Origin of the sequence: Marivita cryptomonadis, assembly GCF_002115725.1 — a bacterium.
Lineage (GTDB): Bacteria > Pseudomonadota > Alphaproteobacteria > Rhodobacterales > Rhodobacteraceae > Marivita > Marivita cryptomonadis.
Genome location: NZ_JFKD01000004.1, coordinates 115343 through 173013, shown reverse-complemented (window position 1 = coordinate 173013; position 57671 = coordinate 115343). Strand labels below are relative to the sequence as shown.

The following is a 57671-nucleotide window of genomic DNA, read 5'->3' as shown; positions in this document are numbered from 1 at the left end:
TTCGGCAAGCACAGCCTCCGCCTCCCGTGTCATCGCGCCCAGAATACGCGGCATCACATCCTCGGTGGCAAATGCTTTGCCCACCGCTTCCATCGTCTGACGCTCTTCGGCGATGATGGACATCACCACCTCAGACGGCAGTGCAGTGCCGTCGACGTGGTCATACCACCCAGCGCCCGTCTTGCGCCCGAAGCGACCAATCTCACACAAGCGATCCGCGATCCTGATATATCCACCGCTGATCTTGCCCTCGGCCAACCGCCGCTTGCGCATGGCCCACGCAATATCCAACCCTGCCAAATCCTGCATCTCAAAGACGCCGATCGGAAAGCCATAAGCCCGCATGGCGCTGTCCACCTGATCGGGGCTGGCCCCGTCGATCAGCAGCCGATCCGCCTCGGCCCGATAGGCCGACATGATGCGGTTGCCGATGAACCCATCGCAGACCCCGGACAAAACCCCGATCTTGCCCAGCGATTTGGACAGTTTCGCCGCCGTGGCGACCACATCCTCGGCCACCGCGCCGGGCAGGACGATCTCCAGAAGCTTCATGACATGGGCCGGAGAAAAGAAATGCAGGCCAACGGCGCGCGACGGATCGGACAGCACCGCTGCAATAGCGTTCACGTCAAGATACGACGTGTTGGTCGCCAAGATCGCATCCGGCTTTGTCACCTGATCCAGTCGGGCAAAAACCTGTTTCTTGACCTCCATGTCCTCGAACACCGCTTCGATCACCAAATCCGCATCCGAAAGCGCGGCATAGTCGATAGCGGTGTCGAACCGCGCCGACACCGCGTCCAGATCAGGAAGGAGGCCACGCTTGGCGCTGCTGTCGAGCGTCGCGTGCACTCGGTCGGCACCGGCGTGCAAGCTGGCTTCATCGCGTTCGATCAAGGTGACCTCAAAGCCCCGCATCAGAAAGGCCGACACGATGCCCACACCCATCGTGCCACCACCGATCACACCGATGCGCTGTAAAGGGCGCGGCGTCAGCTTGGCTCTTGGATCAGCCAAGGTGGCGCGCTCGGCAAAGAAGATGTGCCGCAAGGCGCGGGCCTGATCGCTGGATTTCAGGGCAAGGAACGCCGCGCGTTCCGCCGCCAAAGCCTCGTCAGCGGGCAAGCGCACACCGCGCCCTACCGCGTCGATGGCCGCTGCAATCGACTCCTGCCCGCGTACTTTGCGACGCAGGCCTGTTGCTGTCTTGTCGAAAGCCTCCGCATCAGATGCACCCACAACCGCGTTTTCAAGCGTGCGCCGTGGCGCCGCGTGTTCGACCGCCAAAGCCACGGCTTCGTCCAGCAGATCGCTCGTTGCAATCGCGTCGATCAGACCTGCGGTCAGCGCCACGTTGGCCAAGATCGGCTTGCCCCCCGCAATCATCGTCAGCGCCAGTTCAGCCTCGACCAGACGCGGCAATCGGACCGTCCCCCCGGCCCCCGGCACCAGACCAAGGTTCACTTCGGGCAAACCCATGCGCGCCATGGGATCCGCGATCCGGAAATGGCACCCCATTGCCAGTTCCAGCCCCCCACCCAGAGCGGTGCCGTGGATTGCCGCGACCCACGGTTTCGATGCGGCCTCTATGGCAGCAATGACATCCGGCAAATGGGGCTCCATCAGCGGCAGGTCGAACTCGCGCACATCAGCTCCGGCGACAAAGGTGCGTCCTGCACAGGCGAGGACGACCGCGTCGACATCAGGGTCATCCTCGGTCTTAGTCACAGCTTCCAACAGCCCTGCACGCACCGCTTGCGACGACGCGTTGACCGGTGGGTTGTCGATCGTGACGATCGCCACGCGGCCTTGTGTGTCTATCGAGACGGTCATCGCACTGGGTCGCCTTTGCATTGGACTGTTGGCGCATTTGTCGGGGCGCGGGTCAAGAATGGCAAGTGCCTCTTGCCATAGGATCGCGGCACCAAATTTATTTCAAGTTTAAAACTTCAAGCTTGAAATAATTGCACGACTCAGGCAGCCTTCCCTTCAAGCTGCTATAGAAAGAGGTCGAAATGCGTGTTGCATGTCTGGGGGGCGGTCCTGCGGGTCTGTACTTTGCGATCTCGATGAAACTGCGCGATCCCTCGCATGAGATCACCATCATCGAACGCAACAAGCCCGACGATACGTTCGGCTGGGGCGTTGTTCTGTCGGATGAAACGCTCGACAATCTGGCCGCGAATGACGCGACAAGCGCCGAGGCGATCCGCGCCCATTTCGCATATTGGGATGACATTGCCCTGCACTATCGCGGCGAACGGCTTGTGTCTTCCGGTCACGGGTTCTGCGGCATCGGACGCAAACAACTGTTGATCCTGCTGCAAGCACGGGCACGGGAATTGGGCGTCGACCTGCGGTTCGAGACCGAAATCGGCAGCGCCGAGGATTACCGGCAAGACTATGATCTTGTGGTGGCCAGCGACGGCCTTAATTCCAAGACCCGCACGCTTTATGCCGACAGCTTCAAACCGGACATCGACCTGCGGCGTTGCCAGTTTGTCTGGCTGGGCACGCATCAGCGGTTCGACGACGCGTTCACCTTCATTTTCGAAGAGACCGACAAGGGCTGGGTCTGGGCGCACGCCTACCAGTTCGACGACGACACCGCGACCTTCATTGTCGAATGCACGCAAGAGACCTTTGACGCCTTCGGTTTCCCCGACATGACGCAGGACGAAAGCATCGCCACCTGCGAAGCGATCTTCAAGGATCACCTCGGTGGCCATGCCCTGATGACGAATGCGCGGCATGTCCGGGGGTCGGCCTGGATCCGCTTCCCCCGCGTGCTGTGCGAGACATGGAGCCACGAGAACGTTGTCCTGCTGGGCGATGCCGCCGCGACCGCGCATTTCTCCATCGGATCAGGCACCAAGCTTGCGCTGGAATCCGCGATTGCTCTGGCTGAATACCTGCATACCGAACCCAACACGGCGCGAGCGTTCCAGCGCTACAAAGACGAACGCCGCCTCGAAGTGCTGCGCCTGCAATCGGCGGCCCGCAATTCGATGGAGTGGTTCGAAACGGTCGAGCGGTATCTGGGCCTCGATCCCGTGCAGCTTAATTATTCGATGCTCACCCGCAGCCAGCGGATCAGCCACGAGAACCTCCGCGCGCGCGATAAAGCGTGGCTCGAAGGCGCAGAACGCTGGTTCATGACGCAGGCTGGTGTGCCTGAGGACGCGCCGCTGCGAGCACCGATGTTCACCCCGTTCCGCCTGCGGGACATGGACCTGAAGAACCGCATCGTGGTCTCGCCCATGGCGCAGTACATGGCAGAGGACGGATGCCCCACGGACTGGCACCTTGTCCACTATGGCGAACGCGCGAAAGGCGGCGCGGGGCTGGTCTTTACCGAAATGACCTGTGTGTCGCCCGAGGGGCGGATCACCCCCGGCTGTCCGGGGCTTTACACACCCGAGCACGAAGCGGCTTGGGCGCGGCTTACCAAATTCGTACACGGCGTTACGGATACGAAAATCTGCTGCCAGATCGGCCATTCCGGCCGCAAGGGATCGACGCAACTCGGATGGGAGCGGATGGACGCCCCCCTGCCCGAGGACAACTGGGACGTGGTCAGCGCCTCTGCTCTGCCTTGGTCGGACGAGAACGCGACGCCGCGCGAAATCACGCGGGCCGAGATGGAAGAGATCACCGCGCAATTCGTGGCCTCTGCTGAAATGGCAGACCGCGCCGGGTTCGACATGATCGAACTGCACGCAGCGCATGGATACTTGTTGTCGTCCTTCATCTCGCCAGCTTCGAATATCCGTACAGATGATTACGGCGGCAGTCTGGAGAACCGTCTGCGCTATCCACTTGAGGTGTTCTCTGCGATGCGGGCGGTCTGGCCAGAGGGGAAACCAATGTCGGTGCGTATCTCGGCCACCGATTGGCTGGACGAGGACGGCGTTACGCCGGACGAGGCGGTTCTGATCGCCCAAGCCTTCGCTAAGGCCGGAGCGGACCTGATCGACGTGTCCGCAGGCCAAACCTCAACCAAGGCGCGCCCAGTCTATGGCCGGATGTTCCAGACCCCGTTTTCGGACCGCATCCGCAACGAGGCGCAGCTTTGCACGATGGCGGTCGGCAATATCTTTGAGGCCGATCACGCCAATTCGATCCTGATGGCCGGGCGCGCCGATCTAGTGGCCGTGGGCCGCCCGCATCTGGCCGATCCCTATTGGACGTTACACGAGGCCACGAAGCTTGGTGACCGCGCAGCAACGGACTGGCCGCTGCCCTATCTTGCCGGACGCGATCAGGCGTGGCGACTGGCCGAGCGCGAGGCCGAGGCGGTGCGCGCATGAGGCGGGTTTTGGTCACAGGCGGCGGCACGGGTATCGGTCGGGCGATTGCCCATGCCTTTGCCGACCAAGGCGATGCCGTGACCATTGCAGGCCGTCGCATTGAGCTGTTAAAAGACGCCGCCGAGGGCCGTGACATCACTTGCATTCAAGCTGATGTGACGTCGGAGGCAGACACAACGGCGTTGTTCGAAATGCCCTTTGATGTGGTGATCGCAAATGCAGGATGGGGCGCATCCGGAAAGGTGGCGAAGCTGTCGCTCGACGACTGGAACGCCACGCTCGCCGTCAACCTCACCGGCACGTTCCTGACCTTCCGCGAGGCGTTGCGCATTGGGCCAAAGGATGCCCGTCTGATCGCCATCGCCTCCACGGCGTCCTTGCAAGGCAACGCCTCTGTCCCCGCCTATACCGCGGCCAAGCACGGCGTGCTGGGGCTCGTGCGCTCCATCGCGCTGGACGTGGCCAAAACTGGCGGCACCTGCAACGCGATTTGTCCGGGGTTCACTGACACCGATCTGGCGGAAGGTGCCATCACCGGGTTGATGCAGCGCTTTGATCTGGACCGGGAGGCTGCGACCGCGAAGGTCGCTGCAGGCAACCCGCAAGGGCGGCTGATCACCCCGTCCGAGATTGCAGGAACCGCGCTGTTTCTCGCCTCACCGGCTGCTGCCGGGATCAACGGTCATGCCCTGTCCGTGTCCGGGGGCGAGATATGAAGCCCGAACAGACGAACATGACCGAGCCGATGTCCAAAGCACGCCTGCGTCTGTGGTTGCAGCTTTTGAAACTGTCCTCGGGCATCGAAGGAGAATTGCGTCGCCGGTTGCGCGACAGGCATGACACCACCCTGCCCCGGTTCGATGTGATGGCAGCCCTTGCCCGCCACAGGGACGGGCTGAAGATGAGCGATCTGTCCCGCTATCTCAAAGTGTCGAACGGCAATGTCACCGGGATCGTGGACCGGCTGGTCGAAGAAGGTCTGGCGCTGCGCGTGGCTGTTCCCGGAGACCGCCGCGCCAATCTGGCGCGTCTGACCCCCAAGGGTGAAGCCGCCTTTGCCGACCTCGCCGCTCAGCACGAGGCGTGGATTGACGAACTGCTCACGCCGCTCACGGACACCGACACCCAGTCAATGATCGGCCTGCTGAAAAAGGCCATGACGCAGGAGGCCAGACATGGATCTGAGTAAGCCGCAGCTTTTTCGCTGCGAGATAGAAAAGGGCATTGCGCGCATTTCCCATGACCGACCAGAGCGGAAAAATCCCTTTACCTTCGACAGTTACGCTGAATTGCGCGACTGGTTCCGGGCGCTGGTCTATTCCGACGACATTCATGCTGTCGTGATCCTGCCCAATGGCGGCAACTTTTCTTCGGGGGGGGATGTCCACGAGATCATCGGTCCGCTGACACGGATGAGCATGAAGGAACTGCTGACCTTCACGCGCATGACCGGGGACCTGGTCAAGGCAATGATCGGCTGCGGCAAGCCAGTGATTGCCGCTGTTGATGGCGTCTGTGCTGGCGCGGGCGCGATCATGGCGATGGCATCGGACCTGCGTTTGGCAACGCCCGAGGCCAAGACTGCGTTCCTGTTCAACCGCGTCGGGCTTGCGGGCTGCGACATGGGCGCCTGCGCGATCCTGCCCCGGATCATCGGACAGGGGCGTGCCGCAGATCTGCTTTATACCGGACGCGCCATGAGCGCCGCCGAGGGCGAGGCGTGGGGCTTTTTCAACCGGGTGGTAGAGGCCGGCGCGCTTGAGGCCGAGGCGATCAAGCTGGCCGAACGCATCGCAGCCGGTCCCACCTTTGCCAACTCCATGACCAAGACGATGCTGGCGCAGGAATGGTCGATGAGCCTTGAACAGGCGATTGAGGCCGAGGCACAGGCGCAGGCGATCTGCATGCAGGGCAATGATTTCCGCCGCGCCTACGAGGCTTTTGTGGCCAAGGAAAAACCCGTGTTCGAGGGCGATTGATGGCGGATCAAAGCTACCTCCACTGGCCGTTTTTCGATCCTGCCCACCGCGACTGGGCGGCGCGTGTCGAAGAGGTAGCACAGAGTTTGGAGGTCGACCACAGCGATACGGATACGGCGTGCCGAGCGCTTGTCGCTCAAATGGGTGCGGCGGGCCTTTTGCAGCCCACATCGAGCGACGACGGACGGTTCGACCTGCGTACGCTCTGCCTCGCACGCGAGACACTGGCGCGGCACGACGGTTTGGCCGATTTCGCCTTTGCGATGCAGGGCTTGGGCACCGGGGCGATCACGCTGTTCGGGACCGAGGCGCAGAAGGCTGAGTGGCTGCCAAAAACCCGCGCGGGCGAGGCGATTGCCGCCTTTGCGCTGACCGAACCGGGGTCTGGATCAGACGTGGCCAATTCCACCATGACCGCGACGCGCGATGGCGACGACTACATCCTGAACGGCGAAAAGACGTGGATTTCAAACGGCGGCATCGCCGATGTCTACACGCTTTTTGCCCGCACCGGCGAAGCTCCGGGCGCGAAGGGGTTGTCAGCCTTCATCGTGACGCCCGATCTGCTGGGGTTCGAGATTGCCGAACGGCTCGATACCATCGCGCCGCACCCTCTGGCCACGTTGCGCTTTACCGACTGCCGCGTCCCGGCAGATGCGCTGCTGGGCGCACCCGGTCAAGGCTTCAAGGTCGCCATGTCGGTGCTTGATGTGTTCCGCGCCACCGTGGCCGCCGCTGCGCTTGGGTTTGCCCGCCGCGCCTTGGACGAAGCGTTGGCGCGGGTCACGACACGGCAAATCGCCGGATCGCCCTTAGCCGATTTGCAGATGGTCCAAGGCCATATCGCGGATATGGCCGTCGATGTGGATGCAAGCGCCTTGCTTGTCTACCGGGCCGCATGGACCCGTGACAGCGGTGCGCCGCGCATCACCCGTGAGGCGGCAATGGCCAAGCTGTTCGCCACCGATCAGGCGCAGCAGGTCATCGACAAAGCGGTTCAGCTTTTTGGCGGTGACGGTGTGCGGTCAGGCATGGCTGTCGAAACGCTCTACCGCGAGATCCGTGCGCTGCGCATCTATGAAGGCGCGTCGGATGTTCAGAAAATCATCATCGCCCGTCAGACCCTTGCTGCCTTCGAAGGAGGAACGTGATGCTCGGACCCTCTGCCCATGTCGACACATTCGCCCGCGACAACCTTCCGCCGCCTGATCTTTGGCCAGAGTTCAATCTGGCCGGGTTTGACTATCCCGAACGGCTGAATGCCGGATGGGAATTGACCGATGGCATGGTGGAAAAAGGCTTTGGAGACCACACCGCGCTGATCGGCAATGGACGGCTGCGCACCTACAAGGAGCTCAGCGATTGGACCAACCGTCTGGCCCATGTGCTGGTCGAGAATCTGGGCGTGAAACCGGGCAACCGCGTGTTGATCCGGTCGGCCAACAACCCCGCGATGGTCGCCTGTTGGCTGGCGGCGACCAAAGTGGGTGCGGTAGTGGTCAACACTATGCCGATGCTACGCGCGGCCGAGTTGCGGACCTATGTGGAACTGGCCGAGATCACGCACGCTTTGTGCGACACGCGGCTGATGGACGAGATGGTGGCCTGTGCCAAGGACAGCGCGACTTTGACATCCGTCGTCGGGTTTGACGGGACCTCGAACCACGATGCCGAACTTGACCGGCTGGCACTGGAAAAGCCGGTGCGCTTTACCTCCGTCCCCACGGGGCGCGATGATGTGGCACTGTTGGGCTTCACTTCGGGGTCAACCGGGCTGCCTAAGGCAACAATGCATTTCCACCGCGATCTGATGATCATCGCAGATGGCTATGCGCGCGAGGTGTTGGCTGTGACGCCGGACGACGTTTTCGTCGGCTCGCCGCCACTGGCCTTCACCTTTGGGCTTGGCGGGCTTGCGATCTTTCCCCTGCGGTTCGGGGCGGCGGCCACGCTACTCGAACAGGCAACGCCGCCGAGCATGATCGAGATCATCGAGAAATACAAAGCCACCGTCTGCTTTACCGCGCCGACCGCGTACCGCGTGATGCTGCGAGCGATGGAAGATGGGGCTGACCTGTCGTCCTTGCGCGCGGCGGTCTCGGCCGGGGAAACCCTGCCCGGCCCGGTCTATGACGAGTGGATCGCCAAGACGGGCAAGCCGATGCTCGACGGGATCGGGGCGACGGAGCTGCTGCACATCTTCATCACCAATCGGTTCGACGATCACAAACCCGCCTGCACCGGCAAACCCGTGACCGGCTATGAGGCCAAGGTCATCAATGACGCGGGAGAGGTGGTGCCCGATGGCGAGGTCGGACGGCTGGCGGTACGCGGCCCGACGGGGTGCCGCTATCTCAAGGGGGACCGCCAGAGCGCCTATGTGCAGGACGGCTGGAACATCACCGGCGACAGTTTCATGCGCGACTCTGATGGCTATTTCCACTTTGCTGCGCGCAATGACGACATGATCGTCAGTTCCGGCTACAACATCGCCGGACCCGAGGTCGAAGCCGCGTTGCTGTCCCATTCTGCGGTGGCCGAATGCGCGGTGATCGGTGCGCCGGACGATGCGCGCGGCTACATTGTCGAGGCACATGTGGTGCTGTCCGAAGGGCAATTGGGCGATGCCGAGATGGTCAAAGCCCTGCAGGACCACGTGAAGGCGGCCATCGCGCCCTACAAGTACCCTCGGTCAGTGGTGTTCACGGACAGTCTGCCCAAGACCGCGACCGGAAAGATCCAGCGCTTCAGGTTGAAAGACCAATGACAGAACCCGCCTTTGCCAAGGACCAAAAGGTCCTCTTCCGCCATTGCGACCCGGCAGGGATCGTCTTTTTCCCGCGTTACTTCGAGATGATGAACGACCTCGTCGAAGCGTTCTTTGACGAAGCCTTGGACTACCCTTTCGAGCAAATTCTCAAGACCGAAGGCATCCCCACAGCCCAGATTGAAACGCGATTTGTGCGGCCCAGCTATCATGGTGACCGCCTGCGGCTGTCGCTTTGGGTGCTGCGGCTGCGCAATGCGTCCCTGACCTACCGGATGACCGCCACCTGTGGCGACGAACTGCGCTTTGAAACCCGCGCGACCTTGGTGCATGTCGATGGATCAGGACGGTCCAGCCCGTGGCCAGAGGCACTCAGCACCCTTCTCAAGACAAAAGAGGCCCCAGATGACGCATAAAACGATCCAGCCCGAGGGATGGTTGCCCGCCAAGGGCTATGCCAACGGGATGCTGACCAAGGACGGTGTTCTGCATATCGGCGGGCAGATCGGATGGGATGCCAACAAGATCTTTGTGTCGTCGGACTTCATCGGCCAGATGCGGCAAGCCCTGTCCAACATCCGCGCCATTGTCGAAGCGGCGGGCGGCACGGTGAAGGATGTCACGCGGCTGACGTGGTTCGTCACCGACAAGGCCGAATACCTCGCGCACCAATCCGAAGTGGGCGCCGCCTATCGCGACGTGTTCGGCAAACATTTCCCGGCGATGTCGATGGTTGTGGTCAGCGCGCTGATCGAAGACGAAGCCAAGGTCGAGATCGAAGCGACCGCGCATCTGGGCTGATGGGAGTCACTGTCGCGCAGGTCGCACCATACCGACACACGCACCGAAGCCGACGCGATATCCGTCCCCTTGCGCATGGCCACGCAGGGCGAGCGTGTCGCCATCCTCGACAAAGGTTCGGGTTTCGCCAGTATCAAGCGTGATCGGTTCTTTCCCACCCCAACTCAGTTCGAGCAGCGCACCACGATTGTGCCGTTCCGGCCCGGAAATGGTGCCTGACCCCAGCAAGTCACCCACCCGCATCGGGCAGCCTGAACTGGTGTGATGCGCCAGTTGCTGGGCGGCTGAGTAATACATTTCGTTGTAGTTGGTTCGGGCGATCACGATCTCTGTCCCCGCCTCTGGGGTCAGCCCGATTTCAAGCGCAATGTCATAAAGCATCGGCCCGGGCTCGGTCAGATAGTCCAGCAGCGGCGTCTCCCGTGCGGGCGTGCTGGTGCGGAACGGCTCCAACGCGGCGGCGGTCACGATCCATGGGCTGATGGTCGTGGCGGTGGCTTTGGACTGGAAAGGTCCAAGCGGCTGGTATTCCCATGCTTGGATATCGCGCGCGGACCAGTCGTTCAGGATCACATAGCCGAAGATGTTGTCGAACGCCTGCGTCACGCTTAGCGGCCCATCCGAGGCCTGCCCCACGATGGCCCCCATTTCAAGCTCGATATCGAACCGAGCCGAGGGCGCAAAACGCGGTGTGGCGTCGTCCGGCCCCTTGATCTGACCATGCGGGCGCGTGACCGGCGTGCCAGAGACTACGACCGAGGACGCACGGCCATTGTAGCCGATTGGAATGTGCAGCCAGTTCGGCGGCAGCGCGTTTTCCGCACCCCTGAACATCGTGCCCACATTGGTCGCATGATGGCGGCTTGAGTAGAAATCGGTGAATTCGCTGACGCGGAAGGGCATATGCAGCGCCGCCTCGGTCAACGAGACAGAATGTGTGATGATCTGGTCCTGCACAGCCTCGTCAGCACTTTCGGCCAACATCGCGGTCAGCGACGTGCGGTAGTGGGACCACGCCTCGCGCCCAAGTTCCATAAAGTCGTTCCAGTAAGGCGCGTCCAAGACATCGGCATCTGGGTCGGCGCGCAGAATTCCTGCCGCTTCCAACCCGGTGGCATCGACGATCCGGTCACCGATGGCCACACCACAGCGCAGTTCGCTGTCACCAACCGAGAACACGCCGTAAGGCAGGTTGTTCAGCGGGAAATCACACTCCGGCGCGTTCGCGCTTTGAAGCCAGGAACGACGCAAAGCCATCAGTTATTTCTTTCCCGGTGTGCCGTCGAACTTCTTCTCCAAGCTGTCCCAGCAGTCGATGTAATCATCCTGCAAGGGCGCTTCTTTTCCCGCAAATTCAGTTAGATGCTGGGGAAATCTCGTCTCAAACATGAAGGACATGGTGCGGTCCAGCTTATCAGCGCCAAGGTTGGCGTTCGACGCCTTTTCGAACGCCTCGCGATCCGGCCCATGCGGCAGCATCATGTTATGCAGGCTCATCCCACCGGGAACAAAGCCCTGCGGTTTGGCGTCGTACTGGCCGTAGATGTTGCCCATGAGTTCGGACATGATGTTCTTGTGATACCACGGCGGACGGAACGTGTTTTCCGCCACCAGCCAGCGTTCGCGGAACAGCACAAAGTCGATATTCGCCGTTCCCGGCACACCCGAAGGCGCGGTGAGAACGGTAAAGATCGACGGATCGGGATGGTCGAACAGGATCGCACCAACCGGACAATAAGTCCGTAAATCATACTTGTAGGGCGCGTAGTTGCCGTGCCACGCCACCACATCGAGCGGGCTTTGCCCGATCTGCGTCTCATGAAACTGCCCGCACCATTTGACGGTGAGGGTCGAGGGCACCTCGCGGTCCTCGAAAGCGGCGACGGGCACTTTGAAGTCGCGCGGGTTGGCCATGCAATTGGCCCCAATCGGCCCCCGGGCGGGCAGTTCGAATTTCTGGCCATAATTCTCACAGACAAAGCCCCGACACGGACCGTCCAGAACTTCCACACGGTAAACCAGTCCGCGCGGGATGATGGCGATTTCCTTGGGTTCGACGTCGATGATGCCCAACTCGGTGGCAAAGCGCAGGCGGCCTTCCTGAGGAACGACCAGCAACTCGCTGTCGGCGCTGAAGAAATAGGCGTCCTTCATGCTTTCGGTGACAAGGTAGATATGGCTGGCCATACCGACCTGCGTGTTCACATCCCCCGCCGTCGTCATGGTGCGCATGCCTGTCAGCCATGTGAGCGGCGCATCGCTATGCGGCACCGGATCCCAGCGATACTGGCCCAGCGAGGTCACGTCCTCCACCACATTGGGCGCGCTTTTCCAGTATGGCAGATCAATCCGCGTATATCGCGCCGAGTGTTTCACGGACGGTCGAATGCGGTAGGACCATGTGCGTTCGGGCGGATTGGCGGTAAACGCGGTGCCCGAGAGTTGTTCGCCGTAAAGGCCGTAATTGCATTTCTGCGGGCTGTTCATGCCGCGCGGAAGGGCGTCGGGCAGCGCTTCGGTCTCAAAGTCATTGGCCCAGCCGGGCATGTATCCCGGTTCCGTCAGGGTGCCTTTGGCTTGAATCAGGCCAGAGCTGTGCGGAGCATTCATCACGTGTCTCCTTTCGAGGCGGCGGCCAGCGCTTCGGTCAGCACCGCGCGGTCGCCGATATGGTTGGCAAGGATCAGGAGCAGACGAGCGTTAAGCGCAATGCTGTCATCGTCGCTCAGCCCGTCATGGGCGTTCAGCAACTCGGCATAGAACCCATCTGGATCGGGGATGTTGGGAGCGGTGTTGAGCGCCATCGCGTCAGTCCTTTCCGATGGCGCGGGCCACAGCCTTGGGCACCGAAGTGGCGTCAAAGGCGGGCCAACGCGCGGCGACATGCTGGTCGGGCCGGATCAGGTAGACGGCACCTGGGGCTTCGCCCAGATAGCGGTCCCTGATGTCACCTGACGCAGGTACAGTGAGGCCGCGCAGGACAAGCCCGTGGGCCGAAATCGTATCCGGCACATCGACGCCGACCCCAAGCAGCACGAAATCCCCGCCAAGATGATCCAGCAGAAACCCCTGTTCCAAAGGTGCATCCGGACACGGTGCGCCGGGTCGCGTGCGGGCGGGTCCATTTGGCAAAGCATCGGGCGTGTTCAGCGGCAAGCCGTCGTAGACACACGGCACGGACAGGCGACCGGAATTGACCAGTGGACGTGCAAAAGGGTGATGTTCGGCGAGGTCCAGCACCGCGTTGCGGAACACATGGCTGATCTTGGATTTCGGGGTGATGAAGTCGGTCGACCGCGAGGAGTTGAGGATATTCTCGTCCGCGCCGTACCGTCGCTCGACATCATAGCTGTCCAAGAGGCTTTCGGATGCGGTGCCGTTCAGGACCAGACCGAGCTTCCAACCCAGATTGTCCACGTCCTGAATGCCGGAATTGGCCCCACGCGCCCCGAAGGGCGAGACCTGATGCGCCGCATCGCCGGCAAAGATCACCCGGCCTTGGCGAAAGGTTTTCATCCGGCGGCACTGGAACCGGTAGATCGAGGTCCAGACCAGTTCGTATTCCACATCAGGGCCAAGCATCGCATCAAGACGGCGGCGGACATTTTCCTCTTTCAGCTCTTCGGTGCGATCGATGTCCCAGCCGAGCTGGAAGTCGATCCGCCACACGCCGTCCGGCTGTTTGTGCAAAAGCGCGCTGTCGCCGGATTTGAAATGTGGCTCGAACCAGAACCAGCGTTCGGTTGGGAAGTCCGCCTTCATCGTGATGTCGGCGATCAGGAAATTGTCCTCGAACACCCGGCCTTCGAAATCGAGACCCATCATCTTGCGCAAAGGGCTGGATGCCCCATCGCATCCGATCAGCCAATCGGCTTCGATCCGATATGGTCCATCGGGAGTAGAAATATCGAGAATGACGTGATCATCCAGCACATCGACAGCGTCCACCCGGTTCTTGCCGCGCAGTTCAATCGGCGCGCCTTGGGCTTGCGCGGTGCGAACCCGATCCACAAGGAACCGTTCGAAATAGGGCTGTTGCAGGTTGATGAAGGCCGGATAGCGGTGACCCTGCTCTGGCAACAGGTTGAATTCAAACACCTGCCGGTCGTCATGGAACACCTTGCCGAGGTTCCAGATCACACCCTTGTCGAGCATCGGCTGACCGCACCCGTACCGATGGGTGATCTCAAGCGTACGTTTCGCAAAACAGATGGCCCGAGACCCCTGCCCGACGCCTTCGTGGTCGTCCAGGAGCACAACTGGGATACCCTGAAGGCCAAGGTCCAATGCGGTGGCCACCCCAATGGGCCCTCCACCAACAACAACCACCGGATGCCGAACCGGAGCAGACGCATCCTGATCGGTGCTGCGTTCGTACGGGTACAGCTTGAACGCCAGTTGGTAGCGGTCATCGAGCGGCATGATGGGTCTCCTCCCCCTTCAGTCAGCCTTTAGCCCTGCAGTTGCGCCCACATCTCAAGGTCGCGTTCCGCCGTCCAGATGCGCGGATGCACGATCCCGCGCGCTTCGTCATAGGCGCGGGCCACGTTGAACGGCAGGCAATGTTCGTAGATCGCGTAGTCCTTGAATTTCGGATCGCAGGCGGCGCGCACCGCGTCCCACGCGTCTTTGAGGCTGCCACCCTTCGCGGCAATCGGTTTGACCGCGTTGTAGGTGCTGTCGACGAAATCACGCGTGTTGGCGAGTGCGGCATCCACCATATCGCGACCGACCAGAGCGTCACCGCGCCCCGGTGCGATGCTCTGCGGATCATAGGCTTTGACGGCGTCCAAAGTGCCGCCCCACTCCTCGAAATGACCATCGCCGCAATAACAGGCGGAGTGGTATTCGACGATGTCGCCGGTGAACATGGTCTGACTGTCGGGGACCCAGATCACGCTGTCGCCTGCAGTATGCGCACGGCCGATCTGTTTGATCTCGACCTTCCGCTGGCCCAGATAAACCGTCATGCTGTCGCTGAAGGTGGTGGTGGGAAATGTCAGGCCGGGGATGCTTTCATGGCCTTCGAAGAGGCGCGGAAAGCGTTGGAACTCGCTGTCCCAGTCTTCTTGCCCGCGTTCCATAACCATCCCGCGTGCGGCGTCGGACATGATGACCTGTTCAGCGCCAAAGGCACTGGCCCCAAGCACGCGCACCGCGTGGTAATGGGTCAGCACGACATGGGAAATCGGCTTGTCGGTGACGCCGCGCACGCAGTCGATCACCTTTTGCGCCAGACGCGGCGTGGCCTGTGCTTCGACGATCATGACGCTGTCATCGCCAATGATGACGCCGGAATTCGGATCTCCTTCGGCGGTGAAGGCATAAAGACCATCGCCAATCTCGGTAAAGGAAATCTGCTTTTCAGCGGTGTCACCCTGCGATGCAAAAGCCATGTGTGCGCGTCTCCCTATCGTGCCTCAGCCCATGTCATCTCAGGGCATGTCATTCGTCGTTGCAAAAGCAACCAAAGTCAATATCATTTCAAATGCAACGAGTTTGGATCACTCCATGACGCCTGACGATTTTCACCTGTCTTCGTTCCTGCCCTACCGGCTGGCGGTCTTGTCGGAACGGGTCAGCCGACGGCTTTCAGTGGAATATGGGCGCACCCATGGATTGGCTGTCGCAGAATGGCGGGTGATGGTGCATCTTTTGCGCTGTGGCGCGGTGTCGGTGCGCGACATCCACAATTGCGTCAATCTGGAAAAGCCACGGGTCAGTCGCGCGGTGTCACGGCTCGAGGCAGAGGGGCTGGTTCAAAAGACCCAAGGCGAAGGAGACGGTCGTCTTGTGGCAATCTCGTTAACCGATGCCGGGCGCAGGGCTTTGGCCGACATCATCCCAGCCGCCACGCAGATCGAAGGGCACCTGACCGGTGCGGTCAGCGCCGAAGACCTCGCCACGTTTTTCCGCGTGATGGAGCGTATGCATGCCGTTCTGGACGACGACCCAGAGGCGAAGCCCAGAACGGTGATGGACCTTGATCGTGATGCCAAGATGATGCCGTCGCCGGTTTAACGCGCGTTTCGACGGCCCTTTGATGCCCGATCCGCGCGCTTGCCCAGCTTTCTGCGCAAACCCAGCAGCATCGCGGACACGATTGCCGCCACGCCGCCCAACAAAGGCAGCGTAGAGGCAACCATAACCACATCGTGATGCGCGGCGGCCGGGGTGGCGACAAGCGCCAGCAAAACCGCCCAAGCCTTCATGTCACGTCCCGCGCGGCAGGATGGTGTTTGAGGAAGTCGCGTAGATCGTTAACCTGTTTTGCCCGCAGAGACACATAGACAAACCCCATATTCGTCCGCTCTGTTACCATGTCACCGGGATAGGGCAGATAGGACAGTTCCTGCGATCCGAACGAGGGCGACGCCGTGCCGACCTGCCATTCAGTAGTCAGTTGCACATCCACCAGCTTCATCGATGGCCCGCCATCCGGTGCCGCGATTTCCAGCGGCACACCGGCCAGCCGCAGATAGGACATCTTGTCCTTGGCGCTGACAAAGCCGTCGATGAATTGCGCGGTCAGCACCTGCAATTCCTCGGCCCGGTCGGCATCGGGCATGTGGCTGTGCAGGTGGTCGCCGTGGCTGTGGTTGTGGCCGATATGGCCGTTCACGATATCATGTGGCATTGGACCACCGCTTTCCTTCGAATTCGCCATGCGGGATCGTCACGGGCTTGTCGATATGGCGCTTGTGCTTGCCCATATTGCCGGACGCGACAAGGCTGCCCAGCACGTCGACGATGACGCGGGTGCCCATCAGGGCGGTGATCTCGGACTGGTCGTAGGGCGGTGCTACCTCGACCAGTTCCATGCCGCATATGCCCTCAGCCGCGACTTTGGAGGCCAGTGCCAGCGCCTCGCGCGGCAGAAAACCACCGGGTTCGGGCCAGCCGGTGCCGGGCACGAACCCGCAATCGATGCTGTCGATGTCGAAGGACATGTAGACCATGTCGACCCCGTCCCATGCCATTTCCAGCGCCATCTCGGCTGTGCGGTCGACGCCCATTTTCTCCATGTCGCCCATGGTGATGATGTTGGTCTCGCGTTCGCGCGCCACCTTCACCGCCTCGCGGGGCACCTGCCAGCCACCGATGCCGACCTGAACAAGGTTCTTGGCCGGCACGTTGGGCAGGTTCGTCGAATGGAACCACGGGGTGGTGTGCATCCGCTCATCAAGGTCCTTTTCCTGAATGTCGGCGTGGCGGTCGAAATGCACGATGCCGATCTTCTTGGAGGTGCACTCCGCAATGCCGCGCACGCAGGGAAAGCCGATGGAGTGATCGCCCCCGATCATGATGGGCAGGCTGCCTGATGAGGCCACATGGCTGACCGCGCGGCTGATCTGGTCAAAGGTCTTTTCGATATTGGCCGGGATCGTGAACACGTCCCCCGCATCGCAGAGGGTCATTTGCTCGCGCAGATCTACCGCCATTTCATAGTTGTAGGGCGTATAGAGCGCGCTGATCTTGCGCACACCCTGCGGGCCGAACCGTGTGCCCGCGCGGTAGGTCGTGCCGCCGTCAAAAGGGATGCCAAGCACGGTGGCGTCGTAATCGCCCACCTCGGTCACGTCCTCGGCGTAAGGCGCTTTGAGAAAGGTGTTGATCCCCGCGTAATGCGGCAGCTCCCCGCGTGCAAAGGTGGGGATGGATTTGTCCTCGATGCTGTCGGCACCCGTCAGCCCCATGCGCAGCGCCCATTTGCGCTCCTGTTCCCAACCGCTGCCGGGGATGCCCGCCTCGTCATGCATCGCCTTCCAGCCGCGCAGCTTGGTCAGGTCGGGGTGGTGGTGGCGCGCCTCGGTGCGGCGGTGATCCGCTGGGTGGTGCGACCGGGACCGGTCAGTGCGGCTCTGGAACATGGATGTTCTCCTTCAGGGTCTGGAACGGGATGCCGCCATCGCGGGCATCGAAATCGTAGGTGATGGTCGCGCCGTAGCGGGACGGATCGTGCGGATCCCAGCGCGGCTTGTCGAAGACCAGAACGCGGTCGCCCAGCTTGAACGCCTCTTCGAGGTCGTGGGTCACCATGAACACGGTCATGCCTGTCTCGGCGCGCAAGTCTTGGAGGAAGTCGTGCATCGACAGTCGCGTGCCGGGGTCGAGCGCGCCGAACGGTTCATCGAGCAGCAGGACACGGGGTTTCGCCGCAAGCGCCTGCGCAATGGCAAGACGCTGCTGCATACCGCCCGACAGGGTGGCCGGGTAATTGTCCGCGACATGATCCAGACCGATCCGCGCCAATGTCTGATCCGCACGGTCACGGGCCGCCTTGGCGGCATCGCCAAAGAACCGACCCCAGCCGGCGCGAAAGCTTTCGCCTGCCACGATGTTGTCGCGCACGGTCATGTGCGGGAACACCGAATAGCGCTGGAACACGATGCCCCGGTCCAGCCCCGGTTCGCGGGCAGGCTCTGCGCCGTCGATGCGGATCTCGCCACGGGTGGGTCGTTCCTGCGCCAACAGCAACCGCAGGAAGGTGGATTTGCCGCAACCCGACGCGCCAACGATCGAGATGAATTCGCCCTCGGCCACGTCGACGTTCACCCGTTCGATGATTGGACGGTTGCCATAGGTCTGGAACAGGTCGCGGACGGTGACAAAGCTCACAAGCCCTCCTCCGCCCAGGGGTAAAAGCGGCGTGAGGCCCAGCGCAGCAGCCAGTCCATCGCAAAGGCGAGTATGGTGATCCAGATCACATAGGTCAGGATCACATCCATCGCGAGGTAGCGGCGCACCAGAAAGATGCGGTAACCCAGCCCGAGATCCGCCGCTATGGCCTCGGCGGCGATCAGGAACAGCCATGCCGGACCCAGAGACAGGCGCACCGCCTGAATGAGCCGCGGCATCACCTGCGGCAGCGCCACGCGGATCGCGATGACCCAGCTTGAGGCGCCCAATGTCTGTGCTTTGACCAGCAATTCCTGCGGAATCTCGTAGGTGCGCTGGCTCAGGTCGCGGATGATGAATGGCAGGGTGCCGACGACAATCAGCACAACCTTGGACAACTCACCCAGCCCGAACACGATGAACAGGATCGGCAAAAGAGCCAGCGGCGGGATCATCGACAGCACCGCCACGAATTGCGCCAGAAGGCTGCGCATCAGCGGAAAAAGGCCAATCAGCAGTCCGAACACCAACCCGACACTGGCCGAGATCGCGATGCCCAGCCACAGCCGTTGCAGGCTGGCCCATGTGTCGTACCAGAAGAGGATACGGCCCGTGCGCCTGTCACCTTCGGTGAGCAGCCGCATCATCGTGTCGCCCACCGTGCCGGGCGCAGGCAAGAGCTTGTCCGACGGGTTTGCCGTCAGGCGGATGTCGGAGCCCACGGCATAAGCGACCAGCACCGCTGCAAAGGGCAGCAGGACAAGAAACAGCGCGAGCGCAGGGCCGGGTTTTATGTTGATCAGACGCATCGGAGAGATGCCGCCACGCGCAGCGTGACGGCTTATCCTTAGAGGCTGCCGTCGGCGGCCATTTGCATGTAGGTCGTATCAAAGCGGAAGCGCACGTTGTTGGCGTCCCCCGTGACCGTTCCGTCCGGATAAGCGACGCCGACGAAATCCGCCGACGGTGCACCTTCGCCAAGGATTCCCTTGTCAAAGAGGAACTCTGCGACATTGACCATGGTCTGTGGCAGCTCTGCGCTTTCGGTGAAGGCGACGGCGGCGGCGGGATCGTAGAACATCTCGGTGGAGTCCAGCTGCGCTTTGTAGCCTGCCAGATCGGTTCCCGATGCGTCCGCCATAGCGGTCAGCACAGCCTCGTCACCTGCAGCCATCAGGCCCATGACTTCGTACCATGCGCCCACAAGCGCCTTGCCGAAATCCGGGTTGGCCTCCAGCGTTTCAGTGTGCACCACCATCAGGTCGATGATCTCGCCGGGAATATCCGAGCTGTCGAAGACCGCGTTGGCCCCCGGAGTTTCCAGAATGGACGACACCAGCGGGTTCCATGTGACCACTGCTTCGACATCGCTGGTGGCGAAGGCCGCGATCATGTCGGCGTCCGAGGTGTTGATGACCCCGGCCAGATCGGCTTCGGACAGGCCCACGCTGTCCAGCCCCCGCGCCAGCAGATAATGCGACACGGACAACTCCACGAGGTTCACCGGCTTGCCCGCAAGCGTGGCCAGATCGCCCTCGCCCTTGAGGATTACCGAATCATTGCCGTTGGAATAGTCGCCGACGATCAACGCGGTCGTATCGACACCCCCGCCCGACGGAATGGAAAGCGTGTCCATGTTGGTGGCGGACACGCCATCGAATTGACCAGCGGTGTATTGGTTGATCGACTCGATATAGTCGTTGATCTGCACGATCTCGACATCGATGCCGTATTTGTCGGCCCATTTGTCCATGATGCCGCTGTCTTCAAGATAGCCCCACGGCATCCAGCCGACATAGATCGACCACGCGACGCGGAAATCAGTTTTCTCTTGCGCGACAGCACCGGTCGCAAGGCAAAGAGCAAGGGCAGTTGTGGTTACAAGCTTGTTCATTTTCGGTCCCCATCAGGTTTTCACAATGGATTGACCGCGTGGAGGGCATCGTCGGAGCGCGGGTCAAACCAGCGCAGTAGCCTCCCGGGATTTTGCCCCGCCGTGTACTGTTCGGGATTGACCGAACAGCGATATCTCTCGGACCAGACCGTGCGTGCGACGCGGAACCCTAGACATCCTGCACCTTCACCGAACCCCATGACGGTTTAATCGGACAAGAGCTGAAACAGATGCGCCACCGGAATGCAGCCCTCTGCCCATTGATTGAGCGCGCTGTTCAGTCCGTGATCAAAAACACCGCAAACAAGGAAGATTATGACGCAAACGGGAAGATGGCCGAAGGTGTTGCCCTGCAGGTATGACGGGGGTCGGCTTTATGCTGACTTACAGCAAGCCAGCTTTTCTTGCATGGGCGACGGCGTCATCCACGGTCGCGACATCGAATTTGCGGCACAGCGTTTTGACGACAAAATTCACGGTCACGCTTTTAAGATCCAATTCCGCCGCGATTTCTGCCGCCGGCTTCCCGTTGGCAAGATGTTTGAGCACCAGTGCTTCGCGAGACGTCAAAACCTGACCCCCGGAGGCTGGTGGCTCGGAGGCAGTGTCGCCGGGTCGGTCGTCCAGCAAGTTGACGGTTTGACCGGCTGCCATGGCGCGAATGGCCTCAAGATAGCTTTTCGGCGGCAGCTTTTTGGGAAGGAAACCAACCGCACCGGCTTGCAGCGCGTCACGCACGACATGTTGCGGCAGGTTGCCCGACATCAGGGCGACAGGCGCACCTTTGCCTTGCTCGAGGGTCCGGCGGATGCCGTCCACCCCGTTCATGCCGGGCATATTGTAATCAAGAAGGATGAGATCGAACGCCACGTTGTCCTCAACGACGGCCAGCGCAGCGTCGAGACAGTCGGCAAGTGACACCGCGACCCCATCGCGGGACAGCATCGCATCGAAAAGCTCGCGCAACATCTCCTGATCGTCTGCAATTAGAACCCGCATGCCTTACTCTTGCTGGCCGATGGCGGACATTAGAGCCAATTCACATTGCAGCACAAGCGAATGGCGGTCGATCGGTTTGGGCAAGACACCGTCGAACAATGCACCAGACCGTCCGGCTTCTCCCGCCAAGGCGGTAACAAGGACAATCGGCAATCCCGGCGCGACCTCTTTCGCGGTTTCTGCCAGTTGCGCCCCGTTCATGGACGGCATGTCGAAATCCGTCACAAGCAAATCCCAGGTGTCCGGCTCTTCGCGCAACGCATCAAGAATATCGAACGGATCGGTTGTGGCGGCAACTTCGGCGCCCGCAGCTTCGAGATAGGCGGTGATGACATCCAGCACTTCTGGCTGATCGTCGACGACAAGGATCATCTGCCCGTCAAGTCGCCCAGTCGCGTCTTTTACCGAGGCGGACGAGGTCTTGGCCGTGACCACTGCGTCCACTGGCCAATACACTTCGAACCTCGTGCCCTCGCCCGGCTTGGTGGTGAGCCGCATCGCACCGCCATTGTCCTCGATCACCGATGACACCACGGCAAGACCAAGCCCGGTGCCCATGTCGCCCTTGGTGCTGAAATAGGGGGTGAGTATCCGCTCGGCGACGTCGGGCGGCATGCCGGGACCGTCATCTTCGACCGTGAGGCACGCATAGCGTCGCGCCGGGTCGATCCGGCCAACGGTCATCGAGACCGGGTTCGAACCGCGTTCTACAGGGGCAAGCCGGATGGCAATCGTGCCCGGCGCCCCGCCCAAAGCATCGCGCGCATTGATCGCAAGATTGAGCAACAGTTGCAGAACGTCCGTAGGATCGGCCAAGGCGTCGACAGGATCGGGCGGCACGGTCAAAGACAGGCGCGCGGGCGCACGCAGGCTTGATCGCACCAGCTCCGCCGCTTCCTGAACCGGACGCCGAAGATCAAGATTGACGCGTTCGGATTGACGTGCGCCCAGCGTCAACAGTCGCTTGACCAATCCCGCCGCCTGATCGGACGCCGCAAGGATCCGCGATGCACCGATTGCCGTCGGGCTTTCATCTTCGGTCGCTTCGATGATGAGCGACGCCCCACCCGATATAATGGCAAGCAGATTATTGAAATCATGTGCCAGTCCGGCCGCCATCTGGCCGATCATCTCGCGGCGTTGCGCCAGTTGCAATTCATTCAGCAGACGTTCCCGTTCGGCCCGTTCAAACCGCCGCGCAGAGATATCCCGCGTGATGCAAAGCAATCCGCCATCTTCGTTCACCGTCAATGACACGTCCTGATCGACGGGGCTTCCGTCTTTAGCCAAACCAAGGATTTCACCGGACCAGCCGCCATCCCGCTCAATGGCCGGCATGGCGTTGGCTTGTAACCATTCAACCTCGTCGGGACGATAGAGTTTGGACCAATGCTGCCCCACAAAATCGGCTTCGGTCGCGTAACCGAACATCTCGAAATGCGCGCGGTTGGTGTAGGTGAAGATGCCATCGGCATCGGTGATGGCGATCCCGTCCAGACTGGCTTCCATGGCGGCGGCCCGATCCGCAAGGGCGCGCTGCTCGGACAGTTTGAGTTCGGTGATATCGACGCGCAGTTCCACACGGCCGCCGTCCGGCATGGCCTTTTCGAACACCCGCAGCCATGTTCCATCTGGCAGCAATTGTTCGAACTCGCGGTTCGGTTCGCTGTGCTGGGCCAAACGGTCGGCAAGCCATTCAGCCTCGTGCCCGATGGCATCGGGGAATTGGCCAACCTCAAGACCGTATCGCATGATGCTTTCGAAACTTGCCCCGGCCACAATCGCAGGAGCGGAAAGCGCATAGATCTGTCGAAACCGGCTGTTGCAGATCACAAGCCGATCATCGGCGTCGTAAAGCACAAACGCATCCCGCAAGGCTTCGACCGCCTTTTCAAGATTGGCGCGCGCCGCAGCAGCTTCTGCCGCCGCCCGACGCAACGACTCGGCCTGTTCGCGCTGGTGGGTTATATCGACCTCGACCGCCAGGTAACGTTCAACCGCACCGCTTTCGTCATGCAAAGGCTGAATGTCGATCGACAGCCAGTATTCCCGACCGCTGCGTGATTTGTTCAGCAGTTCCACCTGAACCGGCTCGCCCTTGTTCAGGGCGGCGCGTATCTTTGCAACTGTCGCCTGGTCGGTATTCTCGGATTGCAAGAACGTACCGGGGTTGCGACCCACGACATCTTGCAGCTTGTAACCTGTTGTTCGCTCAAACGCGGTGTTGACCCATTCGATGCGTCTTTGGGCATCGGTCAGGACAACAAGGTTCGTCGTGCGCCGGGCAATTTCCGACAGGCGCTCGATTTCCGCAGCCTTCTGGCGGTCTTCGGAGATATCCCGCAATGCCAGAAGATACCCCTGATCTCCGATGGCAGAGGCAGTCATCTGCCACCAACCCACAAGAGGTACGTCGCCTTGGATCTCGAAGGTGTGACTGACCATGCGCGCGCCTGCATCAAGCTCTTCGAGTTTGCTTCGCAAGCTGCGCGCCAGTTCCGGCTCCAGTCGTTGCTCTAACTTGCGGTTCACGAATGCTGCAAAAGTGTCTGCAGGGATCACAATGGCACCCGAATGCCATGAAACAAACCGTCCCTCGCGATCAAGCTCGACGATCAGGTCCGGCATCGCCGAAAGGACCGCTTCAAGTCGCGTGCGCTGCGACACCGTTTCAGCATGGGCCCTGACCAGCTTTTCCTCGGCATCCCGCCGGGCCAGAACCGACACGATCACTTTCGCGATGGATCGGATCAGGTACACCTCGCCCGGCAGGAAGGTGCGCAAAGCACGGACCGCATCAAACCCGACAAAACCGCGAAATATGCCGTGCTCGACCATCGGCACCGCAAGCAACGACCGAATACCCTGCTCGGTCAACAATTCCTTTTCCGGCGCATCGTCGGGCATGGCCACAACATCCGGTATCAGAATATCGTCGCCAGCATCGAAGGCAGCACGCCAGTGGTCGATCATGTCCGCCGGGATGTTCTGAAGAATATCCCGTGCCGGTTCGATCCCCGATGCGCACCATTCATGTGTGTTGTCGATGAAATCGCCCTCGGGCCTGAGGCGAAACACATACACTCTGTCTGTATCGGTCAGTGCGCCCATGCGGGCCAGCGCCTTGTCGATCGCGTTGTCGATCGCGTGCAAAGGTGACCCAAGCAAATCGTCAAGGATGCCGACCACCTGCCCCTGCATCTCTGTCAGGCGGGAAAAGGCATTATGTACCGCTTCGAGTGGCGCATCGAGCACCGCCTCGGAATGTTCGAGCGGTTTGCCTTCGATCAGCGCCAGCAGCAATTCGTTGCGCCGTGCCGCGCGCAGTGCCAGCAGCGCTTGCGCGGCCAGTTTCGCCACCTGTTCCAGCGTTCTGAAATCGCCGGAAGAGTACCGGTCCGCAAGCTTGCACCCAAGAACAATTGCACCGGGCTTTTCGTCCCGAAGCTCAAGCGGCACGATCATCGTGGAGGCTGGCTCTTCCACATCGCCGGGCCAGCTAAAGCCCTCGATCAACGACGGCAACTTGGCGATCCGCCGCGGTCTGTCGATCAATGCAGCGGGCAAAGGCAAGGCATGCCCGTGATGGGTCCGGTCGGCACAGACCGAAACGATCGTATGGTCGCCTTCAGCCTGCACAAAAAAGCAGTCCCGTCCGCCGATGTCGCGTTTCAACACATCAAGCAGCGCCTGCATCGCCTCGTCCGCACCGGACTTGCCCGTCAGTGCCTTGAGCGCTTCGGACAGGATCAGGCGTTCCTTGAGCGCCACAGTCTCGCGCAGGCGCACCGCCTCTGTGTCGGCAAGGGCAGACCGCACCGCCTCGGCTTCGGCCATGAGGCGGTTGTTCATGTCCTGGATTTCTTGGTTCTTGGCCTCCAAGAGCTTTTCGGCGTCAAGCCGCGCCTGCTTTTCGCTCTCGTAGAGGTTTTTCGAAATCATGTGGTCTTGGGTTTCGCCACTCATGCCTCGGGTCCGTGTGTCACCGCATTAATCGTTTTTCTCAACCACCCCACAAAACTCGAACCCAAAGAGCAAGAATCTTCGATTCCGACTTGCTCTAAGAACATTCCCCGGCCATCGACATCGCGACCGCTCGGGGTTGTCATTGATTATCACACGTCATCGGCACTGAACACTGTGCAGGAAATCATCAGGTTGCCGTGTTTCGCGACGTCCCCAGCCGGTGCCCCCTGCTCTCCGAACGTGAAAACGCCCAACCAAGGAATGTCACCCAGCTCGGCCTTGATCCCGGCCGAGACTTCTTCCATGCGGTCGCGGACCGCCAGCATGCAGCCGCCGCAATAGACCACAAGCGCCCCAGAAATCTGGTTTCCAGCATTCTGTCTGGATTGTGCTGCGACACGGCCTGCTCGCGCGACAAGACTGTCGGCAGACCCTTGCATCTGCCACAGGCGGTCGCCTTCGAACACCGAGGCAAACAGATCAATCGCACCATCTGTATGGGCCACAGCGGGATGCGCCAGCAGGTGAAACGGAACCCCGGCAACCTGCCGGGTCACCCGACCAAGCGGCCAAAGCGTTGCCTCGGCCAAGATCGAATGCGGTTCTTCATCGGCCAGAGACACAGCGCCACCGCTCCAGTCGTGCAGAACCTCGGACGCAGGCCGATTGTCGATCTCGAACACGCGGCGCCCCTCAACGCGGGTGACAACACCGCTGGCCCCTGTCGGCGCATAGCCACTTTGATAGACCGACGCGACGGGAACAGACGGGAAAAGAACCGTTATGACCAAGCCATTCGAGTGCAGCGCATCAGGGCCGAACTGCGCCCACTTTCCGCTCACGTCATTGTCTGCGGAACTGCCGCCGACGATCAGCGTGTCGGCACCGACAACAGACCGCAAGCCAGCGATCACCTGTTCTTCGCAGCCGGGCGCCACAGTGATCCAGACCATTTCCGGGATTTCTCCGGGACGACCGGCGTGCTCCAACGCGGCAAGCCCAGCCCTTTGTGCTGCCGCTTCGGCATTGTCGCCCAGATCGACCGAGCTGGTTCCAAAGCTTCCCTTGGCGTCCCAAATGGCAAAGGCCCCCAAACCGGCCCCACCGATATCGACCCCGGCAGCCCCCATGATGCCCAGACATGACGATCCACCATGCAGCGCCGTGACACCAAGTGAGGATCGCGCCGCATCGTGAAGCTCTGCCGCATCCAGACCCACGCCAAAATGCAGGGCTACGAAATCAGGGGTTCCAAAACCGCAGCTTTCAATCTGGGCGGCAATCTCAGCGACACCTCCGGACACGGTCCCGGCTGTCGACTGAGCAGAAAAAAAGCGCATTATCTCGTCCCTTTGAGAGCATTTGTCGAAAGTGTGAACTCTAGCCAAATCCGGCGAGAGCACCATTGCACAAAAGCATAAACTCAAAGTTCTAAATGCAGCGTCCAAATTCTATAGAGAGCGTTAATAGGCCGCAAGCGTGGACGCATGTGCGAAAGGGCATGCCTCTGTCTGAAAGGGGGTGACTCCGGTCAGCAGCACCACCCGAACGCGGCCTTGTTCCCGTCAGCCCTTGGTGTCCTCGACAGCGCGCAGTCCGTAACTCTGAAACGCAACAAGAACCTCGGCAATCTCGGCATCTGAAAGGATATGCGGCGCGCCACCAATGCTGCTGAACAGGTAAGTCCGTGCAAGGGTTTCCAACTCCTCCAACCGCCACCGCGCCTTGTCGATGCTCTCGCCCAGAACCGTGGCACCGTGGTTGGCCATGAGACACCCATGCCGATCCGTCATGATCTTGGCCATGTTGGCACATAGCTCGGGGCTTCCGAACAGGGCGTAATCGGCCAACGGCACGCTGTTTCCGCCAAAAGCAGCAATCATGTAGTGGCAGGCCGGGATGGCGCGGCGTTGCACGGCAAGAACACTGCAATAGGGCGGATGCGCATGCAACACGACCGGCATATCCGGACGCGTTTGATGCAGGGCTTGGTGAAACGGCCATTCCGAAGACGGCTTCAACTCGGTCCCTGCGGGATGACCCTCGATGGGGATCGTCACCATCAGATCAGGTGTCAGGTCTTCGTATGGCACACCGGACGGCGTGATCAGGATACCCGTCTGGGTCCGGGCCGAGATATTGCCCGACGTGCCCTGATTGATATGCCGTTCGTTCATCCACAGGCACGCGTCGATCAACGCCTGTCGTGTTTCGGTGCTGTCCGGCAAAGGCGCGGCAGGCGTCATGAGGTCATCTCCAAAAGTTCTTCCGCAACCCGCGTGCTGGTCGCCAGATGGGTTACAAAACCACCCTTCATCGCGGCGCGCGCCGGAAGCGCCCGGCCGGGACCCGCAGCCACCAGCAACGCCATGTCCTTGCCGCGCATCTGGTCAAGCGACACGCCGATCATCCGCTCTTCCACCGCCGATACGACAGGTCTGCCCTGCCCGTCGATCAGTCGGCCACAGATCACGCCGACAGCCCCTTTGGCACGATATTCCGCGATCTCTTCGGGTGAAAGAATACCGCTGCGCACGACATGAGCGTCAGCATCGCAGGTGCCACAGGCCAGCACCGTCTTGTTGCAGGTCGCCAGCGCATCGAGCTGGTCGCGCACCACCGGTTCATCACACAACGCATCGCGCAGCGCCTTGTTCGACAAGACCAACGGCGCGTGGAAGTTGATACATTCGCCACCCAACCGCTGCGCAAGGATCGCCGTACAGGCCTCGGCGGCAAAACCCAACGCGGCGGGCCGTGACCCCAAAAGCTGGATCACGGACAGGTCCGACATTGGTGTGTTCGGCACCTGCTGTGCCATCTGGTAGACCGTAGCCCCCCAAGACACGCCCAGCCGGTCGCCCGGTTCCAACAGGCGCGGCAACCAATCCGCCGCCGCCCGTGTCACGCGTGCGATGCTCGCAGCCGCGCCCACCGGGTCTACCGGATCGTCCGGTACAACCATCGCTTCGGTCAGCCCGTAGGCGGCGCAGAGTTCCTCGGCCAGCCGGTGCCCCTTGAACACATCGCTGTCCATATGCACCCGCACCCAGCCCCGGTTGCGCGCCTCGTTGAGGTAATTGACCACGGACGCGCGGCTGATCCGCATGCGTTCGGCGATGTCGTTCTGGTTCAGGCCATCATGGTAATAGAGCCAAGCCGCCTCGATATAGGGCGCGTCGTCCCGTGCCGGCATCCGTGCGGCCTCAACCGACGCCATGCGCATTTTGCCAAGCGGGGTGGCCGGCATCCGGGTGCCCTACTCGGCCGCGCGGGCGAATTCGGGGAAAAGCCCCGCAAGCCCATCGGCCGACGCCTCGCAGACCCCACGTTCGGTGATCAGCCCTGTCACCAGACGATTCGGCGTCACGTCAAAGGCCGGATTGCCGCCGGGTGTGCCTTCGGGGGTGACCTGAACCATGCCGATCCCGCCACCGTCCAAAACACCCTGCACATGGGTCACTTCCCGCGCGTTGCGCTCTTCGATGGGGATCTCGGCCACGCCATCCGTCACGGTCCAGTCGATGGTCGGTGATGGCAGCGCCACGTAGAACGGCACATTGTTGTCATGCGCTGCAAGAGCCTTGAGATACGTGCCGATCTTGTTGCAGACATCGCCCTGCCGGGTGGTGCGGTCGGTGCCGGTGATCACCATGTCGACCATGCCGTGTTGCATCAGATGCCCGCCAGCATTGTCAGTGATATAGGTGTGCGGCACGCCGTGCTTGCCCAACTCCCACGAGGTCAGCGCGCCCTGATTGCGGGGCCGGGTTTCATCGACCCAGACATGCAGGGCGATACCTGCATCATGCGCCTGATACATCGGGCTGGTCGCCGTACCCCAGTCCACCGTCGCCAGCCATCCCGCGTTGCAATGGGTGAGCAGGCGCACCGGCTCTCCTGCCGGTTTCTTGGCCGCAATCTCACGGATGATGGCAAGGCCGTTTTCCCCGATCCGGCGGTTGATCTCCACGTCCTCATCCGCGATCTCATGCGCCAGCGCCAAGGCCGCCACGGCACGATCACCTTCCGCCAAGGGGCGCAACGCAACGCGGCAGCGGTCCAAGGCCCAGCGCAGGTTGATCGCCGTGGGTCGGGTCTTTTCCAGAAACGTCCAAGCCGCATCCATGTTGGCATCGGACGCATCCTCTGCCATCGCCAAGGCCATCCCGTAAGCCGCCGTGGCCCCGATCAATGGCGCGCCGCGAACGCGCATCTCGTAGATCGCATCCGCATAGTCCTGCATGGTCACCACCGGGATCACCCGGAACTCATGCGGCAACCAGCGTTGGTCGATGATCTCGAGAACGTTATTATCGTGGTTCCACCACAGCGAACGGTAATGTGTTCCGTCGATCTTCATAGGACGTCCTTTCCGTTGAAGCCCCGCGCAATGGCGCAGACCGCGCTGGCATTGGCCAGCCGTTCGGCCTTGTGGATCAGTTCCGCCCCCATCAGGAGGTTGCGCGCTTCCAAAGGCGCCCGCACAGCCGGGTCGGCAATATCTTCGAAGTCTGCATTGTGGGCGAGCGACAGGCACCGGCGGTGCATTTCGATGCCACAGAACGCCCATGCGTCGCGCCAGAGGCCCGCGAGAACCGCACCGCAGGCGGGGGCGCTGTCTTGGCCCTGATCCTCGAACAGGCTGGAGGGGTACAAGATGCCCGTCCGCTCAGTTGCCCATAGGTGGCGGAACTCGACCTCAAACGACGTGCAGACCTCTTCGATCACGCCCAGAATCCATTCCTGATAGACGTCCAGATCGTCGCCCCGATGGGCGGGCTGGCTGAAATAGGCCATCAGGAAATTCGCACACAGCATCCCGATATCGAACCCCATGGGGCCGTATTGGGCAAACTCCGGGTCGATCACACGGCTGTCATCCTCGGTCGACATGATGGAGCCGGAATGCAAATCGCCATGCACCATAGTTTCGGTGTTGGACACAAACCGCTGCAAGGCCTGCTGCACTTTCACCTTGAGCTCTACATCAGAGCGCAGATTTGCAACTACGGGATCAAGGCCCTCTGTGTGGTGGTTCATCTCAGCGATGAAATAAGGATCAGTGAAAACCAGTGCTTCGGTGATCGCCGGGATATCGACATTCCCCGCGAACAAGCCGACATCGGCTTTCTTGTCACCGCTCTTCATCGACAATTCGGACCCGCGAAACGCAGTCCGAGCGCAGAACTTGCCAAGGAAGTCCGCCAGCCCGTCGACCCGTTCACCCGCAATCAACTTGCGGCGCAGGATCAGGTGCGGCGACAGGAACTCCATCACGATCAGTGCCTGCGTCTCATCGAAATGGAAAATTTCAGGCACAGAACCGGGATCACGTGCCGCCTGCCGGGTCAGCGCGTGGTATTCATAGAACGCGCGGTATAGCGGTAGCGGCCAGCTGTCCCCAACCAGACGGACATAGGGCAGCGCCTGCTTTACAATTGCCTTGCCCGCGGGCCCGGTCACGATGAACACAAGGTTCAGGTTCCCGTCGCCGACCTCTTGCACCTGCCATGTCGCGCTGTCCGCGCCAACCTTTGACGCCAACGCAGCGACGTCTTTCAGACGCTCCGGCAATGTCTCCACGCTCAGCGCTTCATACGTTGTGCCTGCGCTCATGGGTGACCTCCCCGTTTCCTCTAATGCACATTCTCTCAGTGCGTAGCCTTCAATTTACACTTATGTCAAATCATTTGACAAATGTATCCCCCCCCGCCTACCGTCGCAACATCAGGGGAGGAACCGAGTGGCTGTTGATGCGCTCAAAGTGAACGGTTTGCAAAAATCGTTCGGAAAAAACTATGTATTGCGCGGGATTGACGTGACCATGGAACCGGGGTCCGTGACCGTGCTCATGGGGGCCAACGGTGCGGGCAAATCCACGCTGGTCAAGGTGATCTGCGGCCATCACCGCGCCGATGGTGGCAGCATGACCCTTGCTGGTCAGCCCTTCGACCCTGCCGATGCAGCCGACGCGATCCGGCAGGGTGTGGTCACTGTTCACCAATCTATCGACGACGGCGTGATTCCCGATCTGGACGTGGCCAACAACCTGATGCTGGACCGTTTGGTCGAACGCAGCCACGGGCTTTTTGTACGCGAACGGCATCTGCGCGCCGAGGCCGCCAAGGTCGCCGCCGAAATGGGCATCGAGGTGAACCTACGCGCGCGCGTGTCGGACCTGTCGGTGGCGGATCGCCAGATGATCGCCATCGCCCGCGCCATGGCCCGCGCGCCCAAGGTGCTGATCCTAGATGAGCCGACATCGTCGCTCTCTGCCACCGAGGCGGACCGGTTGTTCGCGCTCATCGACCGGCTGCGCGAACAAGGCGTGGCGATCCTTTATATTTCGCACCGCATGTCCGACATTCGCCGCATCGCGGATCGGATCATCGTTATGCGCGACGGCGCGATTTCGGGCACGTTCGACACAGAACCTTTGGACTACGAAGCCGCCGTGACGGCTATGCTGGGGCACCGCATGACCGAGGTGGATGTGACCGTGCAAAGCGGCTCGGTGCCGGTACTGGAACTTGCGGATCTGCGGCTTACGCAAGGGGCCGCGCCGATCAACCTGCAGGCACGCGATGGCGAGGTGGTGGCGCTTGTCGGTCTATTGGGCAGCGGCAAAAGCCGATTGGCGGAGATCCTTTACGGCATGGCCCACCCTGCCAGCGGCGGCGTCCGCATCAACGGCACAGTATACACGCCAAGCTCGGTCGAAGATGCGGTAGCACAGGGCGTGTTCATGTCGCCCAAGGACAGGGGTACAAATGCGGTAATCCCGGCCTTCGACATCGCTGACAACATGACCCTGCCCTTTCTTAAAGGTCTGAGCGTCGGATCGTTCCTCAAGGCAAGCCGCCAGAAAACCCGTGCACAAGAGATGGTCAGCCAGCTCGGCATCGTTTGCCAATCAGTCACTGACGGGATCGGCACTCTGTCGGGCGGCAACCAGCAGAAAGTGATGATCGCCCGTTGGCTGCTGGAACCGGCAAAGGTGCTTCTTCTCGATGAGCCGTTCCAAGGCGTCGACATCGGCGCGCGGCGCGACATCGGGCGGCACATTCGCGCCACGGCCAAAGGCAGGGCAACCCTCGTCTTTCTGGCCGAGATCGACGAAGCGCTCGAGATCGCGGACCGGATTGTCGTGATGAACGAAGGCGCCATCGTTGGCGAACACAAGAACCAGAATGTCGACCTCGGAGCACTCGTCGCGGATATCTCGGGGGCCCAATCGACCGCAACAGGCACACATCCATGAACGACCGACTTCTCGACTTTGCCATTCGCTATGGCTTTTTGATCCTGCTTTTCGGGCTGATCGTCTATTTCAGCATCGCGGCCCCCGGGTTCTTCGGCCCGCTATCGGCGGCGTTTGTCCTGCAATCCGTGGCGATCACCGGTATTCTGGCCTTGGGCGTGACCTGTACGCTTGTGGTGGGCGGCTTCGATCTGTCCATTGGCGCGGTGGCGACATCGGCATTGATGCTGTCGGCCTATTCGATGGTGATCCTTGAACACCCGACTGTCGTGGCAGTGTTCCTGTGTCTGGGCATGGGTGCGCTGGTGGGGCTGATCAACGGGCTGTTGATCGTGAAATTCCGCGTGCCGGACCTGCTGGCCACTTTGGGGATGATGTTCCTGCTGATCGGCCTGCAGCGCATCCCGACGCAGGGCAATTCCATTGCAACGGGCATGACGCTGACCGATGGCACCGTGGCCGAAGGCACGTTCTCGGCCGCCTTCCTTTGGCTGGGCCGCCATCGGTTCGATGTGGTGATCGAACGTCTGTTGCCCATGCCCGTGGTGATCTTCATCGGCATCGCGGTGCTGATCTGGCTGTTCCTTGGCTTCACCCGACATGGACGGCTGATGTATGCCATCGGGTCGAACGAACGCGCAGCCGCGCTCGTGGGTACTCCGGTCAACCGCTACAAGATAGCCGCCTACATGATCTCGGGCGTGACCGCGTCCATCGGGGGTATTCTGCTGGCGGCCCGTCTGGGACGCGGCGACATCGCGAGTGGCAACAACCTGTTGCTGGACTCGGTCGCAGCAGCACTGATCGGCTTTGCGGTGCTGGGCGCCGCCCGCCCGAACGCATTTGGGACAGCCATCGGCGCACTGTTCGTCGGCATCCTGCTGCAAGGGATGACCATGATGAATGCGCCTTACTACACGCAAGATTTCGTCAAGGGCGCGGTTCTGGTCGCGGCCCTTGTGTTTACGTTCTACCTGTCGTCGCGTCGCAGCGGCACAGGACACTGACAATCAGCGATAGGGAGGATATCATCATGCTGAGACGTCACTTCATGGCCCTTGCGAGCGCGGCCAGCCTCGCGCTTGGTGCGGGTGCCGCCACGGCGCAAAGCGCCCCCGCCCCACTGGACAACCCCGGCGACGTGACCATCGCGCTGGTGCGATACCTGTCGACGGGTGACTTTTTCCAAGCCTACCTGTCGGGAGTTGAATCCCAAGCCGCAGCACTTGGGGTCAATCTGCGGGTGCTCGACAGCCGTCAGGACGCAGCCCTTCAGGCCGACATGGTGGATCAGGCCATCGCCTTGGGCGTGGACGGGATCATCATCCAGCACGGTCTGACGGAATCCATGCGTGAAGCGGCACAGCGTGCTGTGGATGCCGGGATCAAAGTTGTCGCGTTCGACGTGAATGTCGAAAACGACGCCATTCCGCAGATCGAACAGTCCGACTACCTGCTGGGCAAATTGGCACTGGAACAGGCGATTGCCGACAACGGTGACAGCTTTGCCGCTGGGTATGTCTACGTTCCGGGTATCGCCCCACTGGATCGCCGCCATGTCGCTTGGGAAGAGGTGAAAGCCGCCAATTCCGGTATCACCGAGGCCGCGCGTATCGGCACGCTTGATAACCCGATCGCAAACGCGAACGCCAACCAGGCGCGTGCAGCTTTGCAAGCCAACCCGAACATCTCGGTCTTCTTCGCGCCCTATAACGAATTCGCCAAAGGCGTGAAGATCGCCGCAGACGAGCTGGGCATCGGGGGCGATCTGAGCATCTATTCCGCCGATATCTCGACCGCAGACATCGCACTCATGCGCGAAGCTGGCAGTGGTTGGAAAGCGACCGTGGCCACCAACCCGGCTGTGGTGGGTGAAGTCTCTGTGCGCGCATTGGCGCTTATGCTGACAGGTGAAAATCCAGGGGCGTCCGTGATCGTGCCGCCGACATTGATCACGCAGTCATTCCTGACCGACAACGACATTCGCAACATGGAAGACCTCGGCTCCAAGATGCCGCAATTCCAGCATGCGGATGTGGCGATGGCCGATTGGATGCCGCTGCCGCCACGCTAAGACAACGAGGCCCAACCCCTGCCAGCTTGGGGTCGGGCTTTGCTTTTTTCGACCGGAGCACCTGCCATGTTGATCGGATTGGACCCCCGCCTGACACCCGACCTGCTTTATACGCTGGCTCGGATGGGGCATGGCGACGAAATCGCGGTGGTTGATCGCAATTACCCCTCGGCCACGTCCGCAGCGGGTTGTCTGGTCAAGGACGTGATCCACTATCCGGGCCACGACGCCGCAACAGTGGTCGACCTGATCACACAAGTGATGCCGCTTGACAGTTTCCACAGCTATTGCGCGCTTCGAATGGAGATCGACAACGCACCCGACACGGTATCCGACGTGCATCAGGCCGTGTGGGATGTGCTGACACCGCGCCTGCCGGAAGGTGGTGTTTTGTCCAGCATCGGACGGCAGGAGTTCTACCGTCATGCCGCAATATGTTTTGCTGTGGTTCAATGCAGCGAAGACCGCCCATTTGGCTGTTTCATCCTGCGCAAGGGCGTTGTGTTCTGAGAATTTCAAACCACGTCCCCGAATGAAAAAGGGCCGCCCCATCGGGCGGCCCTTTTGTATGTCAATCCGCGCCCCGCACCGGGATGCTGGCATTCGGATCAGGATGCAGGAAGCGCTGGATCATCCAAGCCCCTGCCGTCACCCCGATGCCGATAAGGTCGGTGATCAGACCACCCTCGATCATCAAAAGCGCCGCCGTGACCAAGCCAATACGGATGAACCATGCCGAGCGCTGGCCAAGGAACCAGCCCTGCACCCCGCCAGACAAAAGGAACACACCAAAGGTGGCCGTGATGCCCGCGCGGATCACTTCGAACCACGTGCCCTCCATCAACAGCGCGCTGTTGTAGAAGAACATGAACGGGACGATGAATGCCGCGATACCGATCTTGAAGGACGCGACCGAGGTCTGCATCGGGTTTGCCCCGGAAATGCCTGCCGCTGCATAGCTGGCCAACGCCACGGGAGGTGTGATGGCCGACAAAACCGCGAAGTAGAACACAAAGAAATGCGCGGTCAGTGTCGGGATACCCAATTGCACAAGGCCCGGTGCAACGACGGACGCCGCCACCGCATAAGCCGCAGTTGTCGGCATCCCCATTCCCAACAGGATTGCGATACACATGGCAAAGAACAGCGCCAGAAGCTGACTTACGCCAGCGAGGTCCAGAAGCACAGCCGAGAAGCGTGCACCGACGCCAGTCAAGCTGATTACTCCAACAATGATACCCGCGCACGCACACACCGCGATGATCTGGATCGACATGATGCCCGCCAGTTCGAACGCTTTGACAATGCCACGCCAAGTCATCGGAAACGGGGTCAACCAGCTGACCACAGCGGCGGCCATCGTCGCCAAAGTTCCGGCACGGATCACTGAATACCCCATGAACAATGCGGCAATCAGGATGATGATCGGGATGAACAGATAGACCTGCCGCACCATTTTAGCGAGCTTCGGCAACTCGTCATCGCGCATGCCGCGCATCCCCAACTTGGCCGCCTCGAAATCCACCATGAAATAGACCGACACGAAATACAGGATCGCCGGGATGATCGCAGCGATGGCGATGTCCTGATAAGGGATGCCGGTGATCTCGGCCATGATAAAGGCCCCTGCCCCCATGATTGGAGGCATGATCTGACCGCCCGTCGAAGCCGCCGCTTCGACCGCACCTGCGGTTGTCGGTTTATAGCCGACTTTCTTCATAAGCGGGATGGTCAGTGATCCAGTGGCCACCACGTTACCCGCAGATGTGCCATTGATCATGCCCATCAGGCCTGACGCGAAAATCGCCACCTTGGCAGGACCGCCACGCGCCCGACCGGCCGCTGCGAAAGCAAAGTTCACGAAGTAGTCGCCCACCTTGGAGGCCTGAAGGAAAGCCGCGAAGATGATGAACAGGATAATGTAAGTCGAGGACACTGCTGTCGTTGGGCCAAGAATACCCGCATCCGAATAGACATGGCCAAAGAAGCGCTGCCAGCTATAGGCGCTTTGCACGGCCAGAATACCCGGTAACAGGTGTGCCACGAAGGTATAGAGCAGGAAAACACCCGTGATGATCACCAGCGCCAGACCAGCCACCCGCCGTGTCAGTTCGAGGATCATCGCAGATCCGGCAGTGGCCGCAAAGGCCACGCCAATCGGCACAAACGGTGTGCCCACGGCGTTGCGGGCAGCGGTGCCGTAAATTGCGATCAGATAGGCCGCAACAGCGAACGCGCAGACACCCAGAAGGATGTCAGACACCCGGAACTCGTCACGCGGCGCGGTTTCGAACCAACCCAGCACAATGCCACCGCCTGTTGCGATCAGCAAAGGAACCCCGAAATACCACACCTCTTGCGCGTAGATCGGTGTTCCCGCGAAGGCAGGCCATGTGGTCAGCCCGCCCATTTCTGGGAGGGTGCCCGATGCGATGATCTGCGCGAACCAAAGGCTTGTTCCCACCGCAAGCAGCGCCGGGATAAAGAGGACATAGGCCAACTTTCCCCAGAGGCTGCTTCGGTCATCCTTGTGGGCATCATCGGAAAACATCATCGCGTTGTAGACCACAAAGCCCAGCGCCAAGGCGCCTGCAATGTGGAAGATGCGGAAATTCCATGTCTCCATCGGGAATTGCGGCAAGAGCGGCACGGTGATCCCGGTATAGGCCGAAATGGAAACACCATTGAGCGCCGCCATGTGGAACAGTGCATAAAGCGCCGCGGCCCCTGCCACGACCTGCATGCGCCAACCCGTAAACAGACGTCGGTTGGCTTCGACCGGCTCTTCGTCGACGCCTTCTGCGATCACAGCCTTGTCGGCCTGTGTGGACTCCTGAACCATTGCCACCTCCCTGGCAAAGCCGCCTTGGCTGTCGCGTCGGCGCTTTATGTCTTGAGAAAAAGGGGCCCCCGACCAGGCGCATTTCAACGCGCGCGGGATGCCAAAACGTGGAGCGGCGCAGGTTGCCAGCGCCGCTCCGAAACGGCTTACATGCCGTGGATCATGCTATCAGGAATGTCCGCGCCAGCGTTTTCCTTGAACCACTGAGCCGCACCGGGGTGCCACTTGAGAACAGCGTTTTTGTCCCAGTTCTCGGGCAGGGTCGACGTTGCCGCACGGTGGATGTTCACCATCCGCTCGTTGTCGGACATGACGACATCGACAGCCGCATTCACAAAGCTTGCCGGCAGATCGCAGTTCGCAATGGCGAAGTTCCACATGGAAACTGACCGTGCCGGTGCTTCCAGAGTGGTGTAGGCCTCGGCCGAGATCTCGAACGCGGAGACCGGGAAGGCTTCGATGATCTTGGCCTGCTCTTCTTCGGTGAACTCGATGATGTTCACATCGGTCTGAACCTCAAGCTGTGACACGGCCGGGACCGGAACGCCTGCTGCGAACGCGATCACGTCCAGCAAACCATCCTGAAGCTGACCGCCAAGGTCGGACCAGCCGCCATTACGACGCTCAAAGTCGACACCCAGCGTTTCCATCATCCGCGGGAAGTATGTGTCGGATGTCGATCCTGCCGGGCCAAAGCCGATACGCGCACCTGCCGGAATGTCGGCGATCGAAGTGATGCCCGAAGACGACAGTGCGGTGACCGAGAACGGTGTCTGGTACATCGGGAACATCGCGCAGGCGTTGGTCATCTGAAGGCCGGGTGCAATCGGGTTGGTCCCCGCGAGGGATTCCGCTGCCGGACCCATTGTGGTCATGCCGAACTGAACATCACCGGTGTGCACCAGCGCCATGTTCTGCATCGGGCCGCCTGTGACTTCGCCGCCGCCGGAGACGCCCAGCTCTTCCGCGACAAGGTTCGCCCAGCCCGAACCATAGGCAAAGAACGTGCCGCCCTGCGACGCGGTGCCCACGGTAAAGCTGTCCGGCCAACCGGTGCGGTCGACATGGCTTTCGGCAAACGCCTGACCTGTGATGGCACAGGTGACGGCAAAGGTGAGTGCTGTGATTTTCTGCATTGGTTCCTCCCAAACGCATACAAAGAGTGTGTAGCCCGGCCTGTGTCTCCTCGCCGGGTCGCCGCTCAGGAACCATGCGACCCTGCGCATCGCCTAGCGCCGTTACCGCCAACATTTTAGGCAAATCACAGTTTTTCCCGGCGATGGGTCGGCGGGGGGACAAACGCCAGAATTTTTGGGTCGTGGACGACACATCGGGCCGCTGTTTGGGAAAAGCCCAGCGTATCAGTTGTCTGGTTCGACAAAGGAGTCGCGGTCCAGACCGTAGCGCTGCATCTTTTCGTAAAGCGCTTTCCGCGAAATCCCAAGCGCCTCGTAGGTGTCCTTCAGCCGCCCCGCATTGGCCGCAAGACTGGCCGCGATCAACGCGCGCTCGTGTTCGGCCACCCGTTCGACAAGCGTTCCTGACGACGGTGTTGCCTGATCCGCCGCATCCGGCAGGCCCAGCACATAGCGTTCGGCGGCATTGCGCAACTCGCGGGCATTGCCGGGCCAGTCCCGAGCCGCAAACGCATCAAGCACTGCACCCGGAACCTGTGGCACGGGTTGGTCGTAACGGTCTGCCATCTGCGCGACGAAGGTCAGAAACAACATCGGAATGTCCTGCCGCCGCGCTGCAAGCGACGGCATGCGGATCGTCACGACGTTCAAACGGTACAGCAGATCACCGCGAAACATGCCTTTGGCCGCCGCAGCCTCGAGATCGGATTTCGACGCCGCAATGAACCGGACATCCAGGTCGATCCGGTCATGTGATCCAAGACGGCTGATCGACCGGGTTTCAACGGCGTGCAGCAGTTTGGCCTGCAAGGCCAGCGGCAGGCTGTCGATCTCGTCCAGAAACACCGTGCCGCGACGGGCATGTTCGAACTTGCCGGCCCGCGCACGTGTCGCTGCTGCAAAAGCTCCGGCTTCGTGACCGAACAATTCGCTTTCGATCAAGTCCGACGGCAAAGCGGCACAGTTGATGGCCACGAAAGGCCGATCCGCGCGTTTGCTGGCAGCGTGCACAGCCTGCGCCGCCAGACCCTTGCCGGTACCGGTGTCGCCCACGATCAGCACATCGGCATCGCTGGCGGCGACCGCGCGGATCTGTTTGCGAACGGTTTCCATCTCGGGGCTGAACCCGCGCAACCCGTCTTTTGTCCCGATCAACGGCGCCATTTCAGACCGCAGAGCACGGTTCTCGATGGTCAGGCGGCGCATCTCCAAGGCCCGTCGCACCGCATCGACCAGACGTTCCGGCGCATAAGGCTTTTCGATGAAATCATATGCCCCTTCCCGCATCATGCCGACAGCCAGATCCAGATCGCCGTGACCGGTGACAAGGATCACCGGGAACTCCGGGTCTTTTTGCAGGGTGGCCCGCAAAAGTTCTGTCCCGTCCATGCCCGGCATCCGAATATCTGTGACGAGAATGCCGGGGAATTCCGGCCCAATCACTGCCAAAGCAGAGGCTGCCCGGTCGAAACACGTACAGTCGAGATCAGCCAGCTCCAACGTCTGCTGTGCCGCAATGCGCAGCGGCTCCTCGTCATCGACAAACAGAACAGCGGGCGTCTTGGTCATTCGGCGGCAGCCAGTGATGGCGCTTCGGCCAGCTTCAATGTCACGCTGAAGACAGCACCACCTTCGGGATGGTTGCGCCCTTCGAGCGTGCCGCCAAAGTCGCGCACGATGTTATAAGAAATCGAAAGTCCCAACCCCATGCCCTTGCCGGGCTCCTTGGTGGTGAAAAACGGATCGAACAGTTGCGCGATCTCGGCGTCGGTCATTCCGGTTCCACGGTCACGAACCCGTACATGAACCCCACCTCCGTCCATATCGAGGGACAGATCAACAACAGGGTCCGGCACGTCGTTCATCGCATCCACCGCATTGCTGAGCAAATTGACGAAGACCTGTTGCAACCGCACCTGCCCGCCCAAAACCCAGATGTCACCGTCGATTTCGTCACGGTTCACCCGGCAGCCAGAGGCCCGCATCTTGGGTTCGAGAATGACCAGCGCGCTGTCCAAAGCCCGGTTGAGCAAGACAGGTTCGGTTTTCTCACCGGGACGGCGGGCAAAGTTGCGCAAGTGGGTCGAGATGGCAGCCAGCCGGTCAACCATATCGTCGATCATTCCGACATTCTGGCGCACCTTGTCCGGCTCGCCGCGATCCAGATAGGCCCCGGCATTGCGGGCAAAGGATTTCACCGCCGCCAGCGGTTGGTTGAACTCGTGGCTCAAAGCGGCGGCCATCTGGCCCAAGGCTGCGAGTTTGCCAGCCTGAATGAGTTCCGTCTGCGTCTGCCGCAACAAGGTCTCGGCCGCGCGCCGTTCCTCGACCTCCTGCATGATGAGGGCGTTTGCATCCTTAAGCTCTGCAGTGCGTTGGGTGACCCTGTGCTCCAGTTCCTCCTGCATAGACAGTGCCGCGCGGATCCGCTCCTGCAACTGAATGCGGCGCTGAATGACGACCGTGGCAATCAGGCCGACAAGCAACAGCAAAAGCGCCGACAGCGCCACCGTTCCTACCGCGCGGGTCCACGCCTGTTCGCTGGGCGTCAAAAGCGACACCTTCCAACCCGCCTCCGGGATCATCTGACTTTGCACCAAAAACCGCTCGGTCCCGCCAGAGTTGTCGGTGATCTCAACTTTCCGAAACCTGTCATCAAAGACCTCTTGCGAGGTTTGCAACGGCACAAGCTGATCCATCGGGTATTTCTTTGTGTCTTCTATGGCAGCACGCGCCTCTGGGCTTAACGGCTCCAAAGACCGGAAATGCCAGTCGGGGCGGCTGGCCATGAAGATCACACCAGCCTCGTCCTGAACCAGAATGTCGTTGGTCCCATCGCGCCATGCATCTTCGAACGCATCGACAGTGAATTTGACCGCCAGCACACCCACGATCTCGGTCCCGTCGCGCACCGCTTCGGCAAAGAAGTAGCCACGTTCCCCCGACGTCGTGCCCAGCGCGAAAAAGCGCCCCTGATCGCCAGAAAGGGCAAGCGTGAAATAGGGCCGGTATGCAAAGTTCTGACCAACAAAGGACAGGTCTTTCCAGTGGTTGCTTGCCGCATGTGTCAGCCCGTTGCGGTCAATCAGAAAAATATCGGACAGCCCCACCTCTTCTGCGGTTTGATGCAGGGCGTCGTTCACCCGGTCGATCAGCAACGTGTCCGATGGATCCCGCAACAGCTGCGCCAGATCGGGGCGTTCGGCGATCAATCCAGGCAAAGCCTCGAACCGGCGCAGGGATCCGTTCAGACCTTCGACAGCCAAGGTTAGGGTCGATGCTTCGCGCTTGCCCAACTGGCTCAGGTAGACACGTTCGAGCGCGGGAAACAGCAAGACCATCAGCGCCAGCAGAAGCGCCACGCCGCCCGCGATCAATGCAACCGCCCAATTCCGCGTCCAAACGCGATGCGTGTTTTCTGTCGAACCGATCATGGTGCGAAGATGCGTCCATTCGCGAACCGAGACAAGCCGCTCGCGCGTGATCTGCGCATTTGCAGGGATAGGCGGCCTACATCACCGCCCCGATCTGCCACGGGACAAACTCGTGATCGCCCAGCCCAAGGGTCTCGGATTTGCTGGGCTGACCAGACGCGGTGGCGCGAATGAGATCGAAAACCTCACGACCTTTATCGGCAATCGTCACGCCTTGGGACAAGATATCTCCGGTGTTCAGGTCCATATCATCCGGCATCTGCTGAAACAGCCGGTCCGAGGTGGCCAGCTTGATCGTCGGCGCAGGCTTCGACCCGAACGCCGATCCACGCCCAGTGGTGAAAACCACGATCTGCGCGCCTCCCGCGATCTGGCCGGTGACCGACACCGGGTCGTAGCCGGGTGTGTCCATGAACACGAGACCGGGCGCGTCGACCTGTTCGGCATAATCATACACGGCGGTCAGTGGCGTGGACCCACCTTTCGCCGCAGCGCCCAGCGATTTCTCCAAGATCGTCGTGATGCCCCCCTGCTTGTTGCCGGGACTTGGGTTGTTGTCGAGCGACCCACCGTTCTGCGCGGTATAGCTTTCCCACCACTTGATCTGGCGGATCAGCTTTTGCGCCACCGCGTCAGACGCGGCCCTGCGTAGCAACAATTGCTCCGCGCCATAAATTTCGGGCGTTTCCGACAGGATCGCGGTTCCGCCCTGCCCGATCAGCAGATCGCTCGCCACACCAAGAGCCGGGTTAGCGGTGATGCCGGAGAACCCATCCGACCCGCCGCATTGCAACGCAACCTTCAGCGCAGACATCGGTTGCGGGCTGCGGGATATGGCGTTCACCGTTGGCAGGAGCCCAACAACATGGTCCTTGATCGCGTCGATGGTCGCCCGCGTGCCGCCACTGTCCTGAATGGTCAGCCCGTGGAAATGCGCCGTGCTTTCGGCGCCGAAATGCGATTGCATCCGCGCGATCTGCATCACCTCGCAGCCCAAGCCCACAAACACTGCTGCACCCACGTTTGGATGGGTTGCATGCCCCCAAAGTACCCGGTCGAGGATCTCAAACCCCGGCCCACTGCCCGCCATGCCGCAGCCCGTGCCATGCGCAAGCGCCACGATACCGTCGATATCCGGATAGGCATCGAGCACACCGCTCGCCTCGATCTCGGTTGCCGCGCGGCGGATCACCGTGGCCGAACAGTTCACCGTCGCGAGAAGCGCGATGTAATTGCGCGTGCCCACGCGTCCGTCTGGGCGGAGGTAGCCTTGGAAGGTCAAAGGCACTGACCGCGGGATGGCCGTCTGTGCGGCTTCCAGATCGGTCCCTATGGCGTAGGCCTGTTCCGGGTTGTCGAAGGCGCAGTTGAACGTGTGTACATGCTCGCCCGCCGCGATGTCCGATGTGGCCTTGCCAATGAACTGACCGAACTTGAGGATCGGTGTACCTGCCGCGATATCCTGACGAGCAATCTTGTGTCCGGCTGACAGGGGCTTTTGCAAAGGCACCCCAAGTGCCAGAGGGTCCGCGCCCGTCTGCGCCCGTGCCGTCAGAACAGCGACCTTGTCAGATGGATGAAGCACCAGCGGTTCAGACATGCCCAATACCCCGGATAACCCCGCGCAATTCCGCCAGCCCGCGCAGCCGGCCAATCAGAGGATAGCCCGGAACGAAATCCCGGTCATGATCAGTCAGCATGTGATGGCCATGGTCAGGGCGGAACGGGATCACGTGATCCGCGCGCCCTTCCGTCCTGCGCCGCGCCTCTTCGCGCAAGAGAACACGCAGCAACATAACCATGTCGGTATCGCCATCCAGATGCGCCGCTTCTTCGAACGATCCATCGGGCTCTTTACGCACATTGCGCAGATGCGCGAAATGGATGCGGTCCGCCACGCGGGCGGCAATGGAAGGCACATCATTGCCCGGATGCGCCCCAAGCGAGCCAGAACAGAGCGTCACGCCATTGGCCGGGCTGTCTTGGGTCGCCAGCACCCATTCCAGATCGTCGCCTGTGGACACAATCCTTGGCAGCCCAAGAATGTCGCGCGGCGGGTCGTCCGGGTGGACGCAAAGTCGGAGGCCCAAGTCTTCAGCGGCCGGAACAACCTCTGCGAGGAACCGGGCGTAGTTCGCGCGCAAATCATTACGGTCGATCCCGTCATACGCGGCAAGTGCAGTTCGCAGCCCCGGAATGTCATACCGGTCGAACGCCCCCGGCATCCCCGCCATGATCGACTTCAACAAGCTGTCTCGGTCGGCCTCTGTCGCCTGCTGATACCATGCAGCGGCGCGCACGCGCACCTCGTCGCTGTAATCGTCCTCCGCGGCCTGACGCCCCAACATGTGGATCTCGAACGCCGCCATATGTGTCGCCTCGAACCGCAGGCAGGTGGCCCCACCCGCGACAGGCGCTGCCAGATCGGTGCGTGTCCAGTCGAGAAGCGGCATGAAGTTGTAGCAGATCGTCTGTACGCCCTGTTCCGCCAGATTGGCCATAGACTGGCGGTAATTGGCGAACAACGCAGAGAGGTCGCCTTCACCCTTCTTGATGCGCTCATGCACCGGCAGGCTTTCGACGACGGACCACACAAACCCCGCCTCTTCGATGCTGCGTTTGCGGGCGGTGATGGCCTCAGGCGGCCACACCTCGCCATAAGGGATGGCGTGCAGAGCACTGACGATCCCGGCCGCCCCTGTCTGTGCCACTTCGGCCAGCGTGATCGGGTCGAATTCACCGTACCAGCGCCACGTTTCGATCATAGCGCCCCCTCTTCAATCGCGGCGCGGGTGCCTTTGGTCCAAAGCTGGATTGCAGCTTTGGTGACGGGTCGGATCAATTTCTCGGCCAGCTCGGCAGAAAACACGTCGCGCACATCGAGCAAAGCCGCGACCTTCCCTTCTGGTGTATCCGCACTGTCCGATGCATCGCGCAACCGCCCTGCCAACGGGTCTCGCACGTCAATCACTTGCCCCACTTCATCCATCCCACCCACATACCGCATCCACGCCGCCACAGCGAGACACAGCGCGGACGAGTCCCGACCCGCAGACAGAGTCGCCTCCAAACTGCCCAAAATGCGCTGCGGCAGTTTCTGGCTGCCATCCATCGCGATCTGCCACGTCTTGTGGCGGATACCGGGGTTGGCGTAGCGGTCGAACAGCGCATCAGCGTACTCGGTCAGGCTGACCCCATCAGGGGCCTGCACCGCCGGAATGATCTCGGACCAGAGCCGCCGCACATAGGCGGCAAAGACGGGGTCCGCGACGGTTTCGGCAATGGTCTCGTGCCCGGCGAGATAGCCGGTATAGGCCAGCGCGGAATGGGTACCATTCAGCATGCGCAGCTTCATATGCTCATGCGCGGTCACGTCTTGCACCATCTCAACACCGGCTGCGGCGAAATCCGGGCGGGCGTTCCCGACGAAATCGTCTTCGATCACCCATTGGGCAAAGGGCTCGTGCATCACCGGTGCCGCATCGACATTGCCTGTCAGTTGGCCAACGCGCGCGATGTCGGCCATGGTGGTGGCCGGTGTGATCCGGTCCACCATGGTGCAAGGAAACTTGCCTTCTGTGGCGATCCAGTCGGCCAGGTCCGGGTCCAGACGACGCGCGAAATCAAGCACGAGACCGCGCACCAGACGACCGTTTTCCGGCAGGTTGTCACAGGTGAGAACGGTAAACGGCGCAACGCCTGCCGCCCGCCTGCACTGCAAGGCGCGGACCAGAAAACCGGGGGCTGACTTAGGAAGATCATGGGCCAGATCGTGAATGATATCGGGATGATCAGCGTTCAGAGCGCCGGTGGCGGGGTTGTGGCAGTAGCCCTTTTCCGTGACGGTCAATGTCACAATCCGTACATCTGGTTTCGCCATTGCGATCAGCACCGCTTGGGGGTCTTCAGGTGCGACCAGCACGTCGGTCAGAACGGTGATCCAACGCGTTTGTTCGCCTTCAGGCGCAAGCGTGACCGACGTATAACCCCAGCCCTGCCCCTGCAGCGCATCGCGCGTGTCGGGGCTACGCAGGGACACGCCGGTGATGCCCCACTCGCCACCCGACGCCGCCATCGCATCGGCCACGAACACACAGCCGAAACCGCGAAAGAACGCCCCAAGGCCCAGATGTACAATCCCCGTCTTGGGGCCCTGAGCGGTGTCAGCGGGCAAGCCAGCCTCCATCCACATTCAGAACCGCGCCATGCACGTAACGTGCGGCAGGCGTACACAGGTATACGGCAGCGCCCGCGATGTCCTCGGCCTGCCCCCAGCGCCCTGCCGGGATGCGGTCGAGGATCGCCTGATTGCGGTCGGGATCGTTGCGCAGTGCTTGGGTGTTGTTGGTCTCGATATAGCCGGGAGCAACCGCGTTCACGTTGATGCCCTTGGCGGCCCATTCGTTCGCCAAAAGCTTGGTCAGCCCTGCTACGCCATGTTTCGACGCGGTGTAGGACGGCACGCGGATACCGCCCTGAAACGACAGCAGTGAGGCGATGTTGACCACCGCCCCGGTCCCGCCGCGCGCCAGTACCGCCTTGGCAAAGGCCTGCGTGGTAAAGAACAGCGCCTTGAGGTTCACGTCCATCACGGCGTCCCAATCAGCCTCGGTGAAGTCGACCGCATCGGCGCGGCGGATGATGCCCGCATTGTTGATGAGCAGGTCGATGGGTTGATCGTCGAATAGCCCCTGCCCCGCCATTGGATCGGCGAAATCGACCAGCACCGAAGACGCGGTTCCCCCAGCCTTTGTAATCGCGCCTACAGTCTCGTCACAGGTACGCCGCCCGGCACAGATCACCTCGGCCCCGGCCTCGGCTAGACCGATGGCAATCGCCAGCCCGATTCCGGTATTGGCCCCGGTTACAAGCGCCCGGCGTCCGGTCAGGGAAAACATGCTCACCGCAGATCCTCCATCGCCACCATGTCCATATCGGTGAAATCGACATTATCGCCCGCCATCGCCCAGCAGAAGGTGTAAGACGCCGTGCCCGCACCCGCGTGGATCGACCAGGGCGGTGAGATGACCGCTTCCTCATTGGCCATGACGATGTGACGGGTCTGCGACGGTTCGCCCATCAGGTGGAACACCCGCTGGTTTTCGGGCAGCTTGAAATAGAGATAGGCCTCCATCCGGCGGTCATGCAGGTGGGCGGGCATGGTGTTCCAAACAGACCCTTCCGCAAATTGTGTGTAGCCCATGAGAAGCTGGCAGCTTTGGCACACTTCGGGATGCAAGAACTGGATGATCACCCGTTCATTGGCGGTTTCGCGTGCACCCAATTCCACGCGCCGCGCATCGGCCAGCGTGATCAGACGTGTCGGATATGTCTGATGCGCCGGGGCGGACAGGACGTAGAACCGCCCATTGCCGCTGAATGTCACCGGGCCGGAGCCCATGCCGATATAAAGCACCTCGCCGGACCCGACCTGGTAGGTCGTCCCACCAACGGACACGGAGCCGGCCTCTCCAATGTTCAGCACGCCCATCTCGCGACGGTCGAGAATGGATGGCGTGCCCGCTTCTGCGACCCGGTCTAGCGTCAATGTTCCGCCCGCAGGCACCGCAGAGCCAAGGATCAGGCGGTCGTAATGGGTGTAGACAAGGTTGATCTCGCCTTCCGCAAACAGGCCACCAACATGGAAATGCGCCCGCAGCTGATCGGTGTCCAGCGCCTTGGCGGTTGCCGGATCAATCGCGTGGCGGGTTTGGGTCTTGAGCATGGTGTCAGGCCTTTCGGGTCAAAGAAAATCGTCGCGGCGCGGGGTGAAGGTGTCGATGAGTGTGCCCGCCTCGCGGCAGCGGCATCCGTGTCGTGCACCGGATGGGATCACCACGCTGTCACCGGGGCCAAGGTCGTGTTCGACATCGCCCACGAAAAACGTAAAGCGCCCGGTTTCGACATAGGTGGATTGCACATGCGGATGCTCGTGCAGCTTGCCCTCGGCGCCGTTTTCGAACCGGAACGCAACGACCATGAGATCGGGGTTTTCGGCCAGCACTTGCCGGGTCACACCCGGATCGGTCGGCACCACGGGATAGGTCATGTCTTTCCTCATTTGAACAGCGACGGCAGCCAGAGCGACAGCGCCGGAATGTAGGTCACGAGCATCAGCGTCACCAACGCCGCACCGTAAAAGGGCCAGATCGTCCGCACCGCATCCCAGACCGGAATGCGACCCACCGCACAGCCCACGAACAGCACCGCCCCCACCGGCGGCGTGCAAAGCCCGATGCCGAGGTTGAGGATCAGGATCACCCCGAAATGTACGGGATCGACGCCAAAGGCGGTTGCCACCGGCAGGAAGATCGGCGTGGTGATGACAATGAGCGGCGACATGTCCATGAAGGTGCCAAGGATCAGCAGCACGAGGTTCAGCAGCAGCAGGATGATGATCGGGTTGTCCGACACGCCCTGCAACAGCGCGACCATCGACGCGGGCACCCGAGTGTAGGCCAAAAGCCAGCCGAAGGCCGCTGCACAGCCGATGACCATCAGCACCATCGCGGTGGTGCGCACGGCCGCGAATGTGGCCTCGATAAAATCATGCCAGCTCAGGCTGCGATAGACGAAGAACGTCACCAGCAGCGCATAAACGACCGCGATGTTCGACGACTCGGACGCGGTGAATACCCCCGACCGCACGCCGCCAAAGATGATCGCAACAAGGATCAACCCCGGTGCGGCGGACACAAACAACGTGCCCAGCATACGCACGCCTTGAAATGGCTGCGTCGGGTATCCCTTGCGCACCGCCATTCCCCATGCGGCGACCATCAGCAGACCAGCCAGCAGGAAGCCCGGTATGATGCCAGCGGTAAAGAGATCGGCAATCGAGATCCGGCCCCCTGCCGCAATCGAATAGATGATCATGTTGTGTGACGGCGGCAGCAGTAGCGCGATGATCGAACTCACCACGGTGATGTTGACCGCATAATCCGTATCATAGCCGCGCTCTTTCATCTGCGGGACCATCAGGCCCCCAACCGCGCTGGCATCGGCAGCCGCCGAGCCGGACACACCGCCGAACATGACAGATGACAGCACGTTGACCTGACCTAAACCGCCACGCAGATGGCCGACAAACCCTCCGGCCAGCGCAACCAGCCTCCGGGCGATGTCGCCGCGCACCATCAGATCGCCGGCATAGATAAAGAACGGGATCGCCATCAGCGCGAAGACCGACACGCCGGAATTCAAACGCTGGAACACGACGACGGGCGGCAAGCCGAGATAGGCAATAGTCGCAAAGCTGGACACACCAAGGCAGAACGCAACGGGCGTGCCGATCAGCAACAGGAAGGTGAAAGTTCCGAAGAGGACGTACAATTCCATCAGTCGATCTCCGCCTCTTCGCCAAAGCGCGCGGTCGGAAGACCCGCGGCTCGGCGGGCGATCCGCTCGGTCGAGAAAAGGACGATCAGAACACCACCCGCGACAATCGGGGCAAAATCGAACGCACCGGAAATTCCGAGACCCGGCAGCTTGTTACCGGCTGTCTTTTCGGCCAGCTGCCAGCCATACCAGATCATCCCAACACCAAAACCCGCGACGGCTAGATCAGAGATCGAATGCAGCACCAGCTTGATCCGCTGCGGCACGACATACAAAAGCACATCGAAGGACAGGTGGTAGCCTTCGCGGATGCCAACGGCGGCCCCCAGAAAGATGAACCAGCCCATGATCATGACGGACGCGGGTTCGGTCCAGATGATGCTGTCGTTCAGCACATAGCGCCAGAATACCTGCGCCGCGATCAACACGGTCATCAGGACAAGCCCGATCCCAGCGACCCACAAGGCGACACGCGCCAAACGCCCGGTCAAAAGCGCAATCGTTTTCATCATGTCAGGCCTGCCCACCCTCGCAAAGACACCCGCCCCATGACAGTCAGCCATGGGGCGGGTCTTGGATTATTCAGTTGCCTGAATATCAGCGACCATCTGCTGAAGCTTGGGTGAGGTCACGTATTTTTGGTAGACGGGAACCATCGCTTCGATGAAGGGCGTCTTGTCGATATCGGTGATGATCTCGACACCCGCGTCACGCACGCGCTGCTCGGACACTTTTTCGCGCTCCTGCCACAGGTCACGCATCACCGGAACGGAATCGCGTGCCGCCTGACGGACGATGTCCTGCTCTTCGGCGGACAGTTTGTCGAAGCTGGTTTTCGACATCACCAGCACTTCGGGCACGATCAGGTGCTGATTCAGTGTGTAATACTGGGCGACCTCGAAATGACCCGAGCTGTCATAAGACGGCCAGTTGTTCTCGGCACCGTCGATCACCCCCGTCTGGATCGAGGAATAGACCTCGCCGTAAGGCATCGGCGTGGCGTTGGCGCCAAGGGCAGAGACCATGTCGACAAAGATGTCCGACTGCATGACGCGGAACTTCATCCCGGCAAGGTCTTCGATAGACCGGATTGGCCGCTGGGAATTGTAGAAGCTGCGCGACCCACCGTCATAGAACGCGAGTCCAACAAGGTCGTGGTCGCTGAACGCATCGAGGATCTGCTGACCCACCGGGCCATCCATCACGCGGTGCATGTGGTCGGTCGACCGGAAGATGAACGGCAGCGACGGCACTTGGGTTTCTTCGATGATGTTGTTGAACGGCCCAAGCGAGACGCGGTTCATGTCGATCACGCCGAACTGGGTCTGTTCGATGGTGTCTTTCTCCTGCCCCAACTGGGCCGAGTGGAACACTTCGATGCAGAGCTTGCCGCCTGTGCGTTCTTCGAGCATTTCGCCCATCTTCTGCACCGCGACCACGGTCGGGTAGCCCTCGGGATGGGTGTCCGACGACCGAAGCGTCACTTCGCAGGCCGCAGCCGCCGAGACAAAGGCAACGCTTGCCAGCAAGGCCGCCCCGAGTGTTTTGACGTAATTCATGGTTTCCTCCCAGAAAATGGCTCTCAGAGCCGGTAAGCCTGCTTTGCAAGCCGGTATGCGAGGTCATGTGCGACCTCGAATGCTTCGTCCTCTGCCAGCCGCCCTGTGGCGATCAGATTGGCAAGGAACGCGCAATCAACCCGCCGCGCCACGTCGTGACGCGCGGGGATGGAACAGAAGGCGCGGGTGTCGTCGTTGAACCCGACCGTGTTGTAGAACCCGGCGGTTTCGGTCGCCATTTCGCGGAACCGCATCATGCCTTCGTAACTGTCATGGAACCACCACGGTGGCCCAAGTTTCAGCGCCGGGTAGACCCCGGCCAATGGTGCCAATTCGCGGGCATAGGATGTCTCGTCCAGCGTGAAGAGAATGATGGTCAGATCGGACCGTTCTCCCACCGCATTCAGCAGCGGGCGCAGGGCATGGACGTAATCGGTCCGCGTGGGGATGTCGTACCCCTTGTCACGGCCAAACCGCGCCATGATCGGATCGGAATGGTTGCGGGCAGACCCCGGATGGATTTGCAGAACAAGCCCATCATCAAGGCTCATCCGCGCCATTTCGGTCAGCATGTGGCCCCGAAACGCATCTGCCTCGTCTTCTGTGCACGCGCCGCGCAGCGCCTTGTCGAACAGCGATGCCGCCACATCCTGCGGCAGGTCTTCGGTGCGCGCAGTTGGATGGCCGTGATCCGAGGACGTCGCGCCGAATTCCTTGAAATACGCCCGGCGATTGCGATGGGCGGCCAGATACCCCTGCCATGTGGTGGCATCCTCGCCCGCCATCTCGCCTATCTTTTCGACATTGGCGGCGAAGCCTTGAAATTCAGGATCGACCACGGCGTCGGGGCGGTAGGCGGTAATCACCTTACCGCTCCAACCGCTGTCGCGGATCATCCGGTGCCATTTGAGATCGTCGATGGCGCTTTCGGTGGTCGAGATCGCCTCGATGTTGAACCGTTCGAACAAAGCACGGGGGCGAAACGCGTCCTGCTTCAGGCAGTCGTCGATCCGGTCATAGATCGAATCCGCGGTCTCGGGGGACAGACGTTCGGTGACACCGAACACCTCTTGCAGCGCGTGGTCAACCCAAAGGCGGGTCGGTGTGCCTCGGAACAAATGGTAGCCCGACGCGAACAGCCGCCAGATGGTGCGCGGGTCTTGTTCGGTCTCACCGCCATCGGCACGGGGAACACCCATCGCTTCCAGCGGGACACCCTGTGAATGCAACATGCGGAAGACGTAGTGATCCGGGGTCACGAAAAGGCGTGCCGGATCGGGGAACGCGGCGTTCTCGGCAAACCATTGCGGATCGGTATGGCCATGCGGGCTGATGATCGGCAGATCACGGACCGAGTCGTAAAGCGTTCGGGACAGCCCGCGCAAAACAGGGTCAGGCGAAAACAGCCGATTCTCATCCAATAGCGCCATGTTTCCTCCCGTTTTTCCCCAGCGGAGCATGGCTTTTGAAACCCGCTGATGACTAATATCCTAGTTTGGCAATTTTTACGCGTCAACTAATATCCTAGTTGCAAAGTCTAGGGGTGCCTGTGCTATGAAGACGGCAAGGCAATACGCATGAAGAGGGCGAGACACGTGACGACATCGGTCCAGAAAAAATCAGCCCCCCTGCCCCTGCCCCAACTGCGCCAGCAGGTTCAGCCGACGATTGCGGATCAGGTCTTCAAGGTCTTGCACGACCGCATCTTGTCGCTTGAACTGCCACCAGAGACCAAGATTTCCGAGGCCGAGGTCTCCGCAAAGATGGGCGTGTCGCGTCAACCCGTGCGCGAAGCGTTCCGCCGACTGGCCAACCTTGGCTTCCTGCAAATCCGCCCCCAAAGCGGCACCACCGTCAGCCTGATTTCCGAAGAGGCCGTGCTGCGCGCGCGTTTCATCCGGCTGGCGCTTGAGATGCACACCTGCCGCACCGCCTGCCATGTGATTTCCGATGAGGGGCTTCATGCGTTGTCCAATCTGATCGACCAGCAAAAAGAGGCCATCACCGAAAACAACCGATCGCGGTTCCACGCGTTGGACGACGCCTTTCACCGTGAGATCTGTGTCCAATCCGGAGTGGGCTATGTCTGGGACGTGATCAGCGAAAACAAGGGCCATATGGACCGCGTGCGGATGCTGACGCTTGACAGATCATCCCAGAACTATGCGCTGAACGAACACATCGCCATTCTGGACGCCTTGAGCGCCCGAAGCCCGGACGCGGCGGCGGATGCTATCGACAAGCATCTGTCGCGCATTCTGGTGCAGATCGACGAGATCAAGGCCGAGAACCACAATTGGTTTACGGATATCGCGCCGTGACCCGGATCGTCTGCATCGGGGAATGCATGGTCGAGATGGCCCCGCTGGACACCGTTGGCACCTACCGTATGGGGTTCGCGGGCGACACTCTCAATACCGCGTGGTATCTGGCCAAACTGTTGGGCGACCGCGCGCAGATCGGGTATTTCACCGCCGTGGGCACGGACAGCCTGTCCGACCAGATGCTGGACTTTCTTGGGTCGGCCAAAATCGAGACCACCTTCATCCTGCGCCGTGCAGAGCAGACAGTGGGTCTTTACATGATCCAGTTGCAGGACGGAGAGCGCAGCTTCAGCTATTGGCGCGGTCAAAGTGCGGCACGCACACTGGCGCAATCGGGTAAAGACATCGCCAAAGCCCTTGATGGTGCAGACATCGCCTATTTTTCGGGGATCACGCTTGCCATCCTGCCAGAGCAAGATCGCGACACGCTGCTGGAGCAATTGCAGGATTTCGGCTCTCATGGGGGACAGGTCGTGTTCGATCCAAACCTGAGGCCAAAGCTTTGGCACGACACGGCAACCATGACCTCGGCAATCACCAAGGCCGCACAATGCAGTCATGTCGTGTTGCCCTCGCACGAGGATGAAGCCACCTGGTTTGGCGACGCGACCCCAATGGATACCGCCAAGCGTTACACCGATCTTGGCGCAAGCATTGTCGTCGTGAAGAACGGTCCGGGCGAAATCATTCTTCACACGGAACGCGGAGCGCAGCACCTTGCCCCGACCCACGTGGTCAATGTTGTCGATACCACGGCTGCGGGGGATTCCTTCAATGCTGGCTTTCTGGCCGCGTGCTACACCGGGCTGTCGCCCGAGCACGCTGTGGACACCGCAGCACAGCTTGCCGCGCGGGTGGTCACACATCGCGGCGCCTTGGTGCCTGAGGCCATCAAGGCAAGCTGACAAGCCCCAGCACGCGGTGCGGCAGATCACAAGAACGCGCTTTACCTCACCCAAGAAGAAAAGCATTTTGCAGGGATGAAACAGCGGACTCCCAAAACCTTCATGGCACGGGTGCGGGCCATTTTGCCCGACCTTCACCCCACCGAACGCCGGCTTGCTGAGGCGGTGCTGGATTTTCCCGGCGACATGGCTGGGTATTCCGCCTCGGAGATCGCGGGATTGGCCGAAGTCTCGAATGCCACGGTTTCGCGGTTTGTGCGCAAACTGGGATATGCGTCTTATGACGAGGCGCGAAAGGCTGTTCGGGAAGAAGGGCGCACTGGCTCTGCCCTCTTGCGCTTTGGTACTGGGCAGAATGACACGATCAACACTGCCGGGCGACACCTCGACCAATCCCGCGCCAATCTCGACGCCACCTATGGCAGCCTCGCATCGGACGAGATCGACAGTCTTGCCCACGCCCTGCACAAGGCGCGGCGCGTGTGGCTGGCCGGGTTTCGCGCAGGCTACCCTTTGGCCAGCTACCTTGGCTGGCAAATCACGCAGGTCCTACCATCGGTTTCGGTTGTGCCGCGCCCGGGGGAAACGCTGGCCGAATCCGTGGCGACCCTGTCAGCCGACGACGTCGCCATCGTCCTTTTGCTCCGTCGCAACCCGAAGATCGCATGGAGCCTTGCGGAAACCGCAGTGGACTCAGGGGCACAGGTTGCCCTGATCGGGGATGTCCCTTCGATGGAAGCCCTACCTGCGCGCTGGCACATCACCTGCGCGACCACTTCGTCAGGGCCGCTTTTGAACCATGTCAGCGTGATGGCAGTCTGCAATCTTGTTGCAGCCCGCTGTCTTGAGGTGTCCGGGCCATCCGGACGCAAGCGTATGGGCGATATCGAAGACATGCACGAGCGGCTTGCCGAACTCTGATCGGCGCAGCCTGCGACTCATCAACGGCCAAAATCCACCCGCACCCCCCTGCCAACCGCCCATTTCTTGAGCAGGACAGATGAAAACCCACCGCGCCTCCAAGAAAATCTAATTTCTTATTTGGCCAACATAAGAAAAATTCCTTTCATATGAGCCAAGTTTCTTTCACGCCTTGAAATGGAGAATCGCATCATGACAAAACATCTGATCCTAGCTGCCACACTCGCCGCGCTGCCTGCCGTTGCCTCGGCACAGACTGTCCTTCAGATCAACTCTTCGCTGCCCGAAGGCTCGTTCGCGCATGTCTTCCTGCAGGAATACGAAACCCGTCTGGAAGCCGCCGCGCCGGGCGCGGTCGATGTGCAGATTTTCATGTCGAACACCTTGGGCAAGGAAGAAGACGTGCTTCAGGGTCTATCCCTTGGCACGCACCATGGGTCTTTGTCGGCTTCAGCAGTGTCGCAGATCAACACGCGCACCGCGATCTTCGATCTGCCCTACCTGTTCGAAGACCGCGCGGCAGTACAGACCTTTGCCTCCAGCCCCGCAGGCGAAATGCTTGCCGACGGGTTCGACGGCACCGGCATGGTTCTGGCCGCGATGTGGGACAACGGCTTCCGTCAGATCACCAACAAGGTGCGCCCGATCGTCGTGCCAGCTGACCTCGAGGGCCTGAAGATCCGGACACCGACCAACAAACAACGGGTCGAAATGTTCAACACGCTGGGGGCCAACGCCACGCCGCTGTCCTTTGGCGAGGTCTATTCAGCGCTTGATCAGGGTACAATCGACGGGCAGGAAAACCCCGCCAACGTTGTTGACACAGCCAAGCTCTTTGAAGTGCAGGGCTACATGTCGCTGTCGAACCATGTCTACCTTCCAACTTTCCTCGTCTTTGGTGAACCTTTCCTTGCCAGCCTCGACCCAGAGCTGAAGGACACCATCCTGAGCGTGGCGCAAGACGTTGCACCGTGGACCTTTGAATGGGGCGAGACGACCGACAGCGAGACCATCGCGGCACTGGCCGATAAGATGGAAATCAACGAGATCGACTTTGCCGCGTTCCAAGCCGCCGCAGCACCGCTCTACGAAAGCCCGACCTTTGTAGACGTGATCGGTGAAGACATGATCGCAGCCACCAAAGCTGCGCTTGGTATCGAGTGAGGCCAGCAGCGATGGACCGCCTGATGCAAATCACCGACACCCTCGACCGCTGGACGACAGCCGTGCTGGATGCGCTTGTGGTGGCCATGGCGGGCCTGCTTCTGATCCTGCTGAACTGGGCGGTCTTCGCCCGGTTCGTACTGAACGACAGCGTGTCTTGGGGCGAAGAGCTTCCGGCGCATATCTTGGCTGCGCTGACTTTCATCGGCGCAGCCTATCTGACACGGACCAATGAACACCTCGGGTTCGACGCGGTGTTGCGAGTCATGTCCCCCACGCTCAAGCGCATCGTCACCGGAATGAACCTGATCCTGATGGGCGGGTTCGGGGCGTTGCTGGCGTGGTATGGCGGCATTGCCGCACTCAGCTTTGGGTCGCGGACCCTGATTTCCGTTGAACTGCCGATGGTGCTGTTTCGTGGCACGATGGCCGTGGGCGGGATGCTGATCCTGATCTTCTGCGCCGTCCGGCTGGTCGGCATTGCAACCGGGCGCGTCTCGCCCGATGACCTTCTTCCCGAAAGCGACGCATGATGTTTCTTGACCCCGGTTGGATGATCCTCATTCTGCTAGTCGCGCTGCTGATCGCAGGACTGCCCATTGCCTTTGTGCTGGGCGTCACGGCGGCGACGATGATCCTGCTCGACCCGGCAGTGGTGCCGCAGATCATCGGCTTGATCCCGTTTGGCGGGGCAAACAATTACCTGCTCGTGGCCGCCTTGCTGTTCATGATCGCGGGCGAAATCATGAACCAAGGCAAGATCGCTGAAAAGCTGATCGCCTTTGCATCGTCACTTGTCGGGCACATCCGGGGTGGCCTCGCACATGTCAACATCCTGACATCGCTCTTCTTTTCCGAGATTTCGGGCACTGCCACTTCGGACGCCGCCGCAATCGGATCGGTGATGATCCCCCAGATGCGCAAGCGCGGCTATCCGGCGGCATTTGCCGCAGCCGTCACTTCGACCTCGGCCACGATGGCGATCATTGTGCCACCGTCGCTGAACCTGATCCTCTACGCCTATGTGGCCAACGCCTCGATCGCCGAGCTGTTCGCGGCAGGCATTCTGCCGGGGATCATGGTCTGTGCCCTTCTGATGGCGACAGCCTATTTCATCTCGGTCAAGCGCGGCTATCCGACCGAAGGGGAGTTCTCTCTCAAGCGGGTTGCCGAAACTGGCAAGGACGCGGCAATCCCGCTGACCCTTCCGATCCTGATCCTTGTCGGCATCCTTGGCGGTATCTTCACAGCGACAGAGGCCGGAGCCATCGCGGCCTTCTGGTCAATCGTCCTGGCCGCACTGGTCTACCGGACGGTCAAGCTGGGCACGTTGATCGACACGCTGCGTGTCGCTGGCAAGCGGTCGGCGATGCTG

The 57671-nt window shown here is 61.0% G+C and carries 52 protein-coding genes and 1 riboswitch (2 of these 53 running past the window's edge); of the genes, 19 read left to right on the top strand and 33 right to left on the bottom strand.

Features of this window, described 5'->3' with window-relative positions:
• Nucleotides 1-1833: the 5' portion of a 3-hydroxyacyl-CoA dehydrogenase NAD-binding domain-containing protein gene (locus tag MCRY_RS06230; RefSeq protein ID WP_085628627.1), read on the bottom strand. The gene continues 108 nt to the left of window position 1, outside the view; 1833 of the gene's 1941 nt are visible here — the first part of the coding sequence; the start codon lies at nucleotides 1831-1833; its stop codon lies beyond the left edge, outside the window.
• A gap of 182 nt (nucleotides 1834-2015) precedes the next feature.
• Between MCRY_RS06230 and MCRY_RS06225 the strand changes: the two genes are divergently transcribed.
• The 8 genes from MCRY_RS06225 to MCRY_RS06190 are packed head-to-tail and all read left to right on the top strand — an operon-like array spanning nucleotide 2016 to nucleotide 9857.
• A complete protein-coding gene (locus tag MCRY_RS06225; RefSeq protein ID WP_085628626.1) occupies nucleotides 2016-4310 on the top strand; it encodes a bifunctional salicylyl-CoA 5-hydroxylase/oxidoreductase in 2295 nt (764 codons plus the stop codon).
• Entirely contained in the window at nucleotides 4307-5026 is a 720-nt protein-coding gene (locus MCRY_RS06220) for an SDR family NAD(P)-dependent oxidoreductase (protein ID WP_085628625.1), read from the top strand. Before MCRY_RS06225 ends, MCRY_RS06220 begins: the two co-directional genes overlap by 4 nt.
• Nucleotides 5023-5499: a MarR family winged helix-turn-helix transcriptional regulator gene (locus MCRY_RS06215; RefSeq protein WP_085628624.1), complete on the top strand. Its 477-nt coding sequence runs from the start codon at nucleotides 5023-5025 to the stop codon at nucleotides 5497-5499. The genes MCRY_RS06220 and MCRY_RS06215 overlap by 4 nt, the downstream gene beginning before the upstream one ends.
• Nucleotides 5486-6289, top strand: a complete 804-nt coding sequence (locus MCRY_RS06210; RefSeq protein WP_085628623.1) for an enoyl-CoA hydratase family protein — start codon at nucleotides 5486-5488, stop codon at nucleotides 6287-6289. The genes MCRY_RS06215 and MCRY_RS06210 overlap by 14 nt, the downstream gene beginning before the upstream one ends.
• Entirely contained in the window at nucleotides 6289-7440 is a 1152-nt protein-coding gene (locus MCRY_RS06205) for an acyl-CoA dehydrogenase family protein (protein ID WP_085628622.1), read from the top strand. The genes MCRY_RS06210 and MCRY_RS06205 overlap by 1 nt, the downstream gene beginning before the upstream one ends.
• Nucleotides 7440-9056 (top strand): AMP-binding protein, encoded by a 1617-nt coding sequence (locus tag MCRY_RS06200; RefSeq protein WP_085628621.1) that lies wholly within the window; start codon nucleotides 7440-7442, stop codon nucleotides 9054-9056. The genes MCRY_RS06205 and MCRY_RS06200 overlap by 1 nt, the downstream gene beginning before the upstream one ends.
• Nucleotides 9053-9472, top strand: coding sequence for an acyl-CoA thioesterase (locus MCRY_RS06195; protein WP_085628620.1), 420 nt, complete (start codon nucleotides 9053-9055; stop codon nucleotides 9470-9472). The genes MCRY_RS06200 and MCRY_RS06195 overlap by 4 nt, the downstream gene beginning before the upstream one ends.
• Complete coding sequence (locus MCRY_RS06190; RefSeq protein WP_085628619.1) at nucleotides 9462-9857, top strand: RidA family protein; 396 nt, start codon at nucleotides 9462-9464, stop codon at nucleotides 9855-9857. The genes MCRY_RS06195 and MCRY_RS06190 overlap by 11 nt, the downstream gene beginning before the upstream one ends.
• A 6-nt stretch (nucleotides 9858-9863) precedes the next feature.
• On the opposite strand, the gene fahA is transcribed toward MCRY_RS06190, so the two are convergent.
• From fahA to MCRY_RS06165, 5 genes are read right to left on the bottom strand one after another with little or no spacing between them, the layout of a single operon-like run.
• Entirely contained in the window at nucleotides 9864-11114 is a 1251-nt protein-coding gene (fahA, locus tag MCRY_RS06185) for a fumarylacetoacetase (protein ID WP_085628618.1), read from the bottom strand.
• Between the two features lie 3 nt (nucleotides 11115-11117).
• On the bottom strand, nucleotides 11118-12467 hold the full coding sequence (gene hmgA / locus MCRY_RS06180) for a homogentisate 1,2-dioxygenase (protein WP_085628617.1): 1350 nt from the start codon (nucleotides 12465-12467) through the stop codon (nucleotides 11118-11120).
• Complete coding sequence (locus tag MCRY_RS06175) at nucleotides 12467-12661, bottom strand: DUF2783 domain-containing protein (RefSeq protein WP_085628616.1); 195 nt, start codon at nucleotides 12659-12661, stop codon at nucleotides 12467-12469. Before MCRY_RS06175 ends, hmgA begins: the two co-directional genes overlap by 1 nt.
• Before the next feature lie 4 nt (nucleotides 12662-12665).
• Nucleotides 12666-14279 (bottom strand): FAD-dependent oxidoreductase, encoded by a 1614-nt coding sequence (locus tag MCRY_RS06170; protein ID WP_085628615.1) that lies wholly within the window; start codon nucleotides 14277-14279, stop codon nucleotides 12666-12668.
• A gap of 29 nt (nucleotides 14280-14308) precedes the next feature.
• On the bottom strand, nucleotides 14309-15253 hold the full coding sequence (locus MCRY_RS06165) for an MBL fold metallo-hydrolase (protein WP_085628614.1): 945 nt from the start codon (nucleotides 15251-15253) through the stop codon (nucleotides 14309-14311).
• 115 nt (nucleotides 15254-15368) lie between these two features.
• Between MCRY_RS06165 and MCRY_RS06160 the strand changes: the two genes are divergently transcribed.
• Nucleotides 15369-15878, top strand: coding sequence for a MarR family winged helix-turn-helix transcriptional regulator (locus tag MCRY_RS06160; protein ID WP_171046085.1), 510 nt, complete (start codon nucleotides 15369-15371; stop codon nucleotides 15876-15878).
• Here the strand turns inward: MCRY_RS06160 and MCRY_RS06155 are convergent.
• From MCRY_RS06155 to mtnK, 13 genes are all read right to left on the bottom strand, one after another.
• Nucleotides 15875-16069, bottom strand: a complete 195-nt coding sequence (locus MCRY_RS06155; RefSeq protein ID WP_085628612.1) for a hypothetical protein — start codon at nucleotides 16067-16069, stop codon at nucleotides 15875-15877. The genes MCRY_RS06160 and MCRY_RS06155 overlap by 4 nt on opposite strands.
• Entirely contained in the window at nucleotides 16066-16494 is a 429-nt protein-coding gene (locus MCRY_RS06150; RefSeq protein WP_085628611.1) for a hypothetical protein, read from the bottom strand. Before MCRY_RS06150 ends, MCRY_RS06155 begins: the two co-directional genes overlap by 4 nt.
• Nucleotides 16484-17728 (bottom strand): agmatinase family protein, encoded by a 1245-nt coding sequence (locus tag MCRY_RS06145; RefSeq protein WP_085628610.1) that lies wholly within the window; start codon nucleotides 17726-17728, stop codon nucleotides 16484-16486. The genes MCRY_RS06150 and MCRY_RS06145 overlap by 11 nt, the downstream gene beginning before the upstream one ends.
• The gene (locus MCRY_RS06140) at nucleotides 17709-18476 is read right to left on the bottom strand and encodes an ABC transporter ATP-binding protein (RefSeq protein ID WP_085628609.1); all 768 of its coding nucleotides are present in this window, start codon (nucleotides 18474-18476) and stop codon (nucleotides 17709-17711) included. Before MCRY_RS06140 ends, MCRY_RS06145 begins: the two co-directional genes overlap by 20 nt.
• On the bottom strand, nucleotides 18473-19285 hold the full coding sequence (locus MCRY_RS06135; RefSeq protein ID WP_085628608.1) for an ABC transporter permease: 813 nt from the start codon (nucleotides 19283-19285) through the stop codon (nucleotides 18473-18475). Before MCRY_RS06135 ends, MCRY_RS06140 begins: the two co-directional genes overlap by 4 nt.
• Before the next feature lie 38 nt (nucleotides 19286-19323).
• Entirely contained in the window at nucleotides 19324-20370 is a 1047-nt protein-coding gene (locus MCRY_RS06130) for a putative urea ABC transporter substrate-binding protein (protein ID WP_085628607.1), read from the bottom strand.
• A 79-nt stretch (nucleotides 20371-20449) separates the two neighbouring features.
• A riboswitch (guanidine-I (ykkC/yxkD leader) is annotated at nucleotides 20450-20554 on the bottom strand.
• A gap of 200 nt (nucleotides 20555-20754) precedes the next feature.
• On the bottom strand, nucleotides 20755-21369 hold the full coding sequence (locus MCRY_RS06125; RefSeq protein ID WP_085628606.1) for a response regulator transcription factor: 615 nt from the start codon (nucleotides 21367-21369) through the stop codon (nucleotides 20755-20757).
• A gap of 3 nt (nucleotides 21370-21372) precedes the next feature.
• Nucleotides 21373-25335, bottom strand: coding sequence for a PAS domain S-box protein (locus MCRY_RS06120; protein ID WP_085628605.1), 3963 nt, complete (start codon nucleotides 25333-25335; stop codon nucleotides 21373-21375).
• A gap of 149 nt (nucleotides 25336-25484) precedes the next feature.
• The gene (locus MCRY_RS06115; RefSeq protein ID WP_171046084.1) at nucleotides 25485-26675 is read right to left on the bottom strand and encodes an FIST signal transduction protein; all 1191 of its coding nucleotides are present in this window, start codon (nucleotides 26673-26675) and stop codon (nucleotides 25485-25487) included.
• A 225-nt stretch (nucleotides 26676-26900) separates the two neighbouring features.
• Nucleotides 26901-27581 carry a class II aldolase/adducin family protein gene (locus tag MCRY_RS06110; protein WP_085628603.1) on the bottom strand — a complete coding sequence of 227 codons (681 nt, stop codon included), beginning with the start codon at nucleotides 27579-27581 and terminating at the stop codon, nucleotides 26901-26903.
• Nucleotides 27578-28585: a sugar-binding transcriptional regulator gene (locus tag MCRY_RS06105; protein ID WP_085628602.1), complete on the bottom strand. Its 1008-nt coding sequence runs from the start codon at nucleotides 28583-28585 to the stop codon at nucleotides 27578-27580. The genes MCRY_RS06110 and MCRY_RS06105 overlap by 4 nt, the downstream gene beginning before the upstream one ends.
• Nucleotides 28586-28594: 9 nt before the next feature.
• Nucleotides 28595-29698: an S-methyl-5-thioribose-1-phosphate isomerase gene (gene mtnA / locus MCRY_RS06100; RefSeq protein ID WP_085628601.1), complete on the bottom strand. Its 1104-nt coding sequence runs from the start codon at nucleotides 29696-29698 to the stop codon at nucleotides 28595-28597.
• A complete protein-coding gene (mtnK, locus tag MCRY_RS06095) occupies nucleotides 29695-30954 on the bottom strand; it encodes an S-methyl-5-thioribose kinase (protein WP_085628600.1) in 1260 nt (419 codons plus the stop codon). Before mtnK ends, mtnA begins: the two co-directional genes overlap by 4 nt.
• A 127-nt stretch (nucleotides 30955-31081) precedes the next feature.
• Between mtnK and MCRY_RS06090 the strand changes: the two genes are divergently transcribed.
• The 4 genes from MCRY_RS06090 (at nucleotide 31082) to MCRY_RS06075 (ending at nucleotide 35183) form a co-directional block, all read left to right on the top strand.
• On the top strand, nucleotides 31082-32599 hold the full coding sequence (locus MCRY_RS06090; protein ID WP_171046083.1) for a sugar ABC transporter ATP-binding protein: 1518 nt from the start codon (nucleotides 31082-31084) through the stop codon (nucleotides 32597-32599).
• Nucleotides 32596-33606, top strand: coding sequence for an ABC transporter permease (locus MCRY_RS06085; RefSeq protein ID WP_085628599.1), 1011 nt, complete (start codon nucleotides 32596-32598; stop codon nucleotides 33604-33606). Before MCRY_RS06090 ends, MCRY_RS06085 begins: the two co-directional genes overlap by 4 nt.
• Nucleotides 33607-33632: 26 nt before the next feature.
• Complete coding sequence (locus tag MCRY_RS06080) at nucleotides 33633-34673, top strand: substrate-binding domain-containing protein (RefSeq protein ID WP_085628598.1); 1041 nt, start codon at nucleotides 33633-33635, stop codon at nucleotides 34671-34673.
• Between the two features lie 66 nt (nucleotides 34674-34739).
• Nucleotides 34740-35183: an RbsD/FucU family protein gene (locus MCRY_RS06075; protein ID WP_085628597.1), complete on the top strand. Its 444-nt coding sequence runs from the start codon at nucleotides 34740-34742 to the stop codon at nucleotides 35181-35183.
• A 61-nt stretch (nucleotides 35184-35244) separates the two neighbouring features.
• Here MCRY_RS06075 and MCRY_RS06070 read toward each other — a convergent pair whose 3' ends face one another.
• The 14 genes from MCRY_RS06070 to uxaC form a co-directional block, all read right to left on the bottom strand.
• Nucleotides 35245-37515: a TRAP transporter permease gene (locus MCRY_RS06070; RefSeq protein ID WP_085628596.1), complete on the bottom strand. Its 2271-nt coding sequence runs from the start codon at nucleotides 37513-37515 to the stop codon at nucleotides 35245-35247.
• A gap of 146 nt (nucleotides 37516-37661) precedes the next feature.
• Nucleotides 37662-38651, bottom strand: coding sequence for a TAXI family TRAP transporter solute-binding subunit (locus tag MCRY_RS06065; protein WP_085628595.1), 990 nt, complete (start codon nucleotides 38649-38651; stop codon nucleotides 37662-37664).
• 225 nt (nucleotides 38652-38876) lie between these two features.
• Nucleotides 38877-40220 carry a sigma-54-dependent transcriptional regulator gene (locus tag MCRY_RS06060; protein ID WP_085628594.1) on the bottom strand — a complete coding sequence of 448 codons (1344 nt, stop codon included), beginning with the start codon at nucleotides 40218-40220 and terminating at the stop codon, nucleotides 38877-38879.
• A complete protein-coding gene (locus tag MCRY_RS06055; RefSeq protein ID WP_085628593.1) occupies nucleotides 40217-42085 on the bottom strand; it encodes a sensor histidine kinase in 1869 nt (622 codons plus the stop codon). Before MCRY_RS06055 ends, MCRY_RS06060 begins: the two co-directional genes overlap by 4 nt.
• A gap of 76 nt (nucleotides 42086-42161) precedes the next feature.
• Nucleotides 42162-43685: a UxaA family hydrolase gene (locus MCRY_RS06050; protein WP_085628592.1), complete on the bottom strand. Its 1524-nt coding sequence runs from the start codon at nucleotides 43683-43685 to the stop codon at nucleotides 42162-42164.
• Nucleotides 43678-44850: a mannonate dehydratase gene (gene uxuA / locus MCRY_RS06045; RefSeq protein ID WP_085628591.1), complete on the bottom strand. Its 1173-nt coding sequence runs from the start codon at nucleotides 44848-44850 to the stop codon at nucleotides 43678-43680. The genes MCRY_RS06050 and uxuA overlap by 8 nt, the downstream gene beginning before the upstream one ends.
• Entirely contained in the window at nucleotides 44847-46259 is a 1413-nt protein-coding gene (locus MCRY_RS06040; RefSeq protein WP_409644856.1) for a mannitol dehydrogenase family protein, read from the bottom strand. Before MCRY_RS06040 ends, uxuA begins: the two co-directional genes overlap by 4 nt.
• Nucleotides 46249-46989: a 2-dehydro-3-deoxy-D-gluconate 5-dehydrogenase KduD gene (gene kduD / locus MCRY_RS06035; protein ID WP_203276019.1), complete on the bottom strand. Its 741-nt coding sequence runs from the start codon at nucleotides 46987-46989 to the stop codon at nucleotides 46249-46251. The genes MCRY_RS06040 and kduD overlap by 11 nt, the downstream gene beginning before the upstream one ends.
• Nucleotides 46986-47810 (bottom strand): 5-dehydro-4-deoxy-D-glucuronate isomerase, encoded by an 825-nt coding sequence (kduI, locus tag MCRY_RS06030; protein ID WP_085628588.1) that lies wholly within the window; start codon nucleotides 47808-47810, stop codon nucleotides 46986-46988. Before kduI ends, kduD begins: the two co-directional genes overlap by 4 nt.
• An 18-nt stretch (nucleotides 47811-47828) precedes the next feature.
• Nucleotides 47829-48134: a cupin domain-containing protein gene (locus tag MCRY_RS06025; RefSeq protein WP_238939649.1), complete on the bottom strand. Its 306-nt coding sequence runs from the start codon at nucleotides 48132-48134 to the stop codon at nucleotides 47829-47831.
• An 8-nt stretch (nucleotides 48135-48142) separates the two neighbouring features.
• Nucleotides 48143-49423 carry a TRAP transporter large permease gene (locus MCRY_RS06020; RefSeq protein WP_085628586.1) on the bottom strand — a complete coding sequence of 427 codons (1281 nt, stop codon included), beginning with the start codon at nucleotides 49421-49423 and terminating at the stop codon, nucleotides 48143-48145.
• Nucleotides 49423-49932, bottom strand: a complete 510-nt coding sequence (locus tag MCRY_RS06015) for a TRAP transporter small permease (RefSeq protein ID WP_085628721.1) — start codon at nucleotides 49930-49932, stop codon at nucleotides 49423-49425. Before MCRY_RS06015 ends, MCRY_RS06020 begins: the two co-directional genes overlap by 1 nt.
• A 69-nt stretch (nucleotides 49933-50001) precedes the next feature.
• Entirely contained in the window at nucleotides 50002-50982 is a 981-nt protein-coding gene (locus tag MCRY_RS06010; protein WP_085628585.1) for a TRAP transporter substrate-binding protein, read from the bottom strand.
• Between the two features lie 23 nt (nucleotides 50983-51005).
• A complete protein-coding gene (uxaC, locus tag MCRY_RS06005) occupies nucleotides 51006-52412 on the bottom strand; it encodes a glucuronate isomerase (protein ID WP_085628584.1) in 1407 nt (468 codons plus the stop codon).
• A 165-nt stretch (nucleotides 52413-52577) separates the two neighbouring features.
• Between uxaC and MCRY_RS06000 the strand changes: the two genes are divergently transcribed.
• The 6 genes from MCRY_RS06000 to MCRY_RS05975 all read left to right on the top strand — a co-directional run.
• The gene (locus tag MCRY_RS06000; protein ID WP_244897884.1) at nucleotides 52578-53303 is read left to right on the top strand and encodes a GntR family transcriptional regulator; all 726 of its coding nucleotides are present in this window, start codon (nucleotides 52578-52580) and stop codon (nucleotides 53301-53303) included.
• Nucleotides 53300-54211 (top strand): sugar kinase, encoded by a 912-nt coding sequence (locus MCRY_RS05995; RefSeq protein ID WP_085628582.1) that lies wholly within the window; start codon nucleotides 53300-53302, stop codon nucleotides 54209-54211. Before MCRY_RS06000 ends, MCRY_RS05995 begins: the two co-directional genes overlap by 4 nt.
• 75 nt (nucleotides 54212-54286) lie before the next feature.
• Nucleotides 54287-55132 (top strand): MurR/RpiR family transcriptional regulator, encoded by an 846-nt coding sequence (locus MCRY_RS05990; protein WP_085628581.1) that lies wholly within the window; start codon nucleotides 54287-54289, stop codon nucleotides 55130-55132.
• Nucleotides 55133-55324: 192 nt separating this feature from the next.
• A complete protein-coding gene (locus tag MCRY_RS05985; protein ID WP_085628720.1) occupies nucleotides 55325-56296 on the top strand; it encodes a TRAP transporter substrate-binding protein in 972 nt (323 codons plus the stop codon).
• A gap of 23 nt (nucleotides 56297-56319) precedes the next feature.
• A complete protein-coding gene (locus MCRY_RS05980) occupies nucleotides 56320-56829 on the top strand; it encodes a TRAP transporter small permease (protein ID WP_238939650.1) in 510 nt (169 codons plus the stop codon).
• Nucleotides 56826-57671 carry the 5' portion of a TRAP transporter large permease gene (locus MCRY_RS05975; protein ID WP_238939651.1) on the top strand. It continues 444 nt past the right edge of the window, so only the first 846 of its 1290 coding nucleotides appear in the window; its start codon is at nucleotides 56826-56828; its stop codon lies off the right edge, out of view. The genes MCRY_RS05980 and MCRY_RS05975 overlap by 4 nt, the downstream gene beginning before the upstream one ends.

What these genes read in the sequence shown, in the direction of transcription:
- MCRY_RS06195 (WP_085628620.1), top strand. Translation starts at nt 9,053, where the DNA reads ATGACAGAACCCGCCTTTGCCAAGGACCAAAAGGTCCTCTTCCGCCAT.
- mtnK (WP_085628600.1), bottom strand. Translation starts at nt 30,954, where the DNA reads ATGAGCGCAGGCACAACGTATGAAGCGCTGAGCGTGGAGACATTGCCG.
- MCRY_RS06130 (WP_085628607.1), bottom strand. Translation starts at nt 20,370, where the DNA reads ATGAACAAGCTTGTAACCACAACTGCCCTTGCTCTTTGCCTTGCGACC.
- MCRY_RS05980 (WP_238939650.1), top strand. Translation starts at nt 56,320, where the DNA reads ATGCAAATCACCGACACCCTCGACCGCTGGACGACAGCCGTGCTGGAT.
- MCRY_RS06025 (WP_238939649.1), bottom strand. Translation starts at nt 48,134, where the DNA reads ATGACCTATCCCGTGGTGCCGACCGATCCGGGTGTGACCCGGCAAGTG.
- MCRY_RS06010 (WP_085628585.1), bottom strand. Translation starts at nt 50,982, where the DNA reads ATGAATTACGTCAAAACACTCGGGGCGGCCTTGCTGGCAAGCGTTGCC.
- hmgA (WP_085628617.1), bottom strand. Translation starts at nt 12,467, where the DNA reads ATGAATGCTCCGCACAGCTCTGGCCTGATTCAAGCCAAAGGCACCCTG.
- MCRY_RS06080 (WP_085628598.1), top strand. Translation starts at nt 33,633, where the DNA reads ATGCTGAGACGTCACTTCATGGCCCTTGCGAGCGCGGCCAGCCTCGCG.
- MCRY_RS06070 (WP_085628596.1), bottom strand. Translation starts at nt 37,515, where the DNA reads ATGGTTCAGGAGTCCACACAGGCCGACAAGGCTGTGATCGCAGAAGGC.
- MCRY_RS06165 (WP_085628614.1), bottom strand. Translation starts at nt 15,253, where the DNA reads ATGGCTTTTGCATCGCAGGGTGACACCGCTGAAAAGCAGATTTCCTTT.
- MCRY_RS06115 (WP_171046084.1), bottom strand. Translation starts at nt 26,675, where the DNA reads ATGCGCTTTTTTTCTGCTCAGTCGACAGCCGGGACCGTGTCCGGAGGT.
- fahA (WP_085628618.1), bottom strand. Translation starts at nt 11,114, where the DNA reads ATGGCTTTGCGTCGTTCCTGGCTTCAAAGCGCGAACGCGCCGGAGTGT.
- MCRY_RS05985 (WP_085628720.1), top strand. Translation starts at nt 55,325, where the DNA reads ATGACAAAACATCTGATCCTAGCTGCCACACTCGCCGCGCTGCCTGCC.
- uxuA (WP_085628591.1), bottom strand. Translation starts at nt 44,850, where the DNA reads ATGATCGAAACGTGGCGCTGGTACGGTGAATTCGACCCGATCACGCTG.
- MCRY_RS06160 (WP_171046085.1), top strand. Translation starts at nt 15,369, where the DNA reads ATGACGCCTGACGATTTTCACCTGTCTTCGTTCCTGCCCTACCGGCTG.
- MCRY_RS06110 (WP_085628603.1), bottom strand. Translation starts at nt 27,581, where the DNA reads ATGACGCCTGCCGCGCCTTTGCCGGACAGCACCGAAACACGACAGGCG.
- MCRY_RS06200 (WP_085628621.1), top strand. Translation starts at nt 7,440, where the DNA reads ATGCTCGGACCCTCTGCCCATGTCGACACATTCGCCCGCGACAACCTT.
- MCRY_RS06050 (WP_085628592.1), bottom strand. Translation starts at nt 43,685, where the DNA reads ATGTCTGAACCGCTGGTGCTTCATCCATCTGACAAGGTCGCTGTTCTG.
- kduI (WP_085628588.1), bottom strand. Translation starts at nt 47,810, where the DNA reads ATGCTCAAGACCCAAACCCGCCACGCGATTGATCCGGCAACCGCCAAG.
- MCRY_RS06210 (WP_085628623.1), top strand. Translation starts at nt 5,486, where the DNA reads ATGGATCTGAGTAAGCCGCAGCTTTTTCGCTGCGAGATAGAAAAGGGC.
- MCRY_RS05990 (WP_085628581.1), top strand. Translation starts at nt 54,287, where the DNA reads ATGAAACAGCGGACTCCCAAAACCTTCATGGCACGGGTGCGGGCCATT.
- MCRY_RS06075 (WP_085628597.1), top strand. Translation starts at nt 34,740, where the DNA reads ATGTTGATCGGATTGGACCCCCGCCTGACACCCGACCTGCTTTATACG.
- MCRY_RS06065 (WP_085628595.1), bottom strand. Translation starts at nt 38,651, where the DNA reads ATGCAGAAAATCACAGCACTCACCTTTGCCGTCACCTGTGCCATCACA.
- MCRY_RS06120 (WP_085628605.1), bottom strand. Translation starts at nt 25,335, where the DNA reads ATGAGTGGCGAAACCCAAGACCACATGATTTCGAAAAACCTCTACGAG.
- MCRY_RS06220 (WP_085628625.1), top strand. Translation starts at nt 4,307, where the DNA reads ATGAGGCGGGTTTTGGTCACAGGCGGCGGCACGGGTATCGGTCGGGCG.
- MCRY_RS06155 (WP_085628612.1), bottom strand. Translation starts at nt 16,069, where the DNA reads ATGAAGGCTTGGGCGGTTTTGCTGGCGCTTGTCGCCACCCCGGCCGCC.
- MCRY_RS06125 (WP_085628606.1), bottom strand. Translation starts at nt 21,369, where the DNA reads ATGCGGGTTCTAATTGCAGACGATCAGGAGATGTTGCGCGAGCTTTTC.
- MCRY_RS06170 (WP_085628615.1), bottom strand. Translation starts at nt 14,279, where the DNA reads ATGCCGCTCGATGACCGCTACCAACTGGCGTTCAAGCTGTACCCGTAC.
- uxaC (WP_085628584.1), bottom strand. Translation starts at nt 52,412, where the DNA reads ATGGCGCTATTGGATGAGAATCGGCTGTTTTCGCCTGACCCTGTTTTG.
- MCRY_RS06060 (WP_085628594.1), bottom strand. Translation starts at nt 40,220, where the DNA reads ATGACCAAGACGCCCGCTGTTCTGTTTGTCGATGACGAGGAGCCGCTG.
- MCRY_RS06145 (WP_085628610.1), bottom strand. Translation starts at nt 17,728, where the DNA reads ATGTTCCAGAGCCGCACTGACCGGTCCCGGTCGCACCACCCAGCGGAT.
- mtnA (WP_085628601.1), bottom strand. Translation starts at nt 29,698, where the DNA reads ATGAAGATCGACGGAACACATTACCGTTCGCTGTGGTGGAACCACGAT.
- MCRY_RS06055 (WP_085628593.1), bottom strand. Translation starts at nt 42,085, where the DNA reads ATGATCGGTTCGACAGAAAACACGCATCGCGTTTGGACGCGGAATTGG.
- MCRY_RS06085 (WP_085628599.1), top strand. Translation starts at nt 32,596, where the DNA reads ATGAACGACCGACTTCTCGACTTTGCCATTCGCTATGGCTTTTTGATC.
- MCRY_RS06215 (WP_085628624.1), top strand. Translation starts at nt 5,023, where the DNA reads ATGAAGCCCGAACAGACGAACATGACCGAGCCGATGTCCAAAGCACGC.
- MCRY_RS06150 (WP_085628611.1), bottom strand. Translation starts at nt 16,494, where the DNA reads ATGCCACATGATATCGTGAACGGCCATATCGGCCACAACCACAGCCAC.
- MCRY_RS06020 (WP_085628586.1), bottom strand. Translation starts at nt 49,423, where the DNA reads ATGGAATTGTACGTCCTCTTCGGAACTTTCACCTTCCTGTTGCTGATC.
- MCRY_RS06175 (WP_085628616.1), bottom strand. Translation starts at nt 12,661, where the DNA reads ATGGCGCTCAACACCGCTCCCAACATCCCCGATCCAGATGGGTTCTAT.
- MCRY_RS06135 (WP_085628608.1), bottom strand. Translation starts at nt 19,285, where the DNA reads ATGCGTCTGATCAACATAAAACCCGGCCCTGCGCTCGCGCTGTTTCTT.
- MCRY_RS06205 (WP_085628622.1), top strand. Translation starts at nt 6,289, where the DNA reads ATGGCGGATCAAAGCTACCTCCACTGGCCGTTTTTCGATCCTGCCCAC.
- MCRY_RS06015 (WP_085628721.1), bottom strand. Translation starts at nt 49,932, where the DNA reads ATGAAAACGATTGCGCTTTTGACCGGGCGTTTGGCGCGTGTCGCCTTG.
- MCRY_RS06105 (WP_085628602.1), bottom strand. Translation starts at nt 28,585, where the DNA reads ATGCCGGCCACCCCGCTTGGCAAAATGCGCATGGCGTCGGTTGAGGCC.
- MCRY_RS06190 (WP_085628619.1), top strand. Translation starts at nt 9,462, where the DNA reads ATGACGCATAAAACGATCCAGCCCGAGGGATGGTTGCCCGCCAAGGGC.
- MCRY_RS06225 (WP_085628626.1), top strand. Translation starts at nt 2,016, where the DNA reads ATGCGTGTTGCATGTCTGGGGGGCGGTCCTGCGGGTCTGTACTTTGCG.